We start from the raw sequence: 55,734 nt of genomic DNA, 5'->3' as shown, positions 1-55,734 counted from the left end.
AACTCTTCGCCCGCGCCAAGCGCGCATTCAGTCACGGATGCGTACGAGTGCAAAATCCGTTCAAGCTCGCGGAAGAAGTCATCGGGCGTCCTGGCTATGACGAAAAGCGCCTGAAGGCTCTGATCGGCAAGAAGGAGCACCGCATCAATCTCGCGAAGCCCATTCCGGTGCACATCGAATATTTCACGGCCGTAGTCAACGACGAGGGCGCGCTGAAGCTTTACGACGACATCTACGGCTATTCGGCGAAGGTGCGCTCGGCGCTCGCTTTGTAACTACGCGGACGAGGCGAGCCGCGCCACCTGCAGGCGCAATTCCTGCTGCGCGCGCGCGAGATTTTGATGCGCCCGTGCGGCCCAGAGCTTGCGCGATTCGTCGCGACGGTAGAGCGCGTCTCCATGCGCGAAGAATGTGTCGATCATCTGGAGCCGCCCAAGGCAAAAGAGCGGCTCGGGCACCCAGGCGTATTCGAAACGAAGCCGCGCCAGATTTTGCTCGAACTCGGACCAGGACGCGCCGAGCGAGGAAAGATCGAGGTCGAGGAAGAGGTCCAGATCGCGCGAAAAGCCGGGATAATGCTCAGCTGGAGCGCGCGCATTGAGGTGATTCGCCGTCGCCATGATCAGATCATGGATGGCCTGCGCATCTGTTTCGTCGAATTTCGAGTGACGTTCGAAGAGCGCCGCGCTGGCGCGAACATTTTCGGCGTCGGGACGAAGCAGACCGTCGGGCTCGCGTGTCACATACACAGCGTCATGCCAGAAGATCGCGGCGGCGATCAGATCGGGCCGGACGGCGAGCGCCTTCAAGGAGTCGAGCTTCGTCAGCAAATCGACGATATGGCGCCAGTCATGATACCCGCGTTGCGGTTCGCGATAGGCGGCGTCGATGACCGAAAAAGCATCCGCGTCGTGACGCCCTGAGATCAGGGCCCAATAATTCTGCACCGGATTTGAGATCATGCGCGAGTAGCGATCATAAGAGAAACCCATAAGGCGATGGCTGGGCAGCAGTCGCGCTCGGACGAAGACGTCACTTGCTCGAAAGATTCCATACCGAAGACCAGTTATCCTGCGACCCTTCCCTGGCGAGACCGCGATACCGCTGCTCCAAAACGACATAGAGCGCGGGCCAGGGCTCGGGAACCGATCGCGCCAACGCCGAGGCGCCCTCGGCGGCGGCCTCGAATCGGCCCGACTCATATTCCTGGCGCATGAGGTCGTGCGACTTGCGCCAGCGCACATACGAGTCGGAGACCGCCATGCTGCGGTCGCCGGCGAGGGCGAAAACCCTTGTCGGTTCGCTCTTTCCGACGACGCGGACACGCCCAAGATCAAGCCAGGAGAAGTCGGGCGCGGCGTCGCGCACCGCGCCAGAGGCCACAATGTCCGTCTGAAAGGCCTTGCTCGCCCCTTCGAGCCGCGACGCGAGATTCACCGTGTCGCCGAGAATCGAATAATCGAAGCGGCGGATGGATCCCATGTTGCCGACGCTGCAAGGCCCGAGATTGAGGCCAAGCCCCATCGCCGCGGGCTGCGCATCATTGCCCGACGACGCAGCGGCCTCGGCGCGCCTTTTGTTGAGGCTGACGAGAGCCTCGCGCATCGTCAGGGCGGCCCGAACGGCCTTGCGCGGATGGTCCTCGATGTCGAGCGGCGCGTTCCAGAAGGCGAGCACCGCGTCGCCCATATATTTGTCGATCGTGCCCTCCTCTTCGAGGATGGCGTCGGTCATCGGGGTCAAATATTCATTCATGAACTGCGTGAGTTCGCGCGCGCTCAAACCTTCCGAAATCCCCGAGAAATTGCGCAGATCGGAAAACAGCACGGTCAATTCGCGCGTCTCGCCGCCGAGCACCAGCCGCTCCGGATGTTCGGCGAGGCGATCAACGACGGCAGGCGCGACGAATTTGCCGAAGGCCTGACGCACGTGGCGTCGCGCGGACGTTTCGGCCCGCCAGAGAGTCACTGCGCCGAAGAGATAGCCGCCAATGATCGCGAGACTCGGATAAGAGGGATCGAGCAGCACGCCGCGGCGATCGAACAGATAAAAGGCGCCGGCGAATAGCCCCGCGACGGCGAGCGGCGCGGCCGCCGCCGAGACAAGCGGCGGCGCGACGAAGAGCAGGCTCATGATCAGCAAAAACGCGAAGGCGGCGACGACGAACTCCAGTCCGGGCGCCCAGTCCGGGCGCGCGAGCAGCGAGCCCGATGCGATCGATTCGACGATCTGAGCATGCACGTCGACGCCGGGAACGACCGGCTCCAGGGGCGTCGCGCGGACGTCGCCAAGACCCGTCGCCAACGCGCCGACGAAGATGATGCGCCCCTCGATTTCCTCGCGCGCAACGCGGCCCTCGAGCACGTCCTTGGCTGAAATGTCTCGCACAGCGTCGCTATGCGAATAGCGTGGCCGGACTTCTGCGTTGGGACCGGTTGCAATTTCGAAGGCGCTGACCTTTATCGCATTGACGCCCGTCTGCTTGCCGAAAGCCGTCTGTCCGCTGGCGTTTGAAGACCGAATGATGATGGCCGGCTCGCCTTGCGCGATGCGCAGGGCTTCGAGCGCCAGGGAGGGCATGAGAACATCGCCGGCGCGCGTCACCAGGGGCACCCGACGAACGATCTGGTCGTGATCGGGCAGCCAGTTTGTCGCGCCGAGCCCTCGCGCCGCTTCCGCAAGCTTTCGTTCCGGGCCGACCGCGCCGGCGAATGCGGCGAGAAACGGGGCGGGATCGTCGCCGGTGGTGACCAGTCCCGACTTCGCCAACAGCGGCGCGGAAACGGCGTCGGTCAGCGTGACTCCAAGCGTGGCGGGCGCCTTCGAGAGCGCCTGAGCCAAGATTTGATCGCCGCTCGGCGCTTTTGCGACGAGCTTCGCCACCTCGGCGCGGGCGCGGGGGTCAGGAATCGCCTCGATGAGCTGGGACGCTCCGGCGCGATCCGCCTCCGCGAAGATAAAGTCGAATGCAATGGACGCCGCGCCGAGTTCGCGTAGGCGGTCAAGAAGTTCGGCGAGCCGGACTCGCGGCCAAGGCCATTGCCCATAGGCGCTGAGACTTTTTTCGTCGACGCCGACGACCCGCGTCGGCGCCTCGGGATCATAGGCGCGAGGAGCCAGACGCTGAAACGTGTCGAAGACGAAGTTGCGAAGGTCGTCGAGCGCCCGGGGTTGAATGACGCCCCAGGGAAAAATGAGAGCCGCAGCGACGACAAGCGCGAGAAGGTAGGCGCGGCGCCGCTTCAACATCTCCACCTCGCATGACGGTCAGGCCGTCGCCGCGGCGACCGGCGAGGCTGACGCCACCGCAGAACTAGTCGCCCGGACCGTCAATCGCAACAGGCTCGCCGCCATACCAACCCTCGCCATGGCCTCCATGACCGCCGTAACCATAATCGTCGTAGTGGTCGTCATTTCCGCCTTGGCTCGCTGGCGTCGGCAGCGGAGCAGGCTGATTGTCGACATTGGCGCGGCTCTGCGCCAGCGCATTGCCGAACCAAACCGGACCCAGCGCGTCGAGCCCCGGCGGGCTGACGACGTCCGGCGGACGATCATTGCCGAGCGCAAGATTCGCCTCTTCGTTCGTCGGCTCGCGCTTGGCGCCGCCACGCTGCCTTTTGCCGCTCTCCAACGCGGCGATGATTTCCGCGATCGTCTCAGGCGGCACGAGGAACGGCTCCGACACCGGCCCGCCGCTTGGCGCGCAAACGCCATAGCCCGGGCGCGTGAGCTCCTGGCCGCCAACGTCGATGAAGCCATATTGGTGCACGATGAGCGTGCCGCAGGAGCCGCCAATACGCACCAGCGCTGTCCCGCCGCGCACGCCGATCGACGCGGTCGGGGTCCGCAGCCTTGTCCCGCCTTCGTGGCTGACGCCGCCGCCGACGAAGCGCATGACGCCCTTCGCCATCGACACGCCCTGCTGACCGCCTCCGCCTCGTGAATAGACGAAGTCGTCAACGGTGACGGCGCTATTGCGTCCGACGGTCATCGTCGATGTGTCGTTAAAGACGATCTGGGCGCTGCCGTTTGGACTCGTCTCGATGCGTTCGCGCCGCTGCACGCCAAGACCGACCGACAGCGAGCGCTTCGCGGCGCCCGGCGGCGTGCCGTGGGCGCTCTGATTGACCGCGCCGACGTTCCCGACGTTATCTGCGAGCGCGGGGCCTGCGACGAGCGCGAGAGCGGTTGTGGCGGCCGCGGAGAACTTTTTCATTTGTCGTCTCCGTCAGAACTTTGCCGTTGGCCCGAAACTGACGGACACGTTGTCAGTCTTGAAATTCGGCAAATTTGAATCGTTACGCGCATACTCGACGTTGCCGGCGAAACCGAGATACGGGGTGATCGGCAAGTCCACCATCAGGCCGCCGATCCAGACGGTGTCTCGACGCGCGACAAAGGGATTGATCACCGGATTGGCGGCGTCGAACGCAAGATGCGTAAAGCGGCCATAAGGCGCGAAGGTCCATCTGCGCGGAATGATCGGAAATGGCGGGTCGACCTCGAGCCGCAGCATCGCCTGAACGTCAACCTGATCGGAAGATTGCTGCGGATTGCCCGCAAAGGCGCGCGTATAGGCGACGCGACCTTCAAGCCTCAAGTCGTTGGTCAGCCTGTATGAGCTACTCACGTAGCCGGTGACGACGTCGCCGGTCGCCAACGTCGATACTGTCGAATAGGGCGAAAAACCGAGAGAGCCGAGATAGCCCGGCGAGGGATCGACCCAGATCGACCGCCATTCGGCGCCCGGCTCGAACCACAGGTCGCGACTGAGTTCCGCGCCGAAACTCATGCCGGCGCCGCCGGCGTTCAGATAATTGCTGCCGCCGAGCAGCGCCACCGCGCCGGTCAGATATGGCTTGATGGAGAGGCCCGGATAAAGATCGGGCGCGATATGGATGCGCGGCCCGATGGAGCCGGCGAACAGCGCGACGCTGTACTGCGGCAGGCGAAACTGTTCGGTGGCGTAGCCCGTCACGCGCGTCTCGAGCTGGTCGCCGCGCCCATTCTGAAAATCGAGATCGTGCGCGGCCTGCACCAATTGGAAGCTGTTGACATCGCCTTTGCGCGAGGCGGCCGACGCGACGCCGACGCCGCCGACCTGGAAGAGATTATTGGTCGGGAAGAAATTGGCGTTCGATTGCGCCCGCAGGCCGACATGCATCCGCAGATAAAGCCGGTTGGCTTGCGTGCGCTTCTCGATATCGGGCAGCTGCGCTTCGACCTGAGCCACCTGAACCGGATCGAGGCCGCCTTCGGCGAGCGCGTTGCGCAAATGCTGCGCCGAGAGTTCATAGGCGCCGAGCCGCGCATAAAGGAAACCAAGCTCCTTTCGGGCGCGGGACAAGTTCGGGTTGAACATCAGCAGGCGTTCAAGCGCGCCGATTCCCGCTTCATAGTCGCGCAGCTCCGTCGACAGCAGGACGTAACGATAGGTCGCGTCATAGTCGGTTGGATTATGCTGAATATAGGCTGCCAGGCGCTCCTGTTCGGCGCGCGGATCCTCCTGCGCCAGAGCCGGACTGAAAAGTGCGAATGCGGCAAACAATGCGCCCAAAAGCCTCGGCGCCGCTCTAAATGCGAACATAAATGGCAAGCCCCCGTAAAAAATCGAAAAACGGCGGCCCCAGGCCCTGACCGTCCGCTGGACCGGAAGCTGACTCATGTCGCCTGGAGTAGCAAGCTAGCGCCGGACGATGCGCCCAAGAGAACGAAGCTACGGCGCAATGCATCTGCTGCGAATTAACTTTTTGCAGCAACAGCTTATGGGCATTTCCGTTCTGCCTTCGCGCGCACACGGCGGACACAACAATTTGCCCGGTGTTGCCTTGAAACCACAGGCGCGACGCGCGGCTAGCGCCGGCGCCCGCCATCGAAGAGAGAGACGACTTCGCCGCTTTCACGCGACGACCGCTCGGCGGCCGGCGACGGAACGACGGCCTTGCGCCAGCGCGCCAAGAACGAGCGGCGGCGCGGACGCGCGATGGCGCGTGAATCGTCGCAAGACGCGCCTGGCGCGAGGAGCCAGCGCAGCACGATCAGCAAGTCGGCGGCGCGACGCGACGCGCCGATCTCCACCGCGTTGCGGATGTCGGCGACGACCCGCCCGCGCGCGGCGTCGAGCGACACGGCCCGGCGGTATCGCGCCAGCATGCGATGGTGCTTGTCGCTGGGGCTCACGCCCAGGATGAGTTCATGACCGCGCAGACCCGCCACTTCGGCGCAACGCTCGATCGGCGTCAATTCGGGAATCATTCGGGTTCTCCCAGTCGCTTGCTCTGCCGCGGGTCCTTTGCCTCTTGTCGGCAGCATAGCGACGGTAACGCCCTGTCCTTCATCTGTTTGTGCGAGAACGCACACGGGTCATTCGGCTTCGTTGAGCGCCTCTTGAACCCGCTTCTCCAGGACCGACGGGCGCAACAACACGAGACCGCCGCGAATTTTTTCGGCGAGGCCTTCGTCGATCATGGCCGAGAGTTCACGGCTGACCTGTTCGCGCCGGCAACCGATACGGGCGGCGAGATCGTGCTGAAACGGCGGCGGCGATACGATCGATTGCCCCGTCGATCCCTTGCGCGGCGCCGACATGCGCAACAATTCGGAATAGAGCCGATGCCTGAGGTCGAGCACCGAGCGCTCGAACAGGCGCGTATTCAGCTCCCGCACCCGCGCCGTCAGCAGACGCAACAGCCGTTCGCAAATCTCCGGCTCGCCGAACAGGATCTCCTTGAAGACCGCTGGCGGCACCAGCAAAAGTTCCGCGTTGGTGAGCGCCGTCACATTGGCGGAACGCTTCGCCCCGTCGACCGCCGCCATCTCGCCGAAGAATTTGCCTGGTCCGAAGTCCCCGAAGATCATCTCCTTGCCGGCGGCGGTCCGGATCAGCACCCGAACGTCGCCGCTGACGATGAAATACACATCGGTCGAAGGATCGTCGAAATCGAGGACCAGCTCATGCTCGGCGTAGCGCCTACGCACGCATTGGCGCGCGAGCTGTTCGCCGCGCGTGGGGTCTAGGCCAACAAAGAAAGGAATCCCGTCAAATAGGGACACATTGCGCTCCTGGATTGGAAATAGCGCCGATATTGCCGCTAAATGTCGACCTCGTCGAGCCGCAATCTGCTGGCGGACGCCGACTCTTCGGGCGAAGATTGACGATGCAAGCGTTCCGACTCGCGACCTTCAATCTCGAAAATCTCGATTGGTCGGGGACTAAACCAGAGGCGTTTGCGCGCCGAAGCGACGCGCTACGCCCACTGCTGGAGGCGCTTGACGCCGATATATTGTGCCTGCAGGAAATCCATGCGCAGAGGCTTCATAAGCACGGCGCCCGGCAATATATCGCGCTCGATCAGTTGCTGGCGACGACCAGATACGCGAACTTTCATCGGGCGACGACCGTCAGGCCGGGCGGCGACGCCCCCGCCGACGTGCATAATCTCGCAATCCTTTCGCGATGGCCGATGCGCGCGCAACGGCAGATCCACCACGATATTGTGGCGCGATGGGTCTGGCCGCCGCCGCGCGACGCCGACGGCTCCCAGCCGGAGCCGGTCGAGATCGCTTGGGACAGGCCCCTGCTCTACGCTGCTGTCGCGCTTCCCAATGGAGGCGCGCTCCACGTCGTCAATCTGCATCTACGCGCGCCGCGCGCCATTCCGATCGCGACGGCGCGCGGCTTCGGGTCGAGCCGCGCGCAAATCGAGGGCCAGTTCGTGGCCGCGCTCAAGCGCGAAGGGCAAGCCCTGGAGGCCCGGCTGTTCGCCGAGACTCTCTTTGACGCGGAGCCGGAGGCGCAGATCGCGATTGCCGGCGACTTCAACGCCGACGAGCATGACGCGCCGACGAGACTCTTGCGGGGCGGTCGAGACGAAGCGGCGGAAGGGGACCGGACCCTCGTCGCCTTGGAAGAGCGCGTCGAGCCGTCGCGGCGCTTCACCGTGGTGCATGCGGGACGTCCAACGCTGATCGACCACCTCCTTGCCTCACGCGCATTGGCCGCCAATTGGCGTGAGACCACGATCTTGAACGAAGGGCTGCAGGACGAAGTCTACGCGAAAGAACCTGTCGAGGGATCGCTTCACGCGCCCGTGGTCGCGCGGTTTGAGTTCGTCGCAAAATGATCCGCGGCGCCGCTTGTGAACCCCAACGCGCCGCTCAAGCGTAAACCGTTCCCTGCTACCCGAACGCAAACGATCTCAACTCTTCGGCCAGGGCGCGCGCTTCGCTCCAGTCCAGTTTGACGTCGCCGTGACCTTCGGAGGAGAGGACAACGCCGCTCTCTTCGACTCTCGCGTCGAAGTCATGATCGCTGGCGATGGGGCTCATATAGATCTGCTGTTCGCCGCGGTCGCCCTTCGCGACGGAGTCGAGGGCCCGCGAAAGGATCGCCGCCTCTTCTTTGGTAAAGCGCCGCAGGGGGTGACCGGGAAGACGGAGCGTCGCCAATGCGACAAACGATCGATGCGTTGAGGCGACAAGTTCGAAGCGCTGAGACATTTTCAAGACCCACGGCAGTTCAACACAGCAAGCGACGAGTTTTTGCACGCCTCGCGCAGGCGCCCTTCTTGACAGGAACTGTCAGGCTCCCGCCTTTCGAACATGAGGCATCAAATTTCATGCCTACGAACAGCCAAGGGCTTCGCTTTGAGAGGATGACTGTATGTCAATCGCTGCGAATCGACTTAGCTTTAGCCCACGTCATGAGTGTGCAATTTGAACACCGTAGAGCTTCTTTCGCGTTGCTCCTGCAACTGAGAGAAAAATATGAATGACGAGCGGCTCTTCGCGCAGCATCCGCCCGGGCTGACATTCTGTCCGTCGGAACCGAGCTGTGAAGCGCGCGAGAGCATTTCCGCCTGGACTAGCTCCATGAAACTTGGCAATGTGGATGCGCCGCTTGCGCTGAAGGTAGAGCAAATCCCCTGGCCGATCCGTGCGGCGGACGCCATCATCTGCATAAACATGACGCACATTTCCCCCTGGAGCGCGACAGAGGCTTTGTTCGAGTGCGGAGTCAGGACCTTGTCCGCGGGAGCACCGCTCTATTTATACGGTCCATACAGGCGCGGCGGCGCGCATAGCGTCGAGCCGCGCCGAATTTGATGCGAGCCTTCGCGCTCGCAACGCCGCGTGGGGCGTCCGCGATCTGGAAGATGTCGCGGCCCGCGCGCGCGAGAAAGGTTTGGAGAGCCTCAAATCGTGTACATGCCCGCCAGCAATCTCAGCATCATCTTTCACCGCACATGACGAGACGTCGATGCACAACCGCCTTCGACACGAGCGTCACGGTCACAAATGAATTCCTCGAAGATGATATGAGCGCAGCCATCCCGATGGAACCCGCGAGCGGGGCCCCTCGGTAAGTATAGTGAAGCCCACCTGGAGAAAAACCATGGAACGTCGCGAATTCATTGCAGTCGGAACCGCCGCCGCCGTCGTGTCGGCCACACAAGCGTTTGCTCAGGCGACCGGCCAAAAGGACAGCGCGGCCAAAATGGAGGATATGCATCCGCCGCTCTATAAAAACCTGCAAAATGCGAGCATCGAATGTGTCTCCACGGGCAATGACTGCCTTCGGCACTGTCTTGGCATGTTTGCGATGAAAGACACGAGCATGGCCGAATGTGCGGACGCCTCGCTGCAGCTTGTCGCTGCGTGCAATGCGCTCGCATCGCTGGCGGCGCTCAACTCGTCGCATGCCGTCGCGCTGGCGAAAACGGTCGCCTTGATTTGCGAGGACTGCAAGAAGCAATGCGACAAGTTTCCGAAGATCGCCGAATGCGTGGCCTGCGGCAAAGCGTGCCAGAAATGCGCCGACGAATGCCGTAAAGCCTAGCCGACCTCAGCAGCAAGATCGGGAGTTTCAATGAAGACGCGATTTGCGCGCGTCGCTGTGTGCGCCGCCATCTCTGTCGGGATTGGCGGCGCCGCGGCCAACGCGACGGTCCAAGGCGCGCCGCGCTACACGCTCGCCCAGGCGACGGAAAAGGCGGAGAAGACGACGGGGCAAGGCGAGGGCGTTGTCCGGGCGGTCGACGCAGACGAGCGACGGATCATGATCACGCATGGTCCGGTCTCGGGTCCCTTGGAAATGTCGCCTATGACAATGGCGTTTCGCGTGGCGCCGAACGTCGACCTGTCCAGCCTGTCGAAAGGCATGAAGATCAAATTCACGATCAGTCGCGACACGAAGGGCCTCTATGTCATCGAGGACGTGCGGCCCGAGAAACCCTAATGCGCGTTCGCGTCAGTGTGTCTATATCCCAGACCGTCCATGCCGATGCGGTGCATCAGATAGCATAGACAATCCTGCTGCACCGCACGGCGATCGACAGTCAGCATGGCCGGGATGGCGGGGCGCGCGAGCCTGATTTCGCCGCCCGCGTAATCGAAATAGTTGATCGGCTGCGTGTCGAACCCTTCGCCGGAGAGGACTTCGAGGCGCGCGTCTTCGTGGCCCAACGCGCCGAAAGAGGCGCCAGCACCCAATTCGCTGAAGTTCAGATGATCGATATCGGGGCGGAAGACAAAATCCGCCGGCGTTCCGTCGAAAGAAAAGCTTGCGCCGGCGGGCGGCCTCACGATGGCGCATGTGCGCAGCAACTCGATGTCCTGCGGGGCCGGCGCATGGTCGGGAAGCTCTGCGATCGAGAGGCAGGCCTCGAGCAATTCGACGGCATGCGCCACGCCCACATCGGCGCCCGACTTGCCGCATTCGACCGTGATCGCCGGGCACAATTCGGCGAAGGCCGCTGCGCTGGTGCCGCGCGGGCGCTGAAAATGCACGACAATGCGGGAGAAAAGCTGCGCAAGCGCGACATATTTCGGCTCAAGCTTGCTGATGCAGCTATAGTGAGGATTGAAGCCGGTGTTGTTGTGGATGTCGACGGCGGCGAAAGCCCGCCGCTTCTCGACGTATTCGTAAATCCAGCGCGCCATATACGCGAGCGGATCATCGGGAAAGGCCGTGCCGCGCCACACACGGTTGAAGTCGCGCTGACTCGGGAGCGTGCGCACATTCGCCGCCGCGGCGTCGACATTGCCAATGAACAGAATGAGCGACCGATTGAGCCCGCGCGCGGCGTGACGGCGCAGAATCTCCTGCACGGCGGCGAGCCCGCTCGTCTCGTTTCCGTGCAGCAGCGTAGACACGAACAGCGGTTTCGGGTCGCGGCCCGGAAGGTCGAACAGGGTCGGTCGGGGAAGGATGTCCTTCAGGCGATTGGCGGGGCAGTCGAGAAATCCGTCAGGCAGCCGGTCGAGCAGGGCGCAAGGCGCGTCGGTCACTGTTCTCCTCATGTTTCCCACTGATGGACGGGCGCGCCGCTCCGCTGGCGCTCGCAATAGGCCGCCATCAGGCCATAAAGGTCCCCGCCGCGCGCCTCAAGAGCTTTTCGCTGCCAAGCCGCCCCCGTCTGCCGGGTCTGCACCCGAGCTTCGATAATATCGAGGAAATCGGCTTCGGCGACGCCCAAATCGCGCAGCCCCGCCCGGGCGTCGGGAATGAGCCGTTGGAGCAGCAGACGATCGACGGCGATCTCCCCTTTTCCCGGCCATTCGAGCTTCGCGTCGAGGCCAAAACGCGCCGCGGCGTAAAAATTTCGCTTGGCGTCAGCGAAGGCGAGGCCGCCCGCGCCACAGTCCCCGCTCATCGCGATGGCGCGCGCGAGGCCCAGGTAAAGCGCGGCATTCGCCATCATGTCGATGAAGGTCGGTCCCGAGGGCAGAATGCGGTGTTCGACGCGCAGATGCGGCGCCCCGCTTTCGTCGAAGCCGATCAGCGGACGATTCCAGCGCCAGATGACGCCATTATGCAACCGCAGGTGGCGCATAGCCTCGGGCGGATCGTCAAAGGCCACAGGAAGCAGCGAGTCATAGTCGCGCAAATTCTCCTCGAAGATTTCGATGAGAGAATCCGTCGCATAGCCTGAACCCATGCTGACCCTGGCCGGGCCCGGCACCTTCACCGCCTGTTCGAACAGCGGAATGCGCGTTTCCTCCCATAGCGCCTTGCCGAAGAGAAAAGGCGCGTTGCCGCAGGCCGCCAGGATCGGGCCCGACGCCGCCACCGAGGCGTTGTAATAAAGATGCGCCAGATCGGCCGGGGCTTTGAGATGGATCTGAAACGAGGTCGTCGCAGCTTCGAGCATCACATCTTTGTGCTGGGACGCAAGGCGGTCGCGACCGGCGATGTTGACGTGCAACGGCTGTCCGCCGCGCAGACGAAGCACTTCCTGGTTGAGCGCGTAGTAGCGGTTGAGCGGCGACATATTGGCGAGCGTCAGATCGGCGTCGCGGATCGTGGGCAGCGTGCCGATCATCACAAGATTGGCGTCGAGCTGATGGGCCACGTCGTTGCATTTCGTCCATAGGTCCGTCAGCGAATTGTGCGCCTGCGTCAGCGCGTCGCCTTTGAGGCGGAAGGGCGCGCAATTCAATTCGACGTTAAACCGCGACAGCTCCGGCACGACGAGCGGATGATTGAGGGTTTCCAGGAGATTTTGGTTGATCGAGGACGGCGCATAATTGTGATCGACGATCCAGGTTTCGATTTCGAAGCCGACCATGTGGCCGTCACGCGAAAATTTGTCCTGTTCAAACAGGGCGCGGGCGAGATGCGTTTCCTGCGCGAGCCGGCCGGCGAAGCGCGCCTTGTCGGCGGGCGTGAAGCCCGTGGTCTTGATTTCCTCGCCCAAAGGATCCCCCTTCCCGAGTGTGAGCGCAGTTTTCGCTTCTTCTGACGCGCACCAGCGTCCGCGATCGAGGTCGCGAGGAGCCCGCATGGGCGATCCGCCGCAGATCATTCTATTTAAGCATCACCCGCCCTATCGATAGAGCCCGAAGCGTCGGCAGGACAAGCCGCGAGCGCTGCTGTAAATTGCGCTCCCCTCACCCGGAGCCGACCGTGTCTGATATCGCTTACGTGAACGGAGCTTACATCCCCATCGGCGAGGCGCGCGTGTCGATTCTCGACCGCGGCTTCCTGTTCGCCGACGGCGTCTATGAGGTTGCGGCCGTCATCGGCGGAAGGCTGATCGATAATGAATCGCACCTTTCACGCCTCGAGCGCTCCCTACGCGAACTGCGTATCGGAAGTCCGATTCCAGTGTCGCGCATCGCGGAAATCGAGGCCGAGCTCATCGCAAGAAACGGCTTGAGCGAAGGCCTCGTCTATCTGCAGATCACCAGAGGCGCCGCCGCCGAACGCGAGTTCGGGTTTCCCACGGAAGCGGCGCCGACGTTCGTCGCCTTCGCTCAGAAGAAAAACATCATCGCCTCGCCCGCCGCCGAAACGGGCGTGAAGGCGCTTACTGTTCCGGATTTGCGCTGGGCGCGACGCGACATCAAGAGCACGGCGCTGCTCGCGCAGGTTCTGGCGAAGCAAGCGGCGCTCGAGGGCGGCTGCCAGGAGGCTTGGATGGTCGATCAGGATGGTTTCGTGACCGAAGGCTCATCCTCGACCGCCTTCATCCTCACCGGCGCGAACGTGCTCGTGACGCGTCTAAACTCCTCCGCAGTTCTTCCCGGCTGTACACGAAAAGCCGTGCAGTTGCTCGCGGAGCGGGAAGGATTGACCGTCGAGGAGCGCAGTTTCTCGCTCGCCGAGGCCTATGAGGCGAAGGAAGCCTTCCTCACGAGCGCCTCCAATCTTGTGCTGCCGGTCGTCTCGCTCGATGGCCGCCCCATAGGATCTGGCGCGCCGGGCGACACGAGCCGCCTGCTGCGCCGGCGCTACATCGAATGGGCGACGAACACGTCCCGGACCGACTAGCGCTGCATTTCCAGCTCATCGTAGTCAGAGCTGCGCTCTTCCTCGATCGCGAAGGCAATGACAAAACTGAACACCGCTGCAGCGAGACACCACACGGAATACCAAGCCGGACGATTTGCTGCGAGCGCGAAAACGAACGTCAAGAATACCGCGACGCCGAAAATTTTGATCGCCCTGCGCTCGCTCAAGATGAGCGGCGCGACCGTCAACAAGAGATAGAGAAAGTCCGTCGCCAGCGGCGGGCGCTCGAACAACGGATCATAAGCGAGCGAGTGCCGATAGACCGACAGGTCGATGCCGTCGGCGCCGGCGAGTTTGGCGATAAGATAGGCTGCCAGGACAAAGCCTACGCCGCCCATGGTTCGCCATAGACGCCTTCGTTCAGGATCCGACTCTGCAGAGGCGGCGGCCGCTGGCGTCAGCACGGGCCACATCGTGAAGGCGATTAACGTGTAGAGATAGCGAAAGGGCTGACCGGCGACCGGATCGTCGCGCGTGAGCCACACCGCAGCCTCAACGAACTGATGCGCAGAAAACACCAGCGGGAATGCGGCGAACAGCAACATGCGCTGGTCGTAGCGCAGCGCTTTTGCAACCATGCCGTAGCCCGCCAACCCCAGGCCGAGCCCAGCCGTAATGCTTGCCTCAAGCGAATAGCACATAGCATTTCAGCCCAAACGGACGGTAACGCTTCGAACTATTCTATTTGCGGATTGCGCCTGCGTCGAGACCTGAGCAATAGCGAGCTGAGTTCGCGGCGGAACATGTGAGGAGCAGACGCGTTCTAGAACGTGAGTTCACAAGCGGAGGTCAAAAATGGGCAACCTTCTGTATTGGGCCGTCGTGTTTCTGGTCGTCGCTCTCATCGCCGGCTTTCTGGGCTTTGGCGGCGTCGCCGGCGTCGCGGTGGATGGCGCGCGGATATTGTTCTGGCTGGCGCTGATTCTGCTGGTCGTGTCGGTCGTTCTCGGCCTGATCCGGCGCGCCTGAGCGATCGTCGCTCGTCCATACGCTATGAGCCGACCGCTTTTCGTGAGCGGCCGGCTTGTCGTTGTCAGGGAATGTCGTCGAGCGAACTCAGCCACGCGTCCGCGACCGAATCCGATGGCGCGCGCCAATCGCCGCGCGGAGACAGCGACCCTCCGGAACTGACTTTGGGGCCATTGGGCAGCGCCGATCGCTTGAACTGGCTTCCCTCAAAGAATCGCTTCACGAAAACGCCGAGCCAATGTTTGATCGTCGACAGGTCATAGGCGACCTTGTCCTCTTCAGCGACGCCTACAGGCCATGATCCCGCAGCCGCATGCCGCCAAGCGCGCCAAGCGAGAAAGGCGATCTTCGCGGGCGCAAATCCGTAGCGCGTCGCATAATAGAGATTGAAGTCCTGCAGCGCATATGGCCCGACCGTTTCCTCGGTCCGCTGTCTCGCTTCTCCGGGCACAAGCTCGGGGGAGATTTCCGTCGCGAGAACGTCCTCAAGCACCGCCGCCGTTGCCGCGCCAAATCGCGCGTCTCGAGCGCACCAGCGGATGAGGTGCTGAATGAGCGTCTTAGGGACCGAGGCGTTGACGTTGTAATGCGACATCTGATCGCCAACGCCATAGGTGGACCAACCGAGGGCGAGCTCGGAAAGGTCGCCAGTGCCAATGACGAGCGCGCCCTGGCGGTTGGCAAGACGAAACAGCAGCGATGTGCGCGCGCCCGCCTGCACATTCTCGTAAGTCGTGTCGTAAACCGCCTCTCCGCGCGCAGCTGGGTGATCGATGTCGGCGAGCATTTGCTTGCAAGCCGCAGTGACATCAATTTCTTGCGCGGTGACGCCGAGAGCGCGCATCAACCGCCAGGCGTTGGCCTTGGTGCTTTCGCTCGTGGCGAAGGCCGGCAGAGTGAAGCCGAGCACATTTTCGCGCGGCAGACCGAGCGCATCCATCGCCGTCACCGCGACGAGCAGCGCCTGAGTGGAGTCGAGTCCGCCGGAGACGCCGATCACGACTTTCTTGATGTTCGTCGCGCGCAATCGTTGTTCGAGACCGTGCGATTGTATGTTGAACGCCTCGAAACAAAGCTCGGCGAGCCGCGTTTCATCCGCCGGGACAAAGGGAAAGCGTCCGACCTCGCGCAGAAATCCAAGATCGCGGTCGCAAGGCGCGGCGAGTTCGAAAGGAATGCGACGGTAATTCGTCGCGCCCTGCTCCACGTCGGCGCAGGCGCCAAACGTGCCCTGCCGCATCCTTTCTGCCATCAGGCGGCCGATATCAACATCGGCGAGCGCCAACTGCGGTTCGTCGGAAAAGCGCGGAGCCTTGGCGAGAACGTCGCCCTTCTCGCAGATCAGCGCTTCTCCGTCCCACGCGAGGTCCGTCGTCGACTCGCCCTGCCCCGCCGCCGAATAAAGATAGGCCGAAAGGCAGCGCGCCGAATGTGCGCTGCATAGCGTCTCGCGATAGTCGGATTTGCCGATGATCGCGTTCGACGCCGAGAGATTGAGCAGCACGGTCGCGCCCGCCAGCGCGGCGCGCGCCGAAGGGGGAATGGGCACCCATACGTCCTCGCAAATCTCGGTGTGGATCACGAGTCCGGGAAAATCCGTCGCTTCAAGCAGCGTATCGGAGCCGAAGGGCGCGCGTTGTCGGGCGACCGCGATGTCCTCGCCAAAGATGAAAGCGCCCGAGGCGAAATGGCGCTGTTCGTAAAACTCGCGATAGTTCGGTAGATAGACCTTGGGCGTCACGGCGAGCACCCGGCCACGCAGGATCGCCACGGCGCAGTTATAGAGACGGCCACGATGGCGCAGCGGCGCGCCGACGACGATCAGCGGATGAATGCCGCAAGAGGCCTCGACGAGTTCGACGATCGCCGCATCGACGGCGTCAAGCAACGCCTCCTGCTGCAAGAGATCGTCGATCGCGTAAGAGGAGATCCCCAACTCGGGAAACAGCGCCAGCGAAGCGCCGTGGTGATCGGCCTCACGCGCCAGTTCGATCGTCCGACCGACGTTGAAAGCCGGATCGGCGACTCGCACGTTCGGCGTCGCGACGGCGACTCGGATGAAGCCATGCGTGTGCAGACAATAGAAAGGATGGGTCATGAAGTCCGCCCGGGCGGCCGCAGGTTCGACTGGAGCGCTTGTCCATCGTGATAATGCAAGACGCCCGCGGGAAAGTCACATGGCGCGGACTGGCCCGCGCCAGTCGTCGAGAGGCGCAGGAAGTTAAGACGTAAGCTGAATGCTTTCATCGGCAGTTCTGGCGCAACCACGCCTCCAGCGTCTCGAAGCGAAATGCGTCTTTCTCGTAGAGCGCAGAAGCGAAGGTCCACGCTTCGTCCGCATTCGCGATAAGTGAAATTCCGTTGATGGTGATAAAGGCGAACATCGCCGCGAAGGCGACACGCTTGTTGCCGTCGACGAAGGCATGGTTCTGTGAAAGACTTTCCCACAACGCAGCCGCTTGCCCGATCTCGTCGGCGTAATAGCCCGTTTGCGGGCGAAACAACGCCGCTTCGAGCTGACCAAGATCGCGCACGCCCGCCGCGCCGCCGTATCGTTCGATCAGATCATTGTGAATGGTGAGTATCTCGGCGACTGTCAGATAGTCGGTTCGCCTGCCGCTCACTTGGCGAGTTTTTCGTAAAGCCCGCCGTAGCGCGGCACGCTCGAACGATAGGCGTCCATGACGTGACGCCGCGGCTTTGCCTTGCTGCGTTCCTCGACATGCGCCCGCAGCGCGTCCTCGATGACGGACTGAAGCTGCCGCCCCTCATCCTTCGCGATCCTTCGGATCTCGGCGAGCAGATCCTTATCGACCTGAGTGGCGAATTTTTCGCGCATGGCGGCCATCGTCTTCCAGCAGACTGATACGGATTCCGTTTGATCTCTCGGATGTCATTCCCGACGCGCGCAACGCGCGCAATCGGGAATCCAGAGCAAAAAACAGCGCTCTTGGATTTGCCCTGGATTCCCGGTCAGGCCCTCGGCCTGCCGGGAATGACACGGCCCACACGAACCGATCGGCCGAAATTCGTATGAAATACGTATCTTGTTACATCAAGAAATGTCAAGATGTGGCAGGATCGGTCTAAATTCCCCAGGGACGGAATGCGGAAGCTCCGCTCTGCAAGCGGCCGAAACATTCCATTCGGAACGGCGAGACAGGGGCGTTACCGACCCGTCCGTTTTATAGAGCAAGCAGTCTATTATCGCCTCTGGCGATGGAGACCGGAATGGCCGCGGAAGCCCTCTGCAAAAGCTACTTGAACGCGCTGGACAGGAGCGATCTATCGGCCGTGTGCAGCCTTTTCACCGCCGACGCTGTTGCTCACTCTCCGCTTTATGGCGTCCGACCCGCCAGGGAGTTCTACGCCGAGCTGTTCGCAGACACGAACCGTTCCGAAACCACGCTCCTGAACGTCTTTGACAGCTCCTCCAACGGGTCTGCGGTGGCGCTCCATTTTCGCTATGTCTGGACATTGAAGAGCGGCAAGGCGGTCGCCTTCGAATGCGTAGATGTTTTCGAGCTTTCGGAAGACAGAAATCAGTTCACGAAGATCGTGATCATTTACGACACGGCGCATCTTCGGGCGGATTTTGAAACATCCCGGAGGTGAATGAAGGGGAGAGCGGACCTTTCCCAAAGCAAAAGGGCGGGGTCTCCCCCGCCCTCTCAAAATTGCTTTGCGCGACGCCTCAGTGCGCCAGGATCGCCAGCATCAGCAGCGCGACGATATTGGTGATCTTGATCGCCGGGTTCACTGCAGGACCGGCGGTGTCCTTATAGGGGTCGCCGACCGTGTCGCCGGTCACCGCCGCCTTATGGGCATCGGAGCCCTTCTCATGCTTCACGCCGTCCTTGTCGATGAAGCCGTCTTCGAAGGATTTCTTGGCGTTGTCCCAAGCGCCGCCGCCCGAGGTCATCGAAATCGCAACGAAGAGCCCATTGACGATGACGCCCAGCAGCAACGCGCCCAGCGCCGCGAAGGCGTTGGCCTTGCCGCCAAGGATCCAGGCGACGACGAAGGCGACGATCGGCGCCAGCACCGGCAGCAGCGAGGGCACGATCATTTCCTTGATCGCCGCCTGCGTCAGCATATCGACGGCGCGGCCGTAATCTGGCCGGTCCGTGCCCGCCATGATGCCGGGCTTTTCCTTAAACTGGCGGCGCACCTCGACGACCACCGAGCCCGCCGCGCGCCCCACCGCCGTCATGGCGATGCCGCCGAAGAGATAGGGAATGAGGCCGCCAAAGATGAGACCCGCGACGACATAGGGATTGGAGAGCTCGAAGTCGATCTTCCCCAGCCCTTTGAAAAACGGCACGTCGGTGTCGATGAAATGCTTCAGATCGTTCGTGTAGGCGGCGAAGAGCACCAGCGCGCCGAGGCCCGCCGAGCCGATGGCGTAGCCCTTGGTCACGGCCTTCGTGGTATTGCCCACGGCGTCGAGCGCGTCGGTGTTGCGACGCACCTCTTTCGGCAGGCCCGCCATTTCGGCGATGCCGCCGGCGTTGTCGGTGACGGGGCCGAAGGCGTCGAGGGCCACGACCATGCCGGCGAGGCCGAGCATCGTCGTCACCGCGATCGCCGTGCCATAGAGCCCGCCGAGTTCATAAGTGAGGATGATGCCGAGAACGATGACGAGGGCCGGCGCCGCTGTCGATTCAAGCGACACGGCGAGGCCCTGGATGACGTTGGTGCCATGGCCCGTCACCGACGCCTGAGCGATCGACACCACCGGACGCTTGCCGGTGCCGGTGTAATATTCGGTGATGTAGACGATGGCGCCCGTGACGATCAGGCCCAGCACCCCGGAGAGGAACAGGCCGTAGCCATGGATGGCTTCGCCATTCGCCTTGCCGATCTCGCCCCAACCGACGGTAAAGGTCGTCGCCAGAAAGAGCCCTCCGACCGACAGCACGCCAGCGGCGATGAGGCCCTTGTAAAGCGCGCCCATGATGGAGTCGTCGATGCCGAGCTTCTTGAAATAGGGCGCGGCGAATTTGCCCCATTCCGAGTCGTCGTCGCCCATTTTCACGAAATAAGTGCCGGCGATCGACGTGAGGATCGAAAGGCCGCCGATCGCGAGCGGATAGATCATCGCCGACGACAGACCTTCCTGACCGGCGAAGAAGATCGAGGCGAGCACCATGGTGGCGACGACCGTCACCGCATAGGTCTCGAAGAGGTCGGCCGCCATGCCGGCGCAATCGCCGACATTGTCGCCGACGTTGTCGGCGATCGTGGCGGGATTGCGTGGGTCGTCCTCCGGGATGCCGGCCTCGACCTTGCCGACGAGATCGGCGCCGACGTCCGCGCCCTTGGTGAAGATGCCGCCGCCAAGACGGGCGAAAATCGAAATCAGCGATCCGCCGAAGCCGAGCGCCACGAGCGCATCGACGACCGTGCGGTCGGAGGGCGCATAGCCTGCGAACCAGGTCAGGATCGCGTAATACACCGCGACGCCAAGCAGCGCGAGGCCGGCGACCAGAAGCCCGGTGACCGCGCCGGCCTTGAAGGCGATGTCGAGGCCGCCGGCGAGCGATTTCGTCGCCGCCTGCGCGGTGCGGACATTGGCGCGCACCGAGACGTTCATGCCGATATAGCCGGCCGCGCCGGAGAGCACCGCGCCGAGCAAGAATCCGAAGGCGACCGCCCAGCCGAGAAGGATGACGAGAATGACGAAGATCACGCCGCCAACCATGGCGATGGTCTTGTATTGGCGGTTGAGATAGGCCTGCGCGCCCTCGGCGACGGCGCCCGAAATTTCCTGCATCCGCGCCGACCCCGGATCGGCTGCGAGCAATTCCTGCGAGGTCTTCACGCCGTAGACGATAGACATCAATCCGAAGACGATGGTTAGAAACAGAACCATTTTGGCTTCGCCTTTTCGTTCTTCGACCGCGAATTGGCCGAATTGGTCGCGTCGCCGCGAACGGATGTCGCGCAACGAAAAAAGGAGTAGCGGCCCCGCCGAGCGAATCGGGCGAGGACAGCGGCTTTCCGGCGGGCTTTCTGCCAGAAACGTGGCCGCGCGGCAATGCTGCGCCGGCCCGTATTTTTCAGAAGTGCTGGAAGGACAATTTTTTGAAAAAGACGGGCTTTTTGTGTCCGTCGAGAAAAACCGGCGGCGCGCTTCCCTCCACGATCTCGCCGATACGACAGATGGGCGCGGCAGGCGGCGCCTCGCTCCCCGCAGCTATGAGAATTTCGTAGTCGTCTCCGCCGGTTATAGCGGTTTCGAAGAGCGCGGGATCGATGGCCATCGCCTCTCGCGCCGCCGCTGAAAGCGGCACGGAGGCGAGATCGACGGCGGCGCTCACGCCAGAGGCGCGGCAAAGCTTGGCGAGATCGCCTGCAAGGCCGTCGGAAATGTCCATCGCGGCGCTGGCGCTGGCGGCTAGCCACGGCGCGATATCGAGACGCGGCTGCGGCAGCAGATAACGGCCGATGAGATGGTCACGCGCGCTAGCCGAGAGGCGCTTCGCGAGCGCTGGGTCGCGTCGAACGGCAAGTCCCAGCGCGGCGTCGCCGATCGGGCCCGAGACGAAGATGGCGTCTCCTGGCTTTGCGCCGGTGCGGGGCACGAAGCGCCGGGCGCGGCCGAGCGCCGTGATCGAGATGGTCAGCGGGCCGGGAGTCGCGCCCGTATCGCCGCCGATCAGCGGCGCGCCATAGGCGCGCGCATCCTCGGCGAGCCCGGCTGCGAAAGCGTCCAGCCAAGCGTTGGTCCAGTCATGGGGGAGCGCCAAGGCCAACAGAAAGCCGATCGGCTCGGCGCCCTTGGCGGCAAGATCGGAGAGATTGACGCGCAGCGCCTTCTTGGCGATCAGCGACGGATCGTCGTCGGCGAAAAAATGCACGCCTGCGACGACCATGTCGGTCGTGACGACGAGCGGCGCGCTTTCCGGCGCGAGAAGCGCCGCGTCGTCCTTAAGGCCGAGCGCGGCCGCGCCCGCGATCGGCGCGAAAACGCGGGCGATGATGTCGTCTTCGCTATAACGCGGCATGGCTTCGCCCTCGTGCTTCGAGACGCGAGCTTCGCTCGCTCCTCAGCATGAGGGCGAGGGATGCGCGCCGCCGGCTTCCTCATCCTGAGGAGCGTGCGCAGCACGCGTCTCGAAGGACCAGGAAGCCGGCGGCTCTGTTCCTGTCAACTCAACTCCTCGGCGCGCTGCTCACGCGCGATCCTGTCGAGCACGGCGTTCACCATCCCCGACTCGGTCGGCCCGAAAAAGGCGCCGGCGACGTCGACATATTCCTTGATGACGACGCGCGCCGGAACGTCCTTACGCGACCGCAGTTCATAGACGCCGGCGCGCAGCGCGGCGCGCATGACGGACTCCAGTCGCGACAGCGGCCAGCCGCCGGAAAGCGCGCGATCGATCTGCCGGTCGATGGCGACCTGATCGGTGAGCACGCCTTGCAGCACGTCGCGAAAAAAGGCGGCGTCCGCCGGCTTATATTGCGCGCCTTCGATCTCGCGCCCAATCCAGTGAGACTCGAACTCGGCAAAAATTTCGTTGAGCCCTTTGCCGGCGACTTCCATTTGGTAAAGCGCCTGCACGATCGCCAGACGCGACGCCGAGCGTTGATCGACGCTCATACGACGCCCCGTTTGAGACGCACGAGCGCAAGCGCCGCGCGCGCAGCGTCGGCGCCCTTGTCGCCCTGCTTGGGATCGGCGCGCACGATCGCCTGCGCCTCATTCTCCACGGTGAGCACGCCATTGCCGAGCGGCAGGCGGCGCGAGACGGAAAGATTCATCAGCGCGCGCGTGCTTTCATTGGCGACGAGTTCGAAATGATAGGTCTTACCGCGAATGACGCAGCCGAGCGCAACGACTCCATCATAGGGCGCGCCGGCAAGCTCGGCGTCATCCAGCGCGATCGCGGCCGCTGTGGCGATCTCCAGCGCGCCGGGGACTTCGATCACGGTCGCCTGCGCCTGGAGCGCGCGCAAGGCGTCAAGCGCGCCGCTGCGCAGCAGCGCGACGATTTCGCCGTTGAACTTCGTCGTGACGACGAGAATATGCGCGCCCGGCACGGGCGCGACGTCAGCGTCGTCGGGTGCAAAACCAGCCATTCAGGCGACTCCATGAATGCACGCAACCCTCTCCCGCCGGGAGAGGGTTGGGCTGCGAAGCAGCCAAGCGAGGGTTAGCGTTCTCAATTGCAAAGGTGCGGGACGCGCCGCCGCAGCGAACGCATTATCGCTGAGGCGCAAACCCCTCACCCGACCCGGCCAAAAGCCCGTCGTTTACAATGGGAGTCCTTACGGACGCCCTTGGCCGAAACACCCTCTCCTTATGGGAGGGAAATCCGCGAACCAATTTCTGGGCGCGTTATGTCACACGAGCGGCGCTCTGTCAGCCGGCATGGCCGTTATACACATCCTCGCGCCAAACTCAGCCTACCGCGCGTCGCTCAGCCGCGCCGCATAGCGCGCCATCAGATCGACTTCGATATTGAGCGCATCCCCTGCCCTGCGCGCGCCGAGCGTCGTAACGCTAAGCGTATGCGGAATGAGCAGCACGGAAAAGCGATCGCCGTCGACCTCGTTCACCGTGAGCGAAACGCCGTCGAGCGCCACGGAGCCCTTCTTGGCGATGAAGCGCGACAGCGCGCGCGGCGCCTCGACCCAGAATCTGGACATGTCGTCAAAGTCGTCGCGCGAGATGATGCGCGCGACGCCATCGACATGGCCGGTGACGATATGGCCGCCAAGTTCATCGCCGATCTTCAACGCGCGTTCGAGATTGACGCGCGTTCCGCAGGCCCATATTCCGACCGTCGTGACGGCGAGCGTCTCGGCGGCGGCGTCGATCTCGAAGATCGTTCGCGCGTCCTCGCGCGCGACGGCGACGACCGTCAGGCACACGCCAGAGCACGCGATGGAGGCGCCGAGGGCGATGCCGTCGGAATCGTATGAACAGGCGATGCGCAGGCGGCGCAGTTCGCCGCGCGGCGTCATCGCAATAACTTCGCCCACATCGGTGACGATGCCTGTGAACATCAGTCGACCCGCGCGTATCGTGTCATCGTGTCGGCGCCGAGCGCGCGCGTTTCGATCAGACGGTAGCGCGAGTCGTCATCGAGGGCGGCGCGCGCCGCAGGGGTCAGCGCGGGACGCCCTGCCCTCCCGAGCGGCTTGATGGCGGTGTGCAGGATGACCTCATCGGCAAGATCGGCGGCGAGCAGACTTTCGGCGACGCGCGGTCCGCCTTCGCTGAAGACGCGAGTGATGCCGCGATCGGCGAGAAATCTGAGCGCGCTCATAAGATCGATAACGCCGTCCCGCGTCGCGATGCGGACAACCTCCGCGCCAGTGGCGTCTTCAAACGCTTTGGCCGCTTCATCGGCGACGGCCGCTCCGGCGATCACGAGCAGCGGCGTTTCGCGCGCCGTCGACGCCAGGCGCGAACGCGGCGACAGTGACAACTTCTCGTCGAGCACGACGCGGAGCGGCTTATATTGTTGCATCCCCGGCAAGCGCACGGTCATCAGCGGATCGTCGTCGCGCGCCGTGCCGCCGCCGACCATGATCGCGTCATGCAGCGATCGCTGCACATGAGTGAAAGCGTCAGTGACGGGTCCGGTGATATGCAGGCGCGGATCATGCGCGGCGCCAGCGGCGTAGCCGTCCGCCGTCCGCGCGAGCTTGAGCGTAATCATCGGGCGGCGACGGGTGACGCGCAAAATGTGCCCGAGATGATCGGCGCGCGCCGCCGCAGCGCCGGGACCGATGAGGACGTCGATTCCCGCTTCACGCAGCCGGGCGAAGCCGTCGCCCGATACGCGCGGGTCGGGGTCCTCGAGGGCGGTGACGACGCGCGCGACGCCGCCGGCGATGATGGAGTCAACGCAAGGCGGCGTCGCCCCATGATGCGCGCAGGGCTCCAAAGTGACGTAAAGCGTCGCGCCGCGCGCCGCCTCGCCCGCCGCAGCCATGGCGATCGCTTCGGCATGCGGACGCCCGCCCGGCGCGGTCCAGCCACGGGCGATGACGACCCCGTCGCGCACAAGCAGCGCGCCGACCGCGGGATTGGGCGCCGTGCGGCCCAGATTGCGCCGGCCGAGCGCAAGCGCCGCCGCCATATAGGCGTCGTCGGTCGCGGTCTGCGGAAAGGCTTCGTGGATCGTCATGCCTTCTCTGGGTCGTCGGCGTCCGGCGCCAAAGCCGCACCGTCGCTCTCCAATTCGTCGATCACCGCTGAGAAGTCACGAACCTCGCGGAAGTCGCGATACACCGAGGCGAAACGCACATAGGCGACGGGGTCCAGCGAACGCAGGCCTTCGATGACCAATTCGCCGATCCGCTGACTTTCCACCTCGACTTCGCCGAGGCTCTCTACCTGACGAACGATTCCGGAAATCATCTGCTCGACGCGTTCCGCTTCGACCGGACGCTTGCGCAAGGCGATCTCCACCGAGCGCGTCAGCTTGTCGCGATTGAACGGCGCACGGCGACCCGATTTTTTCACGACGATGATTTCGCGCAGCTGCACGCGCTCAAAGGTCGTGAAGCGGCCGCCGCAGGTTGGACAGACGCGGCGCCGCCGAATGCAGGACGAGTCCTCAGCCGGACGGGAGTCCTTCACCTGCGTGTCGACGGAGCCGCAATAGGGACAGCGCATGTTGGGCGCCTTTTCCTCTCGCTCGGAGAGGCGGCCCCGCAGCGCGGGGTCGGGGGTTCCCTTCTCCCGCAAGCGAGAGAAGGGAGCAGATTACTAGTAGATCGGGAACTTCGCGGTGAGCGCGTGAACCTTTTCCTTCACCGCGGCTTCCGTGCCGGCGTTGCCTTCTTCGCCCTTCGAGGAGAGGCCGTCGAGCACCTCGACGATCATCTGCCCGACCTCTTTGAACTCGTTCTGGCCGAAGCCGCGCGAGGTCGCCGCCGGCGAGCCGAGACGAATGCCGGAGGTGACGAAGGGCTTTTCCGGATCGAAGGGAATGCCGTTCTTGTTGCAGGTGATGTGGGCGCGGCCCAGCGCGGCCTCGGCCGCCTTGCCGGTGATCTTCTTGGGGCGCAGATCGACGAGCATGAGATGGTTGTCGGTGCCGCCCGAGACGATCGCGAGACCGGCGTCGACAAGCGTCTGCGCGAGCATTTGCGCATTGTCCTTGACCTGCTGCTGATAGGTCTTGAACTGCGGGGTCAGCGCCTCGCCGAACGCCACGGCCTTTCCGGCGATGACATGCATCAGCGGACCGCCCTGCAGGCCCGGGAAGACCGCCGAGTTGATCTTCTTGGCGATTGCCTCGTCGTTCGTCAGCACCATGCCGCCGCGCGGACCGCGCAGCGTCTTATGCGTGGTGGTGGTGACGACATGCGCATGCGGCAGCGGCGACGGATGAAGTCCCGCAGCGACCAGACCGGCGAAATGCGCCATGTCCACCATGAAATAGGCGCCGACGCTGTCGGCGATCTTGCGGAAGCCTTCGAAGTCCCAGATGCGGGAATAGCCGGAGCCGCCCGCGATGATGAGCTTCGGCTTATGCTCCTTGGCGAGCGCGGCGACCTGCTCCATGTCGATGCGCTGATCGTCCTTGCGCACCGTATAGCTCACCGGCTTGAACCAGCGGCCGGAGACATTGACCGGCGACCCATGCGTCAGGTGACCGCCGGCGGCGAGATCCAGCCCCATGAAGACGTCGCCCGGCTGAAGCAGCGCAAGGAACACCGCCTGATTGGCCTGCGAGCCGGAGTTGGGCTGCACATTCGCGAAACCGCAGTCAAACAGCTTCTTGGCGCGGTCGATCGCGAGATTCTCCGCGATGTCGACAAATTGGCAGCCGCCGTAATAGCGCTTGCCGGGATAGCCCTCGGCATATTTGTTGGTGAGAACCGAGCCCTGGGCCTCCAACACCGCCTTGGAGACAATGTTCTCCGAGGCAATCAGTTCGATCTCGTGCCTCTGGCGGCCGAGTTCGAGTTCGATCGCCTTCGCGATTTCCGGATCGGAAGCGCTGAGGGAGGCGGTGAAGAAACCGGATTGGCTCATTGGAATGGACCTCTATGCCTAACGGCGCTGAACGAAAACAAAAACCGGCTCCCGGTCTTAATCGGCGAAGCCGGTCCTTAGGACGCGCATCGTGAGACGCGTCGCTTATCACGGCGAAGACGCGACGGGAAGAGCAGGCTCGGTCGCAGACTGAGGCCAAATCAAGTCTCGCGCCCGGTTTCGCCAGTCGCCTTTCCTTTGTGGAGGCGATTTTTGCGCCAGCGCCAACGAAATCCGCTTTTGCGACGCGGCCGCGCTTCGCTCGCCAGCGTCTTCGTTTCCTCAAGCGCCAAAATGACGCATGTCGCCCTCGACCGATGGGCGAAAAACCGCGTCACCAACGCGCCATATTTTCGCTTCAAACGAGCGTTTGAATTTCAATCAGTCGTTTAAAACGGAGGTTCGTCATGAGCGACCATCTGGAAATAAAATTTGCCGCGCTTAGCGCCAAGTCACGCAGACTGCTCATCGATGCCGCAGTCTGTTTCGTCGCGACCTGGCTCATCGCATTCCTGCCCCCGCAATGGAAGAATGGCGAAGCGCTGAAGGAAATCGCTTTCACGACCGACCCGGTGAGCGGCAAAATCATCGACCGGATCGAGTCCGCGGAGTCGGAGCGCCCATCCTCGAAGTTGAAAAACGCTCCGCCGGCTCCGGCGCTGTTCGCCGTCTATCCGCAGGTGCACATCTCGGATTGGTCGAACGAAGCCGTCGTTGAAAAGACGGAGACGATCACCGTCAGGTCGACGAAAGTCGTCGCCTTGCGCAAGTCGTCTCCGGAAAAGAGAACTCCTGTCGAGTCGACGCCGCCGGCGCCCCCGACAACCAACGCCGAGCCGCCCGCCTCTCTTGGGACAATGGGCGAGAACGCGGAGCACCAGGAACGGAGTTTGTGGGCCAAGCTCGACCCAACAAGGCTCTCATCCAAATTGGCTCCGCTCGGCCGCAAGGCCTGGAATAGCGCGACGTCGCTTGGCGGCGCAGTGTCGAGCCTCGTCAACATATATCCTTTTTGAGGATGGCGCCTTGAGTAATCTGGATCAGGCGCGCGTTGCATCTCGCTCGACAGAGACGACGCGCGCCGCGCTCATCAAAGCGGCCACGTCGGTCTTCGCGGAATATGGGTATGACGGCGGCTCGGTGCGGCTCATCACCCAAAGGGCGATGGCCAACCAGGCGGCCGTCAATTACCACTTCGGCGGCAAGGACGGACTTTATCGCGAAGTGCTGATTGCTGCGACCAAGACCCTCGAGCAGAGCAGTTTTCTGTGCCCGGAAGAACTAGACGCGCGTTCTCCCGAAGAGGCGCTGCGGCTCTATCTGCGTCAATTTCTGCTACCGCTCGTCAAGCGCGATCGCGTCAGCATGTACTTGCGCATTTTCGCTTGGGAAAGCGTGCGGCCGAGCGAAGCGTTCAACGCCTTCATCGTGGCGTCGCCGCCGCGCATCTTTCAACTGGCGGAGCGCGTCGTGAAACGTTTCCTGCCCGAAGAGGCGCCCGCGGAAACCGTCACTTTCGCAACGCTGTGGCTCGCGCATCAACCGATGTTCTTCGTGCGCGACGCGGAACGGCTGGCGCGCGCCCCATTCGCGCTGAAATTCGACGAATCGTCGCTCGAACGACTGGTCGATACACTTGCGAGCTTCAGTCTTCGCGGACTCGGAAACCCGTAGCTCGTTTGCGCGCGTCTTTTAATGATGAAGCCGCTCAAATTCTTGAACCGACGCAATTTCTGACGCGAGGCGGCGTCCGCTTCGACGGAAAATGTCCAAACGACAGGCTCAGGCATGAATGACGAAAGAGGATGGCCGGATCGGCGCGACGTTCTGGCAATGGTCGCCGCTTTGACCGCCGGAGGAACGACGCGCGAGAGCTTCGCTCAGACGCCGACCGAGGACTCGGGGCCCCCCCTGCTTGGGGCGCGGGCGTGCCTTTTGACGCCGGAAGCGGTGCAGGGCCCCTATTACTATGATCCCAAACTGGTTCGCTTTGACATTCGCGAGAACAAGACGGGCGTTCCGATCATGTTGCGCCTTCAGATTGTCGATCAGGCGTGCCGGCCGATCGCCGGCGCGCGAGTCGACGTCTGGCATTGCGACGCGGCGGGCCTCTATTCGAACTATCAGGGACAGGGCGACGACCGCGCGCAACCCATCAGCACGAAAGGCGAAACCTTCCTGCGCGGCTCTCAGCTCGCGGACAATGCCGGCGTCGCGAGCTTCAAGTCCATCTATCCCGGCTGGTATCCAGGACGCACGCCGCATATCCACTTCAAGGCGTTCCTTAACGACGCCAACGTATTGACTGGACAACTCTTCTTCCCGGACGCGCTGAGCGAATTCATCTATCGCGACATTCGTCCCTATTCGGAGCGGACGGCCAAGCGCGACACAATGAATAAGGATGATTTCATCGCGATTGGCGCCGGCCTTGGCTCCTTCGCGAGCGTCACCGAGGAAGACCAGCGCTACCTCGTCACGCTCGTCATTGGCGTCGACCCCGCCGCCCGATCGAAGGCGTCGGCGAGCAGACCCCCGGAAGGACTTGGGCCGCCGCCGTCCGGCGCGCCGCCTCTCCGCGACCCAAAGCGCGTTTCGCCGCTCGTTCCGGGAATCGACTGACGCGCCCTGTCGAAGTTCGCCGCCGTTGAGCAATCGAGGACTGAAATGCAGAGTTTATGGTATAGTAGATATTATGAGGCTGTTCTGGTCGAGGCTCAACGATATGTGGAGCTGACCCAGAATCTCTTCATCATTGCGACGACGATCGCGCTCGTCATCGCCCTCTGGGCGCTTGTCAAAGGCGCATAGGCTTTTCGCCTTTTGTGGATTTCAAGCGCCCCGTCAGGCGCCTTTCTGATAGTCCTTCACATCCGAGAATATGATCGCCGGATTGCGCTCGGCGTCATAGTTGAGTTGGAACGCCGACGAGCTCATGAACACCGGCGACCCGTCGAGATCTTCGGCGATGCTGGAGCCGTTCGAATCGATGAAGCCTTTCAGCTTCGCTGGGTCGTCAGATGCGATCCAGCGGCAGATGGCGAAGCGCGGCTGTTCATAGCGCGTCTGCAATCCATATTCCCCCTCGAGCCGCGTCGCCAGCACGTCGAGCTGAAGCGCGCCCACGACGCCAACGATCGCGCCCGAGCCATCATGCGGCGTGAAGACCTGCACGACGCCCTCTTCCGCAAGCTGCTGCAAGGCTTCGCGCAGCTTCTTGGCCTTCATGGCGTCGCCGATGAGAATGCGGCGCAGGATTTCCGGCGCGAAGCTCGGCACGCCGCGAAAGACGATCTCTTCGCCCTCGGTCAGCGTGTCGCCGATGCGCAGTTGTCCGTGATTGGGCAGGCCCACAACGTCGCCGGCGTATGCTTCGTCGGCGATCGAGCGGTCGCGCGCGAAGAAGAACTGCGGCGCATTGATCGGGATATTCTTGCCCGTGCGAATGAGTTTCGCCTTCATGCCGCGCGTGAGCCGACCCGAGCAGACGCGCATGAAGGCGATGCGATCGCGATGGTTGGGGTCCATATTCGCCTGGATCTTGAAGACGAAGCCGGTCATCTTCGGCTCCTTCGCCTCGACCAGACGCTTGTCGGCCTCCTGCGCGCGCGGGCTTGGCGCATATTCCGCCATCGCGTCGATCAGATCGCGGACGCCGAAGTTGCGCAGCGCGCTGCCGAAGAAGACGGGCGTCAGATGGCCTTCGCGGAAGGCGGCAATGTCGAAAGGCTTGTTGCCTTCTTCGGCGAGCATCGCCTCCTCGCGCCATGCATCCGCGCCGTTTGGCAGGAGCGTGTCGAACAGCGGATCATCGAGGCCACTGGTTTGCAGCAGCTCGGCGTCCTCGTCGATCCGGCGCACAGTTTTCGTCGCGAAGCGGTAGGTGCCGGCAAAGCCTTTTCCCGAACCGATCGGCCAGGTGATCGGCGTCGCGTCGAGCGCGAGAGTCTTCTCGATTTCATCGATGAGATCGAAAGGATCGCGCGCCTCGCGATCGAGCTTGTTGATGAAGGTGACGATCGGAATGTCGCGCAGGCGGCAGACTTCAAAGAGCTTGCGCGTGCGCGCCTCGATGCCCTTGGCGGCGTCGATCACCATCACCGCGGCGTCGACAGCGGACAGCGTGCGGTAGGTGTCTTCCGAAAAGTCCTCGTGGCCTGGCGTATCGAGCAGATTGAAGACGCAACCACCGTATTCGAAGGTCATCACCGAGGTGACGACCGAGATTCCGCGCTCGCGCTCGATGCTCATCCAGTCCGAGCGCGTCTGCTGGGCGTTGCGCTTGGCCTTGACGGCGCCGGCAAGCTGGATCGCGCCCCCGAACAGCAGCAGCTTTTCGGTGAGCGTCGTTTTGCCGGCGTCGGGATGCGAGATGATCGCGAAAGTTCGCCGCCGCGAGACGGGGTCGTTGGTGGCGTTGTTCAAGGCCCTGGTCGTTTAAGAGGGAAATGCTGGAGACGACTTAGCGGCAAGCGCGTCCAGCCGCAATCCCGTAATTATTCAGCGCCGTGAGGCTCGGCTCGCACGCAGCTGAGCCGCCGCTGTGTCGGGGCGCGCAGCGCGCCGATCCTTCCGCAATGCCGGAACCTCACGCGTCGCGCGGGGTTGCGCTCAGGGGGCTAGCTCCAGATGTCAGCTCGAGGAGCAAAGCATGATCCGCCGAGTCGCATACGGTAAGGCGGTTTTGGCTGGCATGGCCGGAGCCGTCGCCTGGGAAACCATCGCCAGGCTGCTGATCCTGTCGGGCGCGCCGGTTTTCGACATCGTCGGCACGCTTGGCGCTCTCGCGCAGCCTTATGCCAGCGGATGGGCGCCTTGGGCGGTGGGATTGGCGCTGCATCTCACGGTCGGTGCGATCTTCGCCGTCTTCTACGCCTATTTTTTCTGGTCCAACTTGCGCGTTCGGCCGATGTTTCAGGGCCTTCTATTTTCATTCATCCCTATGCTCCTGGCCATATTCATCATGCGCCCGCAGTTCGAGCTGATGAATCCCTTCCTCGTCAGCGGCGCGTTGCCCCACTCGGGTCAGTTTGGGTTAGCGGGAGGCGTGAGCGGGCCGATCTCCATCGCGGCTGGACATCTGATCTGGGGCGCGACGCTCGGTCTCATTTACGTGCGGCCGGTCGGCTATCCTGTCGAACAACGGCCAAACCTCGGGTCTGAGCGTCGCCGTAGAACAACCCTTCAAGCGAAACTCCCCGATCCTCCTCCTGCAGACAGGTTCATGTTCGCAACAGGCGTCGAATGCAGCTATCCGACGCTCGATCGCGGACGCTGGCGCATGGACGAGATGGCCGCCTGCAGTCACTATCGCTACTGGCGCAAAGATCTCGAGCTGGTGCGGCAGCTCGGCCTTCGCTATCTCCGCTATGGCCCGCCGCTTCATCTGACCAACCCGCGCCGGGGCTGCTACGACTGGGCCTTTCTGGACGAGGTCGCCGCCGAGATGCGACGGCTGGGGATCATTCCGATCATGGATCTTTGCCATTTTGGCCTGCCGAACTGGCTCGAAAACTTCCAGAATCCGGAGACGCCGCAGGCGCTCGCCGATTACGCCCGGGCTTTCGCCCAGCGTTATGACTGGGTGCGCTTCTATACGCCGGTCAACGAAATGTACGTCTGCGCGAAACTCAGCGCGCTTTTAGGATTGTGGAACGAGCAAGCGCATGACGAACACGCCTTCGTCACCGCCGTCCGTCACCTCGCAAAGGCCAATGTGCTCATGATGCGCGCCATTGCGACTGAGCGACCCGACGCGATCTTCGTGAACAGCGAAAGCGGCGAATTTTTCCAGTCGTGCTGTCCCGATCCGAGGCTTTGCAAGATCGCCGACTTCGAAAACCAGCGTCGCTTTCTCGCCCTCGACCTGCTTTACGCGCATCCGGTGCGCGAGGACATGCGCGACTATCTCTTCGAACACGGCATGCCGCCCGAGGAATACGCCTGGTTCATGCGACAGGACGTCGGCAAGCGCGCTATTCTGGGCGTCGACTATTACGAATGGAACGAGAAGCTCGTCGACTCCGAGGGGCGCATTCAGGCGCTCGGCGAATTGTTCGGTTGGCATGTCATCGTCGATCAATATTACCAGCGCTATCGGCGGCCGATGATGCATACCGAGACCAATTGTCTGGACGCCCGTGACGCTCCGCGCTGGCTCTGGCGGCAATGGCACAATGTCCAGCTCATGCGGCAAAGCGGCGTGCCGATCGTTGGCTTCACCTGGTACTCGCTTACTGATCAGGTGGACTGGGACATCGCGCTTCGCGAGCCGCTCGGCAATGTCAATCCGGTCGGGCTTTTCGATCTCAACCGCGATCCTCGTCCTGTGGGACAGGCCTATCGCTATTTGATCAGTCTGTTCTCACAGGAGCTGAGCGAGGCGCCTCCGATCGAGACGGTCATCGACGACTGCCGCCAGCAGCGTGAACGCTCAACCGAGAGGCGGCGTCATGCTTAGCATGCTGCGTGCGCATGGACTGGACGCCGGCCCAACGCAGCGCCCGCTCTTGACCGGCTTTTTGACGAGCCTGCCCGCCGACGTTCCGGCTATCGCGACGTTGCACGCCTTCGGCACGCTCGGCGCCTTGACCGATGCGGCCAACATCTCAGCCGCTTCTGCGGTCCTGGCCGTTGTCGCCTGCTTGGCGCTTGGCGGCCTGCTCTATGGATCGCTCTTTCGGAGAGCCGCCAACGACCAGCGCGGGGGCTGGTTGTTTGGTTTGGCGTTCGGGTTCCTGTTGTGGATGTTGGGCCCAATACCTCTGCTGCAATGGCTCCCGGAGCGGCCGGTCTTGAGCGGTTACCCGGCAATGGGACTGCTGCTGGGGCAATTGATTTGGGGCCTGACGCTCGGGGTCGCCTTTCCGCTCGTTCATCAGCGGCTCCTGGGTGGGCTCGAGGATGAACCGCCGCAACGCTCAGAGTCGACTGGGCCACGAGCGGCCGCAGACCCGCATTTGAAGCGCAAGGCGCCCGAAGTAGAGCAATGAAGCGCTGAAGCGCAGGATCTTCGAACTAACTGAAATCCTCCGCCAGCGATGCCCGCGTCGCTTCCGACAACACGGCCATATGGCTGTAGTTGGGATGCGACAAGCCCAAAATCACGCGCGTGTTCGGCTCCCTGAACGCCGCAATCTGCGCCTCCGTAAAGGGAAAGTGCACGAATTGCACGCTGCTCGCCTTGCCTTCAGCCGTGGTGCGATCCTGATCCTGCTCGGCTTTGCCGGCAACGCGCTCGCCGCCGACTTCGATGGAGGCCGTCTCCTCCACGCCGCCGAGTTGCGCCAATACGCGCGCCCGCCGCAGCGCGTCGTCGATCTCGATCATGAAGGTCGCGACAAGCTCTTTGCCCTTGGGGATGAGCGGATTATAGGCTGCAAGTTCGTCGGCGATCTGCGCCTCGCCGCCTTTTTCGATATGCAGCATCTCCTGCACCTGCAGCCACATCGTATCGAAATTCTCGAAGTAGAAGGTGACGTAAGGGCCGACCTCAACCCGGCGATGCCGCTTGAGCGCCGTGATGCGCTTTCGATGTTCCGCCCGGTCCTTGGCGTATTCCGCCCAGGGGAGGATATCGGCGCGGGTCAGTTCGTGACGTGTCGTCATCTTTTTGATGCTCCATCAACCTGAGCGCTCATGCTGAGGAGCATCCGGGGGATGCGTCTCCGAAGCACGAGGGCGAGGCATCCTATGCAAATTTTTCCTCGCCCTTCGAGACGCGAGCTTCGCTCGCTCCTCAGGATGAGGAAAAAACCCGACGTTTACGCGCCCGTAAGTCCATAAGCTCTCGCCATCAGCACGATCGGATGGCCGACGCGTTCCGGTCTCGGCGTCTCGCCGCCAAGCGTCTCGATCTCCTGTTCGATATGCAGTCCGGCGAGCGGGCATTCGGAAACGACGTGCTTCTTGTCGGCGTTCTGCAGCTGCCGCGCGGCGGGCTTGCCCACCTTCATCGCCGTTTCGAAATTGCCCTTCTTGTAGCCCCAGGCGCCGCCATGACCCGAGCAGCGCTCGACCACGGCGACATCGGCTTGCGGGATCAGCGCAAGCAGCTCCGCCCCTTTCTGGCCGATATTCTGGGCGCGCGAATGACAGGAGACATGGAAGGCGACGCCGCCATCGAGTGGCGCCATGCCTTCGGCCAGCCCCTCTTTGCGCGCGATGTCGACGACATATTCGGAAAGGTCGAATGTCGCCTCAGCCAGACGCTTGACGCTTTCGTCCTCCGGCAGAATCAGCGGCCATTCGAATTTCAGCATCAGCGCGCAGGACGGCACCGGCGCGACAATGTCGTAGCCCTCGTCGATATAGGGCGCGAAAGCCGCGGCGACCTTGCGCGCCGCCTCCGCCACTTCGTCGAGCATCCCCTGTTCGAGTTTCGGCATGCCGCAGCAGGCGGGATGCACGACTTTCGTCTCGACGCCGTTCTTTGCGAGCACGGCGAGCGCCGACATGCCGATCGACGTGTCGTTATAGTCGCCGTAGCAGGTGGCGTAGAGCACGGCCTTGCGCGCCTTGGCCGGCGCCGACTCGTCGCGCATCGGCGGATGCGACGCGGCCTGCGCTTCAAGTGTCTTGCTGGCGTATTTTGGCAGCTCGGCGTTGCGATCGACGCCCGCGACTTTCTCCTCGAGGCCGCGCATCGTTGTATTGTCGCGGCGCGTCGCCCAATTGGCCGCGCCTGAGATCAGCGTCGCCCATTTGCCGTAGCGGTCAGTGTCGGCAAGCGCGCGATCGACGGCGGGCACGCCGTTCTTCTTCGCTTCGACCGCGCGGTAGCGCAGGATCAGATGCGGAAAGTCGATGTTGAACTCATGTGGCGGCACATAGGGGCACTTCGACATGAAGCACATGTCGCAGAGGGTGCAGGCGTCCACGACCTGTTTGAAATCCGCGCTCGCGACCGTGTCGAGCTCGCCGCTTTTCGACTCGTCGATGAGATCGAAGAGCCGCGGGAACGAGTCGCACAGATTGAAACAGCGCCGGCACGTATGACAAATATCGAAAACCCGCCGCATTTCCGCGTCGAGCTTCGCATCGTCATAGAAATCGGCGCTGCGCCAATCCAGCGGATGCCGGATCGGAGCCTCGAGACTGCCTTCTCTCATGATGGTCCTGTGGTGGGAACGCCGGACGCCCCTCTCCCGCTTGCGGGAGAGGGTGGCTTGCGAAGCAAGCCGGGTGAGGGCAGCCCTCATCCGACCCTTGCTACGCAAGGGCCACCTTCTCCCGCTCCGCGGGAGAAGGACTCAACACGCCCTTACTTCAGCTCGTCCAAGGCGCGCTGGAAGCGGCCGGCATGCGAACGCTCAGCCTTGGCGAGCGTCTCGAACCAGTCGGCGATCTCCTCGAAGCCCTCGTCGCGGGCCGAGCGCGCCATGCCGGGATACATGTCCGTGTATTCGTGCGTCTCCCCGGCGACCGCGGCCTTGAGGTTATCGGCGGTCTTGCCGATCGGCAGGCCGGTCGCAGGATCGCCGACGGTCTCCAGGAACTCCAGATGGCCATGGGCGTGGCCGGTCTCGCCTTCGGCGGTGGAGCGGAACACGGTGGCCACGTCATTGTAGCCCTCAACGTCGGCCTTTTGAGCGAAATAGAGATAACGGCGATTCGCCTGCGATTCGCCGGCGAAGGCGGCTTTCAAATTTTCTTCGGTCTTGCTGCCCTTGAGCATAGCCATTTTCTTGCCTCCGAGTATTCGAGTCGGCGCGGCCGTCAGGCCGCGACACAGGAATTAGAATAATTCAAAACTAGCTTCTGTCCAACCAAAATCCAGCGCGGCGGCGCGGGGATTCGTCGCAGGCGCCGTGGACGCGTTCGCGCGCGCGGCGGCTCTATTTGACGCCGACCACCATGGAATCCGGCCCCGTCAGATGCTCGACTCGGGAGCTGGAGAACCCGGCTTCCTTCATCCAGCCCTCGCAGTCGGCCCCCGTAAAGTCGAAGCCGCCATCGGTCTCGATCAGCATATTGAGGCTCATCAGCAGGCCGAAAGCGTTCTCGCGACGATCATTATCGATCATGGCTTCATAGACGATGAGCGCGCCGCCTTCTGGGAGGGCGTCATAGGCCTTCTTCAACAGCAGCCGCTTTTGCTCAAGATCCCAGTCATGAAGGATGTGCCCCATGATGATGACGTCGGCCTTGGGCAGATCGTCCTTGAAAAAGTCGCCGGGGTAGAACCGTAGTCGCTCCGCGAGCCCATTGGCGGCGAAAAATTCCTCGAATATCGGTCCGACTTGGGGAAGGTCGAAGCCGCCGCCCGAAAGATGTAGATGCGCCCGCGCGATTGTGACGGGGACCATGCCCTGCGCGGCGCCGACGTCGACGAAGGTCCGATAGTCCCGCCAGGAGAATTTGTCGGCGATCGCCTGGGCGGCGCCGGCGCTCACGCCGCTCATCGCGGAGAGGAAGCCACGCAGACGTTGCGGATCGGCGTAGAGGGCCGCGAAAAGATCGCTGGCGTCCTGATCTTCGCTCTGTCGGCGACCCGTTTTCAGCGCCTCCGACAGGCGCCCCCAGCTCTCATAGAGACGCGCATTGGCCATCTCCAGCAGCCCGCCGACATAGCTCGGCCGACCGCGCACAAGAAAAAAATCCGTCTCGGGCGTATTGGCGTAACGCCCGTTGGCGTCGCGCTCCAACACTTTCATCGCCACGAGCGCGTCGAAAAAATCGCGCGCGGAGCGTTGGTGCAACCCGAGCTTCGTCGTCAGCGTCGCAAGGTCGGCGGGGCCGTCGGCGAGAGCGTCGAAGACGCCGAGCTCCACTGCCGAGAGCAGCGCCTTGGCGTTCCAGAACGACATGCCGAGAGCGAGAAGTTTTTCAGGAGAAGGCTTGAGCATGGCGCCACAATCTCGTGAGCGGCGTCATGACACAAGAGTCGCTCAGCCCTTGTGACGTCCTTCGAAGGGGTTCTCCCCCGCCTTTTTTGAAATCCTGATTGGCACGCCGGGCAGGTCGAAGGTCTTGCGCAGACCGTTGATCAGGAAGCGCTCGTAACTCGTCGGCAGCTCGTCGAGCTGATTGCCGAAAAGCACGAAATGCGGCGGCCGCGATTTGGCTTGCGTCATGTAGCGTATCTTGATGCGCCGCCCGGAAACCGCCGGCGGCGGCGTCTCCTCGATTTGCGTCAGCAGCCATCGATTGAGGCGCCCCGTGCCGATGCGCTTGTTCCAAATTTCATGAACCGCGAGGATCGCTTGCATGAGCTTGTCCAGCCCCTGCCCCGTCGCGCCTGACACCGGAACCACCGGACAGCCGCGCAGCTGCGCCAGCAGGCGTTCTGCGTCTTCGCGCAACTTGATCAGCGTCGCGCCGCGGTCCTCGACGAGGTCCCATTTGCCGAGCGCGATGACGACGGCGCGCCCCTCGCGGGCCGCGAGGTCGGCGATGGAGAGATCCTGCTTCTCGAAGGGGATCGTCGAATCGACGAGCAGCACGACGACTTCCGAGAACCGCACGGCGCGCAGCGCGTCGGCGGCCGACAGCTTTTCCAGCTTGTCGACGACGCGGGCGCGCTTGCGCAGACCGGCCGTGTCGAAGAGCTTCATCTTCCGGTCGCGCCACACGAAATCGACGGAGATCGAATCGCGCGTGATTCCCGCTTCGGGTCCCGTCAGCAGGCGATCCTCGCCGAGAATTCGGTTGATGAGCGTCGATTTTCCGGCGTTGGGCCGACCAACGACCGCGATCCGCAGCGGCTTCGTGACATCGAGGTCGCTGCCGTCCTCTTCGTCGTTGCGCAGATTTTCTTCAATGGCGACGTCGTCTTCGAAAGGCTCGGCGGTCTCCTCGGGCAGAGCCTCGCGCAGCGCGTCATAGAGCGCGCCCATGCCTTCGCCATGCTCGGCGGAAAACGGCACGGGATCGCCAAGACCCAGCGAAAAGGCCTCGTAGACGCCTGGACCGCCGGCCTTTCCTTCCGCCTTATTGGCGATCAGGATAACCGGCTTGCCGGCGCGACGGACGAGATCGGCGAAATATTTGTCGTCGGGCGTGACGCCGGCGCGCGCGTCAATGAGAAAGAGAATTGCGTCGGCGGCGAGGATCGCGCTCTCGGTCTGGGCGCGCATCCGCCCTTCCAACGTCGGGCCGGAGCCTTCCTCCAACCCGGCCGTGTCAACGATGGTAAAGCGCAGATCGGCGAGCTTGGCGTCGCCCTCCCGGCGATCGCGGGTGACGCCGGGACGATCGTCGACAAGCGCCAGCTTCTTGCCGGTCAGCCGGTTGAACAGCGTCGATTTGCCGACGTTCGGCCGGCCGATGATCGCGAGCGAAAAGGACATGACTCGTTTCTCGCTGCGCTGCCGCGCCCCTACGCCAACTATTTCGAGGGCTTCACCTCGAACGGCGCCTCGCCGGACGATGCGGCGCCTTCCTGTTCCGGCTCGATCACCGGCGTCACGGTGACATTGCCGCCGCTCGCGGCTCCCCCGGCCCCCGCCGTCGGCGCCGCCGCCGGCTTGGGTCCGCGTTTCGCGTGCAGCAACCCCTGATAGGCCGCGGCCCGCTGTCGCATGGATTGCGGAGCGTCGCGATCGCTGAGCAGAATGTTGAAGTCCCTTTCGGCCTCTTCGAAATCGTCATTGGCCAGCGCGTCGAGACCATTCCATTCTTGCGCCGAGAAGCGGAAAGCGCCCTTCGACGTCATCATGGGTCCGAGCGCGCGTTCCATTTTCTGGCGGTCTCCGCTCTCGAGGATGATCAGCGCGGCGCGCAGCAGAGCGACTTCCTGATTCAGTTTGTCGACATTCTTGTCGTCGGCGATCGCCTCCAATTCTTGGAGCGCGCGCGCCCTGTCCTCGCGCAGTTCCGCAGCCCGGATGCGCGCGAGCGTCGCATAGCCTTTGGGACCGTCCTTGGCGAGCGCCTCGAAAGCGGCCGCAGCCTCTTGAGCCTTGCCTTCGTTGGCCAGCGCGACCGCAGCTTCAAAGCGAGCATTCGCGGCTTCCGCCAATTTCTGACGGTTGGTCTGATAATAGCTCCAAGCGCCGGTCGCAGCGACGATCAGCACGGCGAAGATCAGGATCGGCGTGTGATAGCGCCGCCAAAGCTCCGCCGCCTTGTCGCGCCGGACGTCTTCATCGACCTCATGGAAAATATCGGACATGTGCGCCAGACCCTTGACTCCGCCCGAGAAAACCGGACTGACCGCAGCCGTTAGCACAGGCGGCGGCCAAATGCGAGCGAAGCCGGCTATTCCGCTTGCTTCTTGGCGGCGCTCGCCCGCCACACGACGCCGCCGACGTCGTCGGCCACCAGCAGTCCGCCGCGCTTATCGACGATGACGCCGACCGGTCTGCCCCGCGCTTCGCCGCGCTCGTTCAGAAAGCCGGTCAGCACCTCTTTGGGGGCGCCGACCGGCGCGCCATTCTCAAACTTTACGAAAATGACGCGGTAACCCACGCGGGGACTGCGATTCCACGATCCGTGCTGGCCGATGATGGCGCCGTTCTGGAACGGCCCGAGGTTCGCGTCGCCGACGAAGGTGAATCCGAGCGAAGCGGTATGCGAGCCGAGCGCGTAATCCGGCCGGATCGCCTGTTTGACGAGTTCCGGATCTTGCGGCTGCACGCGCTCGTCGACATGCTGTCCGTAGTAGCTGTAGGGCCAGCCGTAAAAGGCTCCCTCCTGGACCTTCGTCATGTAGTCGGGCACGAGATTGTCGCCAATCTCGTCGCGTTCGTTCACCGCGACCCAGAGGTCGCCTGTCGCGGGATTCCAATCCATCCCGACGGGGTTGCGCAGTCCCGAGGCGAAAACCCGCGTGTCGCCGGTCGCCGGATCAATCTCCAGAATGTCGGCGCGGTTATGCTCTTCCTCCATGCCATTCTCGGCGACATTGGAGTTGGACCCGACGCCGACGTAGAGACGCGAACCCACAGGATCGGCGACAAGGCTCTTGGTCCAGTGATGATTGCGTCCCGCGGGCAGATCCGCGACCTTTTCGGGCGCCGCTTCGATGCGCGTATCGCCTTCCTTATATGGAAAGCGCACAAGCGAATCGGCGTTGGCGACATAAAGCTGATCGCCCACCAGCGCCATGCCGAAAGGCGAATTTAGATTCTCCAGAAAGACCTCCTTCGTCTCGGCCACGCCATCGCCGTCTGCGTCGCGTAGCAGCGTGATGCGGTTGGCGCTCGGCTTATCGGACCCGGCCTGGCGCATATAAAGGCCCATGAAGAAGCCGCGAACGCCGCCGCCTTCGTTTTCGGATTTTGGCGGCGCATCGGTTTCCGCGACAAGGATGTCGCCGTTTGGCAATTCATACAGCCAGCGCGGATGATCGAGCCCCGTCGCAAAAGCTTCAACGCCCAGCCCCTCGGCGGGCGTGGGTTTTTCAGCGCTTGGCCAGCCCACGGCGCGCGCGATATTCACGTAAGGAAAGGCGCCGGTCGGATGCGGCTCCGGCAGCGTCGGATTGGGTCCGTAGCCAGCGCTCTCCGGCATTTCGGGGCCGCGATCGCAGGCCGCGAGCGCGATTGCGGTCAGCGCGAATAGAAATCTCCCGAAAAAATTCGCCGCCATGGCGCCTCCTCCCCAAACGAATCCCGGCAAACACGAGAAGCCGCAGCTTCTCACGATCGACAGCCGGCGACGAAGACAAATATGTTGTCGATGACGCCGCTAAAAATGGCGCAGCGGGGACAAGTCTCAAGCCCTCGCCAGTCGACACGCGAGGCTGCAGCGCAAATGAGTCAAAAGACGGGACGCGTCTATGTCGGCGTCGGCGGCTGGAATTACGCCCCTTGGCGCGAATCCTTTTATCCCGCCGACCTGCCGCATAAGCGGGAACTCGAATATGCCAGCCGTAGGCTCACCTCCATTGAAATCAACGCCACATATTATCGCACGCAGAGCGCCGCGAGCTTCGCCAAATGGCGTGATGAAACGCCCGAAGGTTTCATCTTCAGCGTCAAGGCGCCGCGCTTTGCGGTGATGCGAAAGGCGCCAAAGGAGGCGAGCGAATCGATCGAGCGCTTCTTTAAGAGCGGGGTTATGGAGCTTGGAGACAAGCTCGGACCCATCTTGTGGCAGTTTCTCCCCACGAAGAAATTCGACGCGGCGTTCTTCGAAGCCTTTCTTTCGCTGCTGCCGAGGAACATTGGCGGACGGTCGCTGATGCACGCCATTGAGCCGCGCCATGAGAGCTTCAAGACGGCCGAGTTCATCGCGCTGGCGCGCCGACATGGCGTCGCCATCGTCATCGCTGGCGATGCAAAATATCCGCTTATCGCCGATCTGACGGCGCCCTTCGTCTATGCGCGCATCATGGGAACGCTGGAGGCTGAGCCGAAGGGTTATGACGCCGCCGCTCTCGACGAATGGGCGCAGCGCGCGCGGCGTTGGGCGAGCGGCGCTGCGCCGAGCGAGTTCAACTATATTGCGGAAACACAACGGAAGGCGGCGACGCCGCGAGACGTGTTTCTCTATGTCATCAGCGGCGCTAAGGAACGCAATCCGGCCGCCGCCCTGGCGCTGATCGAGCGACTCTCCCGCTAAGGCAGGGTGGAACCGCTCTAAAGGTCTATGTCCACCCATATCGCCGCATGATCCGACGCTGCATCCTCCTTGCGGGTGACTTCCGGATAGGCCTCCCAGCGTTTGGCCCGCGCGCCAGGCCACATGCCTTTGCGAAACACGCCGCCGCTCGTGACTCTGTCGAACAGCGCCGGCGACAGCAGAATGAAGTCGATCTTGTTGTCCGCGGCGCAACTGCCGTAAGTGCCTGGGAAACCGCCGTCGTCAAATTTCGGATGCAAAAAGATGTCCTTCAGATCCGCCCCTTCGATGAGAGGACTCAAAGGTTCGCTGTCCGGCGTGTCGTTGAAGTCGCCCATCACGACGATGTTCCTGATCCCCATGGCAACGCGTTCGTCGTAGATTTCAGCGACGCGTTTCGCCTGCGCGCGACGTTTGGCGTTCGATGATTGCTGCGAGCCGAAACCCTTGCTCTTGAAGTGATTGAGCATCACCAGGAGGCGCGCGCCGGACGGCGCCGTCACCTCGAACTCGGCGCAGTCCCGGGAAAAGATCGGATTCCGCTCGTCCAGCATTTCGTCGACGTGGCTGCGCAGCGCGCCGATGGGAAACCCCTGCCTGGCCAACAGGCCGACGTCGATGCCGCGCGTATCGTTGCCGTCGATCACCATCGCATGGCGGAATGTCTCGCCGCCGAGCGCAGCGACGACGTCCGCGTTGAAATCCCGCAGCACCGGCCGGCTCTCGACTTCGACGACGCCGAGAACGTCCGCCTCGACATCTCGCATCACTCGCGCCGTATTCCTCATCGCCTGTTCGTCAACGGGCTCGTCGCGCAATTCCAGCGAGCCGACCCAATCGGCGCGCCCGCTCGCGACAATCTGAATGCCGCCCGACTTGGGGCGTTTGATCAGTCCGCCCCTATTACGCCGCAGAATGACAAAATCGCCGACGTCGGATTTTTCCAAATCAAGTTCAATGACAAGTTTCGCCATGCGCGTCTTGTCGGCGGCGCTGTACGAAGGCTGCGCCAGCAACGTACTCAGTTCCGCGAAACGTTCGAGAATAGGTTTGCCTTGCGAAAAGCTCTTGAGATTCATTGCGCGTGCGCGATCGAAAAGATTCTCGACGTTGTATGAGGCGAGTCTCATGAAATCCCCCGTGCGCAAAAAACTACAGTATGCGCTGGAGGCTAAAGCTCGACGCGCGCCGTGACAAGCGCATGACGGGCGACATGCTACGCCGGGGCCGAACTCGGCTTTTCACCTGAGCCCTCCGCCGACGGAGGACGCGCTTGTTTGAGCGCAATCTTCGTCGCGAACGCCGCGCCGACAAGCCCTAAGGCGCCCAACAAGGCGGTCGCCTGAAAACCGGCGCAGAAGGCGTCGCGCGCGGCGGAGAGCGTCCGCTCCGCCTGTTCCGGGGGCAAGAATTTGACCGCATCCGCCGCGCCGCCAAGCGTCGCTCCGGCAGCCCGAGCGACGTCCGCCGGAAGCCCCGCGACGACGCCGGCCATTTTCGCTCGATAGATCAGCGTGCCGAGACTGCCGAGCGCGGCGATGCCAAGGGCGCCGCCAAGTTCAATCGCCGTTTCCGACAAGGCTGACGCCGCGCCCGCGCGCTCGGGCGGCGCCGATGTGACGATGATTTCCGTCGTCAGCGCGATCACCGGCGTGAAGCCGACGAGAAGCAGAGACGATAGAAGCACCCCGTAGAATCCGCCGGCAAGCGCGAGGCCGACGAATCCAGCCGCGGCGACGATGAGTCCGCCGGCGAGAAGATTGACGGGCGTGATGCGGCGCGCCAGCGCGGGCGTGGCGAAGGAGCCGATCATGAAGACGATCGCCGACGGCGTCGACCACAGCCCTGCATCGAGCGGCGTCAAACCAGCAACGAGCTGAAAATACTGTGCGAGCAGAATGAACGACCCGAACATGAAGAAGACGCCGAGCATGTTGATGCAAAGCGCGGTGTTCAGCGACCGCGAGCGAAACAGCGCGAGATCGATCAAAGGATCTTCAAGCCGCGCCTGTCGGCGCAGGAACAGGAGCGCGAGCGCGACGCCTGCCGCCATCGCTCCGATCGCGTCGGCGCCGAAGCCCGCCTCGGCGGCGCGCTTCAATCCGTAAACGAAGGACAGCACCGCCGTGAGCGACAGAAGCGCGCTGGCGAGATCCAGCCGGCCCGCGTCGGGATCGCGATATTCCGGCAGTAGCATCGGCCCGAGCACAAGCAGAAGGACCATCACCGGGACGCCCGCGAGAAAGACCGAGCCCCAGCCGAAAGACTGAATGAGCGCACCGCCAACAAGCGGCCCGATGATGGCGCCGGCGGAGAAGCTCGAAATCCACATGCTGACCGCAAAGGTCCGTTCCGACGGATCGCGGAACATGTTGGCGAGCAGCGACAGCGTCGACGGCGCGAGGGTCGCTCCCGCGACGCCAAGCGCGGCGCGCGCAAAAATCAGCATCTGCGCCGATTTCGAGAAAGCCGCCAGGATCGATACGGCGCCGAACGCCGCGGCGCCCAGCAGCAGCACCTTGCGCCGGCCGAGGCGATCGCCGAGCCCGCCCATGATCATCAGGAAGCCGGACACCATGAAGCCATAGATGTCGATGATCCACAAAAGTTGCGACGCGCTCGGCCGCAGCTCCGCCGTCAACGCCGGAATGGCGAGATTGAGCACCGTGAAGTCCATCGCGTAGACCAGACAGGGCAGAGCGAGGACGGCGAGCCCGATCCACTCCCGGCGCGTCGCCTTGAGCGGAGAATCGGATGCGTCTGGCGCGGCGCTGTACAAGGAGTCGCTCCGTCGGCCTCTTGGGCGTGAGCGCGCAGCATTTATCGTTTTTGAAGGGCGACATCAAGGAACGCCCCCCGCCCTGCGTGGCAGCGAGCCACGAAAGCACGATCGAATCTTGAACATCGCGACGAGCCGCTTGACAGGCGCGATTAGCAATGTCAGTCAATATGACATGACATCATATGAACTGACATCACTTCGCGAGACTCATAAGGATCATACGCGAACGCGTATTCTCGACGCCGCGATCGACGAGATGCGCGAGTGCAAACTGAACGCGCTCACCATCGCCAAAGTGGCTGAGCGGGCGAAAGTGACCGAACGAACCGTCTACCGTCACTTCCTGACACGCGAGGATCTCTTGAAGTCGGTCTGGCCGCGCATGCAGGCGCGTGTGGGCAGTTCGGGATTTCCGCAGACAGCTGATGAATTGATCGCCACGCCGCTGCGGCTGTTTCCTCGATTTGATGAAGAAGAGGGGCTGATCAGAGCGTCGATCTCATCCGAAACCGGACGCGAAGTGCGCTTAAGCTCGAACCCGCAGCGTCAGGCGGCGATGCTCGCCTGCGTCGCTGACGCGTTGCCCGAGATGGACGACGCCGCCAAACGCCGGCGGGCCGCGATCGTCCAGCTGATTGACAGCGCCTACGCCTGGTCGGTCCTTAGGGATTTCTGGGGATTGGACGGCGCAGAGGCTGGCCGCGCGGCGTCAGAAGCGATCGCCGTCCTGCTGGGTCGCCACTCGGCTGCGGACGAACGCAATTTTTCACCCGAACGCAATTTTATACATGGAGAAGAGAAATGACCTGCATCGCCCACGCTTCCGTACCGGCGGACAATCCGGAGGCCGTCGCCAAAGTGCTTGCGAAGATCATGCAGGGCGAAGCAACGCCCTTCCCTCCAGCAGGGCCGAGTTCCTGGATGGCTTGGTCGGGCGACGGCGAAGTCGAGCTTGAGATCGCGCCGCGCGGACATGTGCTGGCCTACGGACCTGACGAAGGTTATTGGACGCCGCAAAATCAAGGAACGCGTCTTTCCGAAGCGCACCTTGCCATTTGCGTGGCTCGGCCGGCGGAGGAGATCATCGCTATCGCGACACGGGCCGGCTGGCCGGCGCGGGCTTGCGACCGCGGCGGCGGATTGTTCCAGCTTTCGGAAGTGTGGGTCGAAGGCGCATTCATGCTGGAATTCCTGGACCCGGCGCAGACCGCGCGCTATCGCGAGGTTGTGACGCCGGAGAACTGGAAGCGCTTCCTGCAGTCGATGCAGAACGCGGAAGCGACCGCCGGCTGATCCGCGCTGACGTCGCGGGCGGCCTCTCAAAAAATTGCGCGAAGGCATGATATAAGGGACGCTGTTCCGAGGACTTCATGAGCCTATCCGATCTTTCCGCTGCGCCCACGATGACGCTTAAGCCTTCGCTCGCCGGGATGAGCCGCGCCGAGATCGGCGACGCCTTGCGCGCCTTCGGCCTGCCGGAGCGCGAGATCCGCATGCGCGTGTCGCAGATCTGGCACTGGGTCTATTTCCGCGGGGCGCGCGACTTTGGCGAGATGCTGAATGTCTCCAAGGCGATGCGGGCCCAGCTCGCGGACGCCTTTGCGCTGCGCCTTCCAGAGATCATCGAGGAGCAGATTTCCGTCGACGGCACGCGCAAATGGCTGCTGCGGCTGCAGCCGGTCGACGCCTTCGACAAGGGCGCCGAAGTCGAATGCGTCTATATTCCGGAAAGCGACCGCGGGACGCTTTGCGTCTCCTCTCAGGTCGGCTGCACTTTAAATTGCAGCTTCTGCCACACGGGCACGCAGCGGCTCGTGCGCAATCTGACGACCGCCGAGATTGTGGGGCAGTTGCTCGTCGCCCGGCAGCGGCTCGGCGATTTTCCCGATCGCGACCGACCGACCGACGGGCTGGTGCCAGCGGGCGAAGGCGTGCGCGCCGTCTCCAACATCGTCTTCATGGGCATGGGCGAGCCGCTCTACAATCTCGACAATGTCATGGCGGCGGTCGAGGTCATGGCCGACGGCGACGGGCTGTCGCTGTCCAAGCGCCGCATCACCGTCTCGACCTCGGGCGTCGTGCCGCAGATTGAGCGTCTGGGCGCCGAATGCGGGCCGGCCTTGGCGATTTCGCTGCACGCGGTGCGCGACGAGCTGCGCAACGAGCTTGTGCCGCTGAACAAGAAATATCCGATCAAGGAGCTGCTGCAGGCTTGCCGCGATTATCCCGGCGCCTCGAACGCAAGGCGCATCACCTTCGAATATGTGATGCTGAAGGGCGTGAATGATTCGCCCGCCGACGCCAGGGAGCTGGTGCGGCTCCTGAAAGGCCTGCCGGCGAAGATCAATCTCATCCCCTTCAATCCTTGGCCGGGCGCGCCATACGAATGTTCGGATTGGGAGACGATCGAGCGCTTCTCGGACATTGTCTTCAACGCCGGTTACGCCAGCCCGGTGCGGACGCCGCGCGGGCGCGACATTCTCGCGGCCTGCGGACAGCTGAAGAGCGAGACGGAAAAGCTGCGCGCAAGCGCCAGAATGGCTGCGCAAGGCGTCCAGTAGGGACGCCGCGGGGCGGTGCGAATCCATGGCCCATGTGGCCCTTCTAGGCGATTCAATCTTCGAAAACGGCGCTTATACAGAGGGCGGCCCCGCCGTCATTCAGCAGTTGCGGGAGAAGCTCCCTTCCGGCTGGCGCGCGACCCTCGCCGCCCAGGACGGCGCAACAACGGCCAATGTGGTTTCGCAACTCGCTAAGCTCCCCCGCGACGTGGACCGGCTTGTGCTCAGCGTCGGTGGAAACGACGCTTTGCGGCAGGCGGACGTTCTCAAGGCCCCGGTATCCCGGTATCAAGCAGCGCGCAGGCGCTTCAGCTCATCGGCAATGCGGTCTCGGGCTTTGAGGCGGCCTATCGCGCCGCGCTGCGCCCCTGTCTTGAGGCTGACCCACGCATGATCGTCTGCACCATCTACTGGGGCAATTTCGAGCCGGATTTTGCCCGCGGCGCGAGAATCGCGATCGCACCATTCGGTGACGCCATCATTCGCGCCGCGGTGGAATTCGGCTTGACCGTCATCGAGCTCCGGCTCGTCTGCGACTCTGCGGCCGACTACGCCAATCCAATCGAGCCATCGTCGCAAGGCGGAGAAAAAATCGCCGCCGCCATCATGCGCGCGATGACGCCCGACTCCGCCGTAGGGTGCTCGGCGCGTGTCATCGGATGAATATGGGACGCTTTCAGCGCCTGGCGGCATAGCCGGCGAGCGCGGCCAGCGCCGCGGAAATCGCGACATTCCAGTTCGCCAGCGTCAGGCCGAAAATCCATAGATTCGGCTCGTCACAGCGCACGACCTTCACGGATTGAAGTTGCTTCATGAAATCGGCGACCGACGGCGCGGTCGAAAGCGGCCCGGAACAGTCCGGCGGCCCGGCGAAAATCTTCCATTCGACGCCCGAATGGTAGATCGAAAGGATAGCGTTGCCGGCGAAGAGCAGCGCCATCAGCAAGAAGGCGCCGCGCGCGAATCCGCCCCGCCCTGTTTGCGCGGCGAAGGCGGCGAGCGGCGCGAGCGCGAACGCCGCGTAATAGGGCACGCGCTCCTTGTAACAGAGTTCGCACGGCAGATAGCCGAGCGACTCATAGGCGAAGGCGCCGCCGATCGCCGCAACGGCGGCGGCGAGGATGAGGAGCGATGCGTTGCGCGGCTCGAAGACGCAATGAACGACGCTGCGCCATTCCATTCGACAGACTCGCACGCTTAAAACATCTTTGCCGCAAGCGCGAAGCCGGCGACGACGATCACCGCCAGCGACGCGATGAAAAGTCCGAAGTGGCTCTCGAGCTTCGAGCGGATCGGGTCGCCAAAGCGATTGATCGCCGCAGCCAGCACGAAAAACCGCGCCCCCCGCGTCACCATCGACAATACGATGAACAGCGGGAAATTATAGGCGAGAAGCCCCGAGACGATGGTCACGAGCTTAAAGGGAATGGGCGTGAAGCCCTTGACCAGAATGAAGATCGCGCCCCACTGCGCGTAGAAGGCGCGCAGCGCCTCCATCTTCTCGCCGTAGCCGTAGAGATTGATCAGCCACTGGCCGATCGTGTCATAGAAGAGCGCGCCGAAGGCATAGCCGAGCGCCCCGCCCGCGACGGAAGCGATCGTGCAAATGCCTGCGAAATACCAGGCCTTCTTCGGCTCGGCGAGCGTCATCGGCACGAGAATCACGTCTGGCGGCACCGGGAAGAAGGAACTCTCGGCGAAAGCGATTGCGCCGAGCGCCAGGGGCGCATGCCGGCTCGCGGCGAGCGACATGGTCCAGTCGTAGAGCTTTTTCATCTGTTCCCGGGGTTGGCGCGACGCGCTGCCCGCGCATAGCACGTAAGCGTTGAAGAAAGAAGTTTCGCGGGTTGACGGGCGCCGCGCCGCCGCTAATATCCGCGCCGCTTCGCCGGCTTCCCGCCGGCCGGGCCCCTGTGGCGGAATTGGTAGACGCGCTCGACTCAAAATCGAGTTCCGCAAGGAGTGCTGGTTCGACTCCGGCCAGGGGCACCAAGGATTCATCGAACGGGGGGATAGGACGTCCGTGGCGGCGGCTTGCGCCATGGCGGCGGCTGGGACCGCGGTCGCCACTGGGGCGGCGGCCATGGCGGCTGGCCCCGCACCGGCGGCGACGCTCCCAGCGTCAACCGGCCCGGCGCCGCGGCTCAAATTTCTTCTTCGCCTAACGTCGCGGCACGCTCCTCGATGTCGATCCGCGCCGACGCCGCCATTCCCGGTCGAAGTGCGAGGTCGGAATTCTCGAACTCAACCACCACGTCGACCCTCGCGCCCGCTTGCGGCGTCGCGGGGCGGCGCACCTCGGTCACCTTCCCTGAAAATGTCCGGCCAGGGACGGACTCGCTCGTCAGCAGCGCCTTGGCGCCCGGCGCGATCGTCAGGGCGCCCTCCCCCTCCGCCATCCCCCGAAGGCGAACGGTCTTGGCGTCGCCGATCATGAACAGCGGCGCGCCCGTTTCAACGCGCGCGCCGACAGCAGCCCTTCGCTCTATGACGAAACCTGCGACCGGCGCGACAATCGCGGCGCCGACTCGATCCGCCTCCGCCTTCGTCACCGCCTCCCGGCGCAGAGCGACTTCCGCTTCGGCGCGCTCGACTTGCGCCCGCGCCCGCGCCAGAGCGCGACGCGCCGCGCTCAGCGCCTTGCGGCTGGCCGCGCGACGCCCTGACCGCGCCTCCCGTCTGTCGAGATTCGCCTGCGCCCTCGCCTGCGCGCGCTCGCGCCGCGTCAATTGCCGCTCAGCGGCCGCCAGAGCGCTTTTCTCGCGCGCCAGAGTTTCGTCGGAGGAAGATGGCGCAAGCGTCGCGCAGGTTTCGCCCTTCTCCACTTGCGCGCCGACGTCACAAGAGAGCGTCACGACGACGCCCGCCGCAGGCGCATTGATCGGCGTCTGCGCGACCGGGGCGATCACGCCGCTGACGTCGATCGTTCGGCCAGCTGACGCTTCTTCGCGCGTGAGACTGACGCGCGTGTGAAGATAGAACGCGCCGCTCACGACAATGATGAGCAGCCCCAATAAACCGGCGACGACAGGTCGGACCCAGTCGCCAGGCGCGACGACGGCGGCCGCGCCGGTCGTCGCAGGAACGCCACGGGCCGCGGGAGCTTTTGTCCGCGAATGGAAAATCGCTTTCTCAACTTCGACGAGCAGGAACAGCACGACGCTCGCGCCAGCGATATGCCACCATATCTCCAGGTCGAGCGGCGTGGTGTTGAACAGCGCCTGCATAAAGGGCGCGTAAGTGAACAAAGCCTGCAGCGCGACGACGATGGCGACGGAGATCAGCACGGCGCGGCTGCCGAACAGACCCTTCCACGAGAGCGACGACTCGGAAAGGAAACGCGCGTTGAAGAGATAAGCGACTTCGCAGGCGACGAGCGTATTGACCGCGACCGTCCGAGCGCTATCGAGCCCCATGCCGCGCGCCTTCTCTAATTCATAGAGACCGAAGGTCGCGATCAGCATCAGGAAAGAAACGAAAACGATACGCCAGACGAAATAGCGGGACAGGATCGGTTCGCCCGACGGGCGCGGCGGACGCAGCATGACGCCCTTGGTCGGCGGCTCAAACGCGAGCGCGAGGCCGAGCGTGACCGCGGTGATCAAATTGATCCACAGGATCTGCACCGGGGTCACCGGCAGGGTCTCGCCCATCGCGATCGCCGCGATCACCGTGAGGCCCTCGCCGCCATTGGTCGGCAAGATGTAGAGGATGGTCTTTTTCAAATTTTCGTAGACGACGCGACCCTCATGCACCGCATGCACGATCGATGCGAAATTGTCGTCGGCAAGCACCATCTCCGCGGCCTCTTTCGCCGCCTCGGTGCCTTTGACGCCCATCGCTATGCCGATGTCGGCGCGCTTTAAGGCAGGCGCGTCGTTGACGCCGTCGCCGGTCATCGCGACGACTTCGCCGCGCTTCTGCAACGCCTGAACGAGTCTCAGCTTATGTTCGGGACTGGTGCGCGCGAACACCGTCGTGGCGCTTGCCGCCTCGCCGAGCTCCTCGTCGCCTATCGCGTCGAGATCGCGTCCGGTGAGCACTGAATCCGGACGGTTGAGTCCGAGTTCGCGGGCGATGGCGATCGCCGTCGCGGCGTGGTCGCCCGTGATCATTTTGACGGACATGCCGGCGATCGCGCATGCGCGGATCGCATCGACGGCCTCGGGGCGCGGCGGATCGATCAGGCCGATGAGACCGACAAAGACGAGTCCGTTTTCAACGTCGCCGAACGCGAGTTGCTGCTGACCCTCTTCGGCTTTCTTGGAGGCGACCGCCAAAACCCGCTGCCCGCGCGTGGCCATCTCGATGATGCGGTCGAGCCAGCAGGCGCAATCGAGCGGACGCTGCTCTCCTCGCGCGCCCTGCTCCCAGAAGCACATTTCGAGCAGCCGCTCAGGCGCTCCCTTGACGAAAATGTACCCAGCGCCCTCATGGTCGTGATGCAGCGTCGCCATGAAGCGATGCTGAGACTCAAAAGGAATCTCATCCGTGCGCGGCAGCTCCAGCGCCAGTTTTTCCAGGTTGACGCCGCCTTTGACGGCGGCGGCAAGCAAGGCGCCTTCGGTCGGATCGCCCTCGACGCTCCAGGTGCCGTCCTTCTCGCGCAGCACGGCGTCGTTGCAGAGCGCAAGAGGGCGCAAAGCCGCGGTCAGGTGAATGTCCTCGCGCACCACGACGTCCTTGCCATTGCGCAGGAAGCCGCCATGCGGATCGTATCCCGACCCGGTCGTGTCGTAGACGCCGCCGGAGATGACGATCGAGCGCACGATCAACTCGTTGAGCGTCAGCGTGCCGGTCTTGTCCGAGCAGATCGTGCTCACGGCGCCGAGCGTCTCGACCGCCGGCAGTTGGCGGATGATCGCCTTGCGCCGCGCCATACGCTCCACGCCGATCGCCAGCGTAATGGTGATGATCGCCGGCAATCCTTCCGGGATCGCCGAAACCGCGAGCCCGACCGCCGCCATGAACATCTCGCCGGCGTCGAAATTCCAGACCAGCGCGCCAAAAGCGAAAACGGCGGCGCACACGACCAGAATGACGACCGTGAGCCAGCGCGCAAACTCATCCATGCGCTGCAATAAGGGAGTGGTAAGCGTCTCCACCTCGGACAGCATGGCGTTGATGCGACCGATCTCGGTCGCGGCGCCCGTGGCGACGACGACGCCCGTTCCCTGACCGTAGGTCACGACGGTCCCCGAATAGGCCATCGGAGCCCGATCTCCGAGCGGCACATCCGCCATGACCGGCGCCGGGTCCTTGTCGACCGGCAGCGACTCGCCGGTGAGCGCCGACTCCTGCACTTTGAGAGATTTGACCCGGATGAGACGGATGTCAGCCGGAATTTTGTCGCCCGATTGGACATAGACGATGTCGCCAGGCGCGACATCGGTCGCGTCGATGACGACGCGCTGCCCGTCTCGAATGACCGTCGCATGCAGCGACAGCATGTTGCGGACAGCCTCCATGGCCTCTTCGGCCTTGCCCTCCTGAATGAACCCGATGATGGCGTTGATGACGACGACCGCGACGATGACCGCGGTGTCGATCCAGTGTTGCATGAGCGCCGTGACGAAGGAGGCGGCGAGCAGCACATAAATCAATACGTTGTGGAACTGCAGCGCGAAGCGCATGAGCGCGCTGCGCCGCCTGCCGGCCGGAAGGCGATTGGGGCCATGGACGGCGAGTCGTCTTTGGGCTTCAGCCTCGCTCAAGCCCAAACGCGTCACGCCCAGGCGCTCAAGCGCCGCATCGGCGCCGATCGCCCAATATTCCTTTCCTTCCGCCGAAGGCTGCATGCTTAGGGCTCCTCCTCCGCGGCTTCCCCCACGGTCACCGCCGGCCGCGCCCATTCAGATGGCTGCCGGACGGCCGAACCGGCGTCCTTTTTACATTATGGCTTATCTGGAGAGGTTTAGCAGCGCCGCGCGCGCGGCGGCGAGTCGCCGTTGAGCGGGCTAGAAGGAGTCGTTGGCGATGGAGCGCACGCACACGTCGCTGACCGTTTCATCGGTCCGCTTCAACCCGATCCACGCGTCGACCGCTGCCGAGTCGAAACCCGCCTCGCAATGATCGCCGATGCGCATCAGCGGGCGACGGATGAGCACCGGATCGAGCATCATCATCACCAATGCTTCCTGCGGCGTGACTTTCTCGATGTCGATTTCGCCGGATTTGATGCGCGGCGAGGCGGCGTTAAACCATTCCGGCAACGGCTTGGAGCCGAAATAGGGACGCAGGCTCGACGGGCTCCAGGATTCGGTCAGAAGATCCCGAACCTCGACCTCATGTCCAGAGGCGACGAGCAGCGCCTTTTGCCGCGCATTGCCGGCGCAGCCTGGCTTTTCGTAAAAGATCACATGAGCCATCCGCGACCCCTCACATTGCGGCCCACCAGTCGCAGACACGAGCTTAGCGTGAAATTGTGCAGCGCGATACGGCTTCAAGCGAACAAATTGCGAGCAGCGGCGGGGGCTTTCGCCGCTTCGACGGGCAGACGCAAACTAGCGCGAGAGTCCCCAGACCATGTTCACGCGCGCCGAGAGACGCTGCAGCCCGGGACGCAAAGGAATCTCGGCGGCTCCGGGAGCCCCGGCGGCCTTCGCCGCATAGTCGCGGGGGCGCGCGTCGATCTCCTCGAGCGGACGAATTTCGATCACGCGGGAAAGCCGCAATCCGGCCGCCTCCGCATAGATCTTCGCCTGCCGCTCCGCATCCTTGACCGCTTCGCGTCGCAATGCGTCAAGCCGTTGCTTCGGATGCGCGATTTCGAAATCAATGCCTTCGAAGCTGTTAACGCCCTTATCAATCAGACTGCCAGCGATTTCGCCGGCCTTTTCGGTCCGCGTCACCCGCACGCTCAGATCGCTTCGTGCGCGGAAAAACTTTTGTGATGTCTTGGGTTTGCCTGTCTTGGGGTCTCGCTCTTCGATGGTGACGGGCGCGAGCGTTACGCCTTGTGTCTGCACTTCAGCGTCGGGAACGCCAAACTTTTTGAGCTCGGCGAGAATAGCTTCTACCGCGCGCGCATTTTCCGCCGCGGCGTCGGCCGCCAGCGGCCGTTCGGTGACGACGCCGAACCGCAAGATCGCCAAGTCGGGCGCGACATCCTCGTAAGCCTCGCCAATGACGGAGAGATTTGGAACGCCGTCCTTCAGCGTATCGGCGTTCCCCGCGGCCACGAACAGCATCAGGCCGAGCGAAAGTGCTAAGAGCAAACGAATCATGGCATATCCTAGCAAAAGCTGCGCGCTAAAAAGCTCATCAAAGCCGTAAAACCGCCGGCTAGCGGCGCTAACTCAAACCAGCATACAGAAGGCGGCGCCCCGATCGTCGCTTCGCGTCCGCTCGAAAAGGCCTCATGCCCACGCTTTATCATCACCCGCTCTGCCCCCATTCGCGATTTGTCCGGCTCGTCCTCTCCGAATATGGAATAGACGCAACGCTCATCGAGGAGCGCGTGAGCGACCGCCGCCCAGAATTTCTCGCGCTTGATCCCGCCGGCCGCACGCCGGTCTTCGTTGACGATAACGGCCTTGTCGCGCCCGGCGCCAATCTCATCGCCGAATATATCGACGAGACCTATGGCGCCGAACGCGGCGCGCAACGGCTCCTGCCGCAGGAAATGGCGGCGCGCATTGAAACGCGTCGACTGGTCGACTGGTTCAACGTCAAGTTTTTCGACGAGGTCACCAACTGGCTGATCACGGAGAAGGTTTACAAGCGCTTTGCGCCTCCGGGCGGCGCGCCCGATATGGACGTGGTGCGTGTGGCGCGCGCCAACATCCGGCACCATATGCGCTACATTGGCTATCTCACCAATGCGCGCAACTGGCTCGCGGGCGATCGTTTGACGTATGCCGACTTCGCAGCGGCCGCGCATATCTCCTGCGCCGATTATCTTGGCGATGCGCCGTGGGACGAGGATGAGGCGGCGAAGCACTGGTATCAACGCATCAAGTCACGCCCCGCGTTTCGTCCGCTGCTGTCGTATCGGGCCCCAGGACTTACGCCGGGTCGATACTATGCGGAACTGGATTTCTAGGGCTCGGACCTATAAAGTTGTTGGCTTGGGCGCGATGTCGTGATTCACAGCTTCCGAAAGGAAGCGCCAATG

55 protein-coding genes, 1 tRNA gene and 1 pseudogene (1 of these 57 only partly in view) are annotated in these 55,734 nt (G+C 63.2%); 21 read left to right on the top strand and 36 right to left on the bottom strand.

Annotated features, from left to right (window positions below):
- Nucleotides 1–275, top strand: the 3' end of a protein-coding gene (locus HUN39_RS14550) for a L,D-transpeptidase family protein (protein ID WP_175095212.1). It extends 1,309 nt beyond the left edge of the window; only the last 275 of its 1,584 coding nucleotides appear in the window; its start codon lies beyond the left edge, outside the window; its stop codon occupies nt 273–275.
- Here the strand turns inward: HUN39_RS14550 and HUN39_RS14545 are convergent, their stop codons facing one another.
- The 6 genes from HUN39_RS14545 to HUN39_RS14520 all read right to left on the bottom strand — a co-directional run bounded on the left by HUN39_RS14545 (nt 276) and on the right by HUN39_RS14520 (nt 7,053).
- Nucleotides 276–962, bottom strand: a complete 687-nt coding sequence (locus HUN39_RS14545; protein WP_232366111.1) for an HD domain-containing protein — start codon at nt 960–962, stop codon at nt 276–278.
- A 70-nt stretch (nt 963–1,032) separates the two neighbouring features.
- The gene (locus tag HUN39_RS14540) at nt 1,033–3,249 is read right to left on the bottom strand and encodes a CHASE2 domain-containing protein (protein ID WP_175095210.1); all 2,217 of its coding nucleotides are present in this window, start codon (nt 3,247–3,249) and stop codon (nt 1,033–1,035) included.
- A 64-nt stretch (nt 3,250–3,313) separates the two neighbouring features.
- Nucleotides 3,314–4,216, bottom strand: coding sequence for a FecR family protein (locus HUN39_RS14535; RefSeq protein ID WP_232366110.1), 903 nt, complete (start codon nt 4,214–4,216; stop codon nt 3,314–3,316).
- Nucleotides 4,217–4,228: 12 nt separating this feature from the next.
- The gene (locus tag HUN39_RS14530) at nt 4,229–5,557 is read right to left on the bottom strand and encodes a tetratricopeptide repeat protein (RefSeq protein ID WP_232366109.1); all 1,329 of its coding nucleotides are present in this window, start codon (nt 5,555–5,557) and stop codon (nt 4,229–4,231) included.
- 296 nt (nt 5,558–5,853) lie between these two features.
- A complete protein-coding gene (locus tag HUN39_RS14525; RefSeq protein ID WP_175095208.1) occupies nt 5,854–6,255 on the bottom strand; it encodes a polysaccharide deacetylase in 402 nt (133 codons plus the stop codon).
- A gap of 108 nt (nt 6,256–6,363) precedes the next feature.
- Nucleotides 6,364–7,053, bottom strand: coding sequence for a Crp/Fnr family transcriptional regulator (locus tag HUN39_RS14520; RefSeq protein WP_175095207.1), 690 nt, complete (start codon nt 7,051–7,053; stop codon nt 6,364–6,366).
- 104 nt (nt 7,054–7,157) lie between these two features.
- Between HUN39_RS14520 and HUN39_RS14515 the strand changes: the two genes are divergently transcribed.
- Nucleotides 7,158–8,123 carry an endonuclease/exonuclease/phosphatase family protein gene (locus HUN39_RS14515; RefSeq protein WP_175095206.1) on the top strand — a complete coding sequence of 322 codons (966 nt, stop codon included), beginning with the start codon at nt 7,158–7,160 and terminating at the stop codon, nt 8,121–8,123.
- Nucleotides 8,124–8,178: 55 nt separating this feature from the next.
- On the opposite strand, the gene HUN39_RS14510 is transcribed toward HUN39_RS14515, so the two are convergent.
- Nucleotides 8,179–8,499: a hypothetical protein gene (locus HUN39_RS14510; protein ID WP_175095205.1), complete on the bottom strand. Its 321-nt coding sequence runs from the start codon at nt 8,497–8,499 to the stop codon at nt 8,179–8,181.
- 267 nt (nt 8,500–8,766) lie between these two features.
- Here HUN39_RS14510 and HUN39_RS19680 point away from each other — a divergent pair.
- The 3 genes and pseudogenes from HUN39_RS19680 to HUN39_RS14495 all read left to right on the top strand — a co-directional run bounded on the left by HUN39_RS19680 (nt 8,767) and on the right by HUN39_RS14495 (nt 10,237).
- Nucleotides 8,767–9,301 (top strand): annotated as a pseudogene (locus HUN39_RS19680) (DUF938 domain-containing protein).
- Between the two features lie 93 nt (nt 9,302–9,394).
- Entirely contained in the window at nt 9,395–9,838 is a 444-nt protein-coding gene (locus HUN39_RS14500; RefSeq protein WP_175095204.1) for a four-helix bundle copper-binding protein, read from the top strand.
- 30 nt (nt 9,839–9,868) lie between these two features.
- Entirely contained in the window at nt 9,869–10,237 is a 369-nt protein-coding gene (locus tag HUN39_RS14495; protein ID WP_175095203.1) for a copper-binding protein, read from the top strand.
- Here HUN39_RS14495 and HUN39_RS14490 read toward each other — a convergent pair.
- Both HUN39_RS14490 and HUN39_RS14485 read right to left on the bottom strand, forming a co-directional pair.
- Nucleotides 10,234–11,301, bottom strand: a complete 1,068-nt coding sequence (locus tag HUN39_RS14490) for a M14 family metallopeptidase (RefSeq protein WP_175095202.1) — start codon at nt 11,299–11,301, stop codon at nt 10,234–10,236. The two genes, HUN39_RS14495 and HUN39_RS14490, sit on opposite strands and share 4 nt — an antisense overlap.
- A complete protein-coding gene (locus tag HUN39_RS14485; RefSeq protein ID WP_175095201.1) occupies nt 11,298–12,698 on the bottom strand; it encodes a hypothetical protein in 1,401 nt (466 codons plus the stop codon). The genes HUN39_RS14490 and HUN39_RS14485 overlap by 4 nt, the downstream gene beginning before the upstream one ends.
- 209 nt (nt 12,699–12,907) lie before the next feature.
- Here HUN39_RS14485 and HUN39_RS14480 point away from each other — a divergent pair, with 209 nt between their 5' ends.
- The gene (locus tag HUN39_RS14480) at nt 12,908–13,774 is read left to right on the top strand and encodes a D-amino-acid transaminase (RefSeq protein ID WP_175095200.1); all 867 of its coding nucleotides are present in this window, start codon (nt 12,908–12,910) and stop codon (nt 13,772–13,774) included.
- On the opposite strand, the gene HUN39_RS14475 is transcribed toward HUN39_RS14480, so the two are convergent.
- On the bottom strand, nt 13,771–14,436 hold the full coding sequence (locus tag HUN39_RS14475; RefSeq protein ID WP_175095199.1) for a DUF6629 family protein: 666 nt from the start codon (nt 14,434–14,436) through the stop codon (nt 13,771–13,773). The two genes, HUN39_RS14480 and HUN39_RS14475, sit on opposite strands and share 4 nt — an antisense overlap.
- Nucleotides 14,437–14,590: 154 nt before the next feature.
- Here HUN39_RS14475 and HUN39_RS14470 point away from each other — a divergent pair, with 154 nt between their 5' ends.
- A complete protein-coding gene (locus HUN39_RS14470; RefSeq protein WP_123175971.1) occupies nt 14,591–14,764 on the top strand; it encodes a DUF1328 domain-containing protein in 174 nt (57 codons plus the stop codon).
- A gap of 64 nt (nt 14,765–14,828) precedes the next feature.
- Here HUN39_RS14470 and HUN39_RS14465 read toward each other — a convergent pair whose 3' ends face one another.
- The 3 genes from HUN39_RS14465 to HUN39_RS14455 form a co-directional block, all read right to left on the bottom strand.
- On the bottom strand, nt 14,829–16,862 hold the full coding sequence (locus HUN39_RS14465) for an NAD(+) synthase (RefSeq protein ID WP_175095198.1): 2,034 nt from the start codon (nt 16,860–16,862) through the stop codon (nt 14,829–14,831).
- A gap of 145 nt (nt 16,863–17,007) precedes the next feature.
- Nucleotides 17,008–17,388 (bottom strand): type II toxin-antitoxin system death-on-curing family toxin, encoded by a 381-nt coding sequence (locus HUN39_RS14460; RefSeq protein ID WP_175095197.1) that lies wholly within the window; start codon nt 17,386–17,388, stop codon nt 17,008–17,010.
- The gene (locus HUN39_RS14455; RefSeq protein WP_210266985.1) at nt 17,385–17,603 is read right to left on the bottom strand and encodes a hypothetical protein; all 219 of its coding nucleotides are present in this window, start codon (nt 17,601–17,603) and stop codon (nt 17,385–17,387) included. The genes HUN39_RS14460 and HUN39_RS14455 overlap by 4 nt, the downstream gene beginning before the upstream one ends.
- A gap of 392 nt (nt 17,604–17,995) precedes the next feature.
- Between HUN39_RS14455 and HUN39_RS14450 the strand changes: the two genes are divergently transcribed.
- Entirely contained in the window at nt 17,996–18,379 is a 384-nt protein-coding gene (locus HUN39_RS14450; RefSeq protein WP_232366107.1) for a nuclear transport factor 2 family protein, read from the top strand.
- Between the two features lie 79 nt (nt 18,380–18,458).
- Here the strand turns inward: HUN39_RS14450 and HUN39_RS14445 are convergent, their stop codons facing one another.
- The 8 genes from HUN39_RS14445 to glyA form a co-directional block, all read right to left on the bottom strand.
- Nucleotides 18,459–20,639 carry a sodium-translocating pyrophosphatase gene (locus HUN39_RS14445; RefSeq protein ID WP_175095194.1) on the bottom strand — a complete coding sequence of 727 codons (2,181 nt, stop codon included), beginning with the start codon at nt 20,637–20,639 and terminating at the stop codon, nt 18,459–18,461.
- 187 nt (nt 20,640–20,826) lie between these two features.
- Nucleotides 20,827–21,774: a thiamine-phosphate kinase gene (gene thiL / locus HUN39_RS14440; protein WP_175095193.1), complete on the bottom strand. Its 948-nt coding sequence runs from the start codon at nt 21,772–21,774 to the stop codon at nt 20,827–20,829.
- 143 nt (nt 21,775–21,917) lie between these two features.
- Nucleotides 21,918–22,370: a transcription antitermination factor NusB gene (nusB, locus tag HUN39_RS14435; protein WP_175095192.1), complete on the bottom strand. Its 453-nt coding sequence runs from the start codon at nt 22,368–22,370 to the stop codon at nt 21,918–21,920.
- The gene (gene ribH, locus HUN39_RS14430; protein ID WP_175095191.1) at nt 22,367–22,849 is read right to left on the bottom strand and encodes a 6,7-dimethyl-8-ribityllumazine synthase; all 483 of its coding nucleotides are present in this window, start codon (nt 22,847–22,849) and stop codon (nt 22,367–22,369) included. Before ribH ends, nusB begins: the two co-directional genes overlap by 4 nt.
- Nucleotides 22,850–23,176: 327 nt before the next feature.
- A complete protein-coding gene (locus HUN39_RS14425; RefSeq protein ID WP_175095190.1) occupies nt 23,177–23,779 on the bottom strand; it encodes a riboflavin synthase in 603 nt (200 codons plus the stop codon).
- Complete coding sequence (gene ribD / locus HUN39_RS14420) at nt 23,779–24,909, bottom strand: bifunctional diaminohydroxyphosphoribosylaminopyrimidine deaminase/5-amino-6-(5-phosphoribosylamino)uracil reductase RibD (RefSeq protein ID WP_175095189.1); 1,131 nt, start codon at nt 24,907–24,909, stop codon at nt 23,779–23,781. The genes HUN39_RS14425 and ribD overlap by 1 nt, the downstream gene beginning before the upstream one ends.
- Nucleotides 24,906–25,400, bottom strand: a complete 495-nt coding sequence (gene nrdR, locus HUN39_RS14415) for a transcriptional regulator NrdR (protein WP_175095188.1) — start codon at nt 25,398–25,400, stop codon at nt 24,906–24,908. Before nrdR ends, ribD begins: the two co-directional genes overlap by 4 nt.
- A gap of 93 nt (nt 25,401–25,493) precedes the next feature.
- The gene (glyA, locus tag HUN39_RS14410) at nt 25,494–26,768 is read right to left on the bottom strand and encodes a serine hydroxymethyltransferase (RefSeq protein WP_175095187.1); all 1,275 of its coding nucleotides are present in this window, start codon (nt 26,766–26,768) and stop codon (nt 25,494–25,496) included.
- A gap of 407 nt (nt 26,769–27,175) precedes the next feature.
- Between glyA and HUN39_RS14405 the strand changes: the two genes are divergently transcribed.
- The 4 genes from HUN39_RS14405 (at nt 27,176) to HUN39_RS14390 (ending at nt 29,579) form a co-directional block, all read left to right on the top strand.
- The gene (locus HUN39_RS14405) at nt 27,176–27,784 is read left to right on the top strand and encodes a hypothetical protein (RefSeq protein WP_175095186.1); all 609 of its coding nucleotides are present in this window, start codon (nt 27,176–27,178) and stop codon (nt 27,782–27,784) included.
- Nucleotides 27,785–27,794: 10 nt separating this feature from the next.
- Entirely contained in the window at nt 27,795–28,442 is a 648-nt protein-coding gene (locus HUN39_RS14400) for a TetR/AcrR family transcriptional regulator (RefSeq protein ID WP_175095185.1), read from the top strand.
- Nucleotides 28,443–28,556: 114 nt separating this feature from the next.
- Nucleotides 28,557–29,390 (top strand): intradiol ring-cleavage dioxygenase, encoded by an 834-nt coding sequence (locus tag HUN39_RS14395; protein ID WP_175095184.1) that lies wholly within the window; start codon nt 28,557–28,559, stop codon nt 29,388–29,390.
- 45 nt (nt 29,391–29,435) lie between these two features.
- Nucleotides 29,436–29,579 (top strand): hypothetical protein, encoded by a 144-nt coding sequence (locus HUN39_RS14390; RefSeq protein WP_175095183.1) that lies wholly within the window; start codon nt 29,436–29,438, stop codon nt 29,577–29,579.
- A gap of 33 nt (nt 29,580–29,612) precedes the next feature.
- On the opposite strand, the gene HUN39_RS14385 is transcribed toward HUN39_RS14390, so the two are convergent.
- On the bottom strand, nt 29,613–31,193 hold the full coding sequence (locus HUN39_RS14385; RefSeq protein WP_175095182.1) for a peptide chain release factor 3: 1,581 nt from the start codon (nt 31,191–31,193) through the stop codon (nt 29,613–29,615).
- A gap of 226 nt (nt 31,194–31,419) precedes the next feature.
- On the opposite strand from HUN39_RS14385, the gene HUN39_RS14380 reads away from it, so the two are divergent.
- Nucleotides 31,420–33,228, top strand: a complete 1,809-nt coding sequence (locus HUN39_RS14380; RefSeq protein WP_232366106.1) for a family 1 glycosylhydrolase — start codon at nt 31,420–31,422, stop codon at nt 33,226–33,228.
- Nucleotides 33,221–33,760 carry a hypothetical protein gene (locus HUN39_RS14375; RefSeq protein ID WP_232366105.1) on the top strand — a complete coding sequence of 180 codons (540 nt, stop codon included), beginning with the start codon at nt 33,221–33,223 and terminating at the stop codon, nt 33,758–33,760. Before HUN39_RS14380 ends, HUN39_RS14375 begins: the two co-directional genes overlap by 8 nt.
- Nucleotides 33,761–33,785: 25 nt before the next feature.
- On the opposite strand, the gene HUN39_RS14370 is transcribed toward HUN39_RS14375, so the two are convergent.
- The 7 genes from HUN39_RS14370 to HUN39_RS14340 form a co-directional block, all read right to left on the bottom strand.
- Nucleotides 33,786–34,376, bottom strand: a complete 591-nt coding sequence (locus tag HUN39_RS14370) for a DUF3501 family protein (protein WP_175095181.1) — start codon at nt 34,374–34,376, stop codon at nt 33,786–33,788.
- Nucleotides 34,377–34,531: 155 nt separating this feature from the next.
- On the bottom strand, nt 34,532–35,878 hold the full coding sequence (locus tag HUN39_RS14365) for a heterodisulfide reductase-related iron-sulfur binding cluster (RefSeq protein ID WP_175095180.1): 1,347 nt from the start codon (nt 35,876–35,878) through the stop codon (nt 34,532–34,534).
- 152 nt (nt 35,879–36,030) lie between these two features.
- Nucleotides 36,031–36,450 carry a rubrerythrin family protein gene (locus HUN39_RS14360; RefSeq protein WP_026223003.1) on the bottom strand — a complete coding sequence of 140 codons (420 nt, stop codon included), beginning with the start codon at nt 36,448–36,450 and terminating at the stop codon, nt 36,031–36,033.
- A gap of 154 nt (nt 36,451–36,604) precedes the next feature.
- The gene (locus tag HUN39_RS14355) at nt 36,605–37,615 is read right to left on the bottom strand and encodes a methyltransferase (RefSeq protein ID WP_175095179.1); all 1,011 of its coding nucleotides are present in this window, start codon (nt 37,613–37,615) and stop codon (nt 36,605–36,607) included.
- A 42-nt stretch (nt 37,616–37,657) separates the two neighbouring features.
- Nucleotides 37,658–39,058 carry a ribosome biogenesis GTPase Der gene (gene der, locus HUN39_RS14350; RefSeq protein WP_175095178.1) on the bottom strand — a complete coding sequence of 467 codons (1,401 nt, stop codon included), beginning with the start codon at nt 39,056–39,058 and terminating at the stop codon, nt 37,658–37,660.
- Between the two features lie 38 nt (nt 39,059–39,096).
- On the bottom strand, nt 39,097–39,882 hold the full coding sequence (locus HUN39_RS14345; protein WP_175095177.1) for a tetratricopeptide repeat protein: 786 nt from the start codon (nt 39,880–39,882) through the stop codon (nt 39,097–39,099).
- Nucleotides 39,883–39,968: 86 nt separating this feature from the next.
- Entirely contained in the window at nt 39,969–41,300 is a 1,332-nt protein-coding gene (locus HUN39_RS14340) for a PQQ-dependent sugar dehydrogenase (RefSeq protein WP_175095176.1), read from the bottom strand.
- 165 nt (nt 41,301–41,465) lie between these two features.
- On the opposite strand from HUN39_RS14340, the gene HUN39_RS14335 reads away from it, so the two are divergent.
- Nucleotides 41,466–42,275: a DUF72 domain-containing protein gene (locus tag HUN39_RS14335; protein ID WP_175095175.1), complete on the top strand. Its 810-nt coding sequence runs from the start codon at nt 41,466–41,468 to the stop codon at nt 42,273–42,275.
- A 17-nt stretch (nt 42,276–42,292) separates the two neighbouring features.
- On the opposite strand, the gene HUN39_RS14330 is transcribed toward HUN39_RS14335, so the two are convergent.
- Nucleotides 42,293–43,405, bottom strand: a complete 1,113-nt coding sequence (locus tag HUN39_RS14330) for an endonuclease/exonuclease/phosphatase family protein (protein ID WP_175095174.1) — start codon at nt 43,403–43,405, stop codon at nt 42,293–42,295.
- Nucleotides 43,406–43,491: 86 nt separating this feature from the next.
- Complete coding sequence (locus HUN39_RS14325; protein WP_175095173.1) at nt 43,492–45,054, bottom strand: MFS transporter; 1,563 nt, start codon at nt 45,052–45,054, stop codon at nt 43,492–43,494.
- Nucleotides 45,055–45,229: 175 nt separating this feature from the next.
- Between HUN39_RS14325 and HUN39_RS14320 the strand changes: the two genes are divergently transcribed.
- The 4 genes from HUN39_RS14320 to HUN39_RS14305 all read left to right on the top strand — a co-directional run bounded on the left by HUN39_RS14320 (nt 45,230) and on the right by HUN39_RS14305 (nt 48,281).
- On the top strand, nt 45,230–45,862 hold the full coding sequence (locus HUN39_RS14320) for a TetR/AcrR family transcriptional regulator (protein WP_175095172.1): 633 nt from the start codon (nt 45,230–45,232) through the stop codon (nt 45,860–45,862).
- Entirely contained in the window at nt 45,859–46,350 is a 492-nt protein-coding gene (locus tag HUN39_RS14315; RefSeq protein WP_175095171.1) for a hypothetical protein, read from the top strand. The genes HUN39_RS14320 and HUN39_RS14315 overlap by 4 nt, the downstream gene beginning before the upstream one ends.
- Nucleotides 46,351–46,427: 77 nt before the next feature.
- Complete coding sequence (rlmN, locus tag HUN39_RS14310; protein ID WP_175095170.1) at nt 46,428–47,618, top strand: 23S rRNA (adenine(2503)-C(2))-methyltransferase RlmN; 1,191 nt, start codon at nt 46,428–46,430, stop codon at nt 47,616–47,618.
- A gap of 390 nt (nt 47,619–48,008) precedes the next feature.
- Nucleotides 48,009–48,281, top strand: coding sequence for a hypothetical protein (locus HUN39_RS14305; protein ID WP_175095169.1), 273 nt, complete (start codon nt 48,009–48,011; stop codon nt 48,279–48,281).
- Between the two features lie 13 nt (nt 48,282–48,294).
- On the opposite strand, the gene HUN39_RS14300 is transcribed toward HUN39_RS14305, so the two are convergent.
- Nucleotides 48,295–48,798, bottom strand: coding sequence for a disulfide bond formation protein B (locus HUN39_RS14300; protein WP_175095168.1), 504 nt, complete (start codon nt 48,796–48,798; stop codon nt 48,295–48,297).
- 17 nt (nt 48,799–48,815) lie between these two features.
- The gene (locus tag HUN39_RS14295; protein WP_175095167.1) at nt 48,816–49,394 is read right to left on the bottom strand and encodes a YqaA family protein; all 579 of its coding nucleotides are present in this window, start codon (nt 49,392–49,394) and stop codon (nt 48,816–48,818) included.
- Between the two features lie 131 nt (nt 49,395–49,525).
- On the opposite strand from HUN39_RS14295, the gene HUN39_RS14290 reads away from it, so the two are divergent.
- Nucleotides 49,526–49,610: transfer RNA gene (locus tag HUN39_RS14290), tRNA-Leu, on the top strand.
- 152 nt (nt 49,611–49,762) lie between these two features.
- Here the strand turns inward: HUN39_RS14290 and HUN39_RS14285 are convergent.
- From HUN39_RS14285 to HUN39_RS14275, 3 genes are all read right to left on the bottom strand, one after another.
- Complete coding sequence (locus HUN39_RS14285) at nt 49,763–53,416, bottom strand: HAD-IC family P-type ATPase (RefSeq protein WP_175095166.1); 3,654 nt, start codon at nt 53,414–53,416, stop codon at nt 49,763–49,765.
- A gap of 159 nt (nt 53,417–53,575) precedes the next feature.
- Nucleotides 53,576–53,986, bottom strand: a complete 411-nt coding sequence (locus tag HUN39_RS14280; RefSeq protein ID WP_175095165.1) for an ArsC/Spx/MgsR family protein — start codon at nt 53,984–53,986, stop codon at nt 53,576–53,578.
- 135 nt (nt 53,987–54,121) lie between these two features.
- The gene (locus tag HUN39_RS14275; protein WP_175095164.1) at nt 54,122–54,844 is read right to left on the bottom strand and encodes an SIMPL domain-containing protein; all 723 of its coding nucleotides are present in this window, start codon (nt 54,842–54,844) and stop codon (nt 54,122–54,124) included.
- Nucleotides 54,845–54,978: 134 nt separating this feature from the next.
- Here HUN39_RS14275 and HUN39_RS14270 point away from each other — a divergent pair, with 134 nt between their 5' ends.
- Nucleotides 54,979–55,662, top strand: a complete 684-nt coding sequence (locus HUN39_RS14270) for a glutathione S-transferase family protein (protein ID WP_175095163.1) — start codon at nt 54,979–54,981, stop codon at nt 55,660–55,662.
- The last annotated feature ends 72 nt before the right edge of the window (nt 55,663–55,734 follow it).

Origin of the sequence: Methylocystis silviterrae (assembly GCF_013350005.1) — a bacterium.
GTDB lineage: Bacteria > Pseudomonadota > Alphaproteobacteria > Rhizobiales > Beijerinckiaceae > Methylocystis > Methylocystis silviterrae.
Note: the sequence above shows the minus strand (reverse complement) of the source record. Positions and strands in the feature narration are given on the sequence as shown.

Coding starts and splice junctions, on each gene's coding strand:
- HUN39_RS14355 (WP_175095179.1), bottom strand. CDS start 37,615: ATGCTCAAGCCTTCTCCTGAAAAACTTCTCGCTCTCGGCATGTCGTTC.
- HUN39_RS14275 (WP_175095164.1), bottom strand. CDS start 54,844: ATGATTCGTTTGCTCTTAGCACTTTCGCTCGGCCTGATGCTGTTCGTG.
- HUN39_RS14535 (WP_232366110.1), bottom strand. CDS start 4,216: ATGAAAAAGTTCTCCGCGGCCGCCACAACCGCTCTCGCGCTCGTCGCA.
- HUN39_RS14390 (WP_175095183.1), top strand. CDS start 29,436: ATGCAGAGTTTATGGTATAGTAGATATTATGAGGCTGTTCTGGTCGAG.
- HUN39_RS14470 (WP_123175971.1), top strand. CDS start 14,591: ATGGGCAACCTTCTGTATTGGGCCGTCGTGTTTCTGGTCGTCGCTCTC.
- HUN39_RS14305 (WP_175095169.1), top strand. CDS start 48,009: ATGATCGTCTGCACCATCTACTGGGGCAATTTCGAGCCGGATTTTGCC.
- ribD (WP_175095189.1), bottom strand. CDS start 24,909: ATGACGATCCACGAAGCCTTTCCGCAGACCGCGACCGACGACGCCTAT.
- HUN39_RS14450 (WP_232366107.1), top strand. CDS start 17,996: ATGGCCGCGGAAGCCCTCTGCAAAAGCTACTTGAACGCGCTGGACAGG.
- der (WP_175095178.1), bottom strand. CDS start 39,058: ATGTCCTTTTCGCTCGCGATCATCGGCCGGCCGAACGTCGGCAAATCG.
- HUN39_RS14425 (WP_175095190.1), bottom strand. CDS start 23,779: ATGTTCACAGGCATCGTCACCGATGTGGGCGAAGTTATTGCGATGACG.
- nusB (WP_175095192.1), bottom strand. CDS start 22,370: ATGAGCGTCGATCAACGCTCGGCGTCGCGTCTGGCGATCGTGCAGGCG.
- nrdR (WP_175095188.1), bottom strand. CDS start 25,400: ATGCGCTGTCCCTATTGCGGCTCCGTCGACACGCAGGTGAAGGACTCC.
- HUN39_RS14315 (WP_175095171.1), top strand. CDS start 45,859: ATGACCTGCATCGCCCACGCTTCCGTACCGGCGGACAATCCGGAGGCC.
- HUN39_RS14365 (WP_175095180.1), bottom strand. CDS start 35,878: ATGAGAGAAGGCAGTCTCGAGGCTCCGATCCGGCATCCGCTGGATTGG.
- HUN39_RS14475 (WP_175095199.1), bottom strand. CDS start 14,436: ATGTGCTATTCGCTTGAGGCAAGCATTACGGCTGGGCTCGGCCTGGGG.
- HUN39_RS14280 (WP_175095165.1), bottom strand. CDS start 53,986: ATGGCTCATGTGATCTTTTACGAAAAGCCAGGCTGCGCCGGCAATGCG.
- HUN39_RS14300 (WP_175095168.1), bottom strand. CDS start 48,798: ATGGAATGGCGCAGCGTCGTTCATTGCGTCTTCGAGCCGCGCAACGCA.
- HUN39_RS14295 (WP_175095167.1), bottom strand. CDS start 49,394: ATGAAAAAGCTCTACGACTGGACCATGTCGCTCGCCGCGAGCCGGCAT.
- ribH (WP_175095191.1), bottom strand. CDS start 22,849: ATGGCTGGTTTTGCACCCGACGACGCTGACGTCGCGCCCGTGCCGGGC.
- HUN39_RS14515 (WP_175095206.1), top strand. CDS start 7,158: ATGCAAGCGTTCCGACTCGCGACCTTCAATCTCGAAAATCTCGATTGG.
- HUN39_RS14360 (WP_026223003.1), bottom strand. CDS start 36,450: ATGGCTATGCTCAAGGGCAGCAAGACCGAAGAAAATTTGAAAGCCGCC.
- HUN39_RS14455 (WP_210266985.1), bottom strand. CDS start 17,603: ATGCGCGAAAAATTCGCCACTCAGGTCGATAAGGATCTGCTCGCCGAG.
- HUN39_RS14445 (WP_175095194.1), bottom strand. CDS start 20,639: ATGGTTCTGTTTCTAACCATCGTCTTCGGATTGATGTCTATCGTCTAC.
- HUN39_RS14340 (WP_175095176.1), bottom strand. CDS start 41,300: ATGGCGGCGAATTTTTTCGGGAGATTTCTATTCGCGCTGACCGCAATC.
- HUN39_RS14545 (WP_232366111.1), bottom strand. CDS start 962: ATGATCTCAAATCCGGTGCAGAATTATTGGGCCCTGATCTCAGGGCGT.
- rlmN (WP_175095170.1), top strand. CDS start 46,428: ATGAGCCTATCCGATCTTTCCGCTGCGCCCACGATGACGCTTAAGCCT.
- HUN39_RS14285 (WP_175095166.1), bottom strand. CDS start 53,416: ATGCAGCCTTCGGCGGAAGGAAAGGAATATTGGGCGATCGGCGCCGAT.
- HUN39_RS14380 (WP_232366106.1), top strand. CDS start 31,420: ATGATCCGCCGAGTCGCATACGGTAAGGCGGTTTTGGCTGGCATGGCC.
- HUN39_RS14345 (WP_175095177.1), bottom strand. CDS start 39,882: ATGTCCGATATTTTCCATGAGGTCGATGAAGACGTCCGGCGCGACAAG.
- HUN39_RS14370 (WP_175095181.1), bottom strand. CDS start 34,376: ATGACGACACGTCACGAACTGACCCGCGCCGATATCCTCCCCTGGGCG.
- thiL (WP_175095193.1), bottom strand. CDS start 21,774: ATGCCGCGTTATAGCGAAGACGACATCATCGCCCGCGTTTTCGCGCCG.
- HUN39_RS14465 (WP_175095198.1), bottom strand. CDS start 16,862: ATGACCCATCCTTTCTATTGTCTGCACACGCATGGCTTCATCCGAGTC.
- HUN39_RS14525 (WP_175095208.1), bottom strand. CDS start 6,255: ATGATTCCCGAATTGACGCCGATCGAGCGTTGCGCCGAAGTGGCGGGT.
- HUN39_RS14335 (WP_175095175.1), top strand. CDS start 41,466: ATGAGTCAAAAGACGGGACGCGTCTATGTCGGCGTCGGCGGCTGGAAT.
- HUN39_RS14270 (WP_175095163.1), top strand. CDS start 54,979: ATGCCCACGCTTTATCATCACCCGCTCTGCCCCCATTCGCGATTTGTC.
- HUN39_RS14495 (WP_175095203.1), top strand. CDS start 9,869: ATGAAGACGCGATTTGCGCGCGTCGCTGTGTGCGCCGCCATCTCTGTC.
- HUN39_RS14375 (WP_232366105.1), top strand. CDS start 33,221: ATGCTTAGCATGCTGCGTGCGCATGGACTGGACGCCGGCCCAACGCAG.
- HUN39_RS14510 (WP_175095205.1), bottom strand. CDS start 8,499: ATGTCTCAGCGCTTCGAACTTGTCGCCTCAACGCATCGATCGTTTGTC.
- glyA (WP_175095187.1), bottom strand. CDS start 26,768: ATGAGCCAATCCGGTTTCTTCACCGCCTCCCTCAGCGCTTCCGATCCG.
- HUN39_RS14405 (WP_175095186.1), top strand. CDS start 27,176: ATGAGCGACCATCTGGAAATAAAATTTGCCGCGCTTAGCGCCAAGTCA.
- HUN39_RS14395 (WP_175095184.1), top strand. CDS start 28,557: ATGAATGACGAAAGAGGATGGCCGGATCGGCGCGACGTTCTGGCAATG.
- HUN39_RS14320 (WP_175095172.1), top strand. CDS start 45,230: ATGACATCATATGAACTGACATCACTTCGCGAGACTCATAAGGATCAT.
- HUN39_RS14490 (WP_175095202.1), bottom strand. CDS start 11,301: ATGAGGAGAACAGTGACCGACGCGCCTTGCGCCCTGCTCGACCGGCTG.
- HUN39_RS14500 (WP_175095204.1), top strand. CDS start 9,395: ATGGAACGTCGCGAATTCATTGCAGTCGGAACCGCCGCCGCCGTCGTG.
- HUN39_RS14540 (WP_175095210.1), bottom strand. CDS start 3,249: ATGTTGAAGCGGCGCCGCGCCTACCTTCTCGCGCTTGTCGTCGCTGCG.
- HUN39_RS14330 (WP_175095174.1), bottom strand. CDS start 43,405: ATGAGACTCGCCTCATACAACGTCGAGAATCTTTTCGATCGCGCACGC.